58 protein-coding genes (1 of these 58 only partly in view) are annotated in these 55,158 nt (G+C 63.7%); 35 read left to right on the top strand and 23 right to left on the bottom strand.

Features of this window, described 5'->3' with window-relative positions:
• A protein-coding gene (locus tag ACU8YE_RS22160) for an NRPS-independent rhizoferrin synthetase (RefSeq protein ID WP_446929623.1) crosses the window boundary here: on the bottom strand, window positions 1–1,932 show its 5' portion. The gene continues 36 nt to the left of window position 1, outside the view; 1,932 of the gene's 1,968 nt are visible here — the first part of the coding sequence; its start codon is at window positions 1,930–1,932; its stop codon lies off the left edge, out of view.
• 472 nt (window positions 1,933–2,404) lie between these two features.
• Between ACU8YE_RS22160 and ACU8YE_RS22155 the strand changes: the two genes are divergently transcribed.
• Window positions 2,405–4,507, top strand: a complete 2,103-nt coding sequence (locus ACU8YE_RS22155; RefSeq protein WP_446929622.1) for a phosphocholine-specific phospholipase C — start codon at window positions 2,405–2,407, stop codon at window positions 4,505–4,507.
• A gap of 176 nt (window positions 4,508–4,683) precedes the next feature.
• On the opposite strand, the gene ACU8YE_RS22150 is transcribed toward ACU8YE_RS22155, so the two are convergent.
• The 3 genes from ACU8YE_RS22150 to ACU8YE_RS22140 all read right to left on the bottom strand — a co-directional run bounded on the left by ACU8YE_RS22150 (window position 4,684) and on the right by ACU8YE_RS22140 (window position 7,690).
• Window positions 4,684–4,986, bottom strand: a complete 303-nt coding sequence (locus tag ACU8YE_RS22150; RefSeq protein ID WP_232041783.1) for a hypothetical protein — start codon at window positions 4,984–4,986, stop codon at window positions 4,684–4,686.
• Entirely contained in the window at window positions 4,983–6,053 is a 1,071-nt protein-coding gene (locus ACU8YE_RS22145; RefSeq protein WP_232041784.1) for a DMT family transporter, read from the bottom strand. Before ACU8YE_RS22145 ends, ACU8YE_RS22150 begins: the two co-directional genes overlap by 4 nt.
• A gap of 191 nt (window positions 6,054–6,244) precedes the next feature.
• Entirely contained in the window at window positions 6,245–7,690 is a 1,446-nt protein-coding gene (locus ACU8YE_RS22140; RefSeq protein WP_446929621.1) for a PAS domain-containing protein, read from the bottom strand.
• A 266-nt stretch (window positions 7,691–7,956) separates the two neighbouring features.
• Here ACU8YE_RS22140 and ACU8YE_RS22135 point away from each other — a divergent pair, with 266 nt between their 5' ends.
• The 5 genes from ACU8YE_RS22135 (at window position 7,957) to ACU8YE_RS22115 (ending at window position 13,103) form a co-directional block, all read left to right on the top strand.
• On the top strand, window positions 7,957–9,480 hold the full coding sequence (locus ACU8YE_RS22135) for an aldehyde dehydrogenase family protein (RefSeq protein ID WP_446929620.1): 1,524 nt from the start codon (window positions 7,957–7,959) through the stop codon (window positions 9,478–9,480).
• 17 nt (window positions 9,481–9,497) lie between these two features.
• Window positions 9,498–11,219: a choline dehydrogenase gene (gene betA / locus ACU8YE_RS22130; protein ID WP_446929619.1), complete on the top strand. Its 1,722-nt coding sequence runs from the start codon at window positions 9,498–9,500 to the stop codon at window positions 11,217–11,219.
• A complete protein-coding gene (locus tag ACU8YE_RS22125; RefSeq protein ID WP_343618428.1) occupies window positions 11,219–12,028 on the top strand; it encodes a TorF family putative porin in 810 nt (269 codons plus the stop codon). Before betA ends, ACU8YE_RS22125 begins: the two co-directional genes overlap by 1 nt.
• A 65-nt stretch (window positions 12,029–12,093) precedes the next feature.
• Window positions 12,094–12,396, top strand: a complete 303-nt coding sequence (locus ACU8YE_RS22120) for a CBU_0592 family membrane protein (protein WP_045202433.1) — start codon at window positions 12,094–12,096, stop codon at window positions 12,394–12,396.
• 245 nt (window positions 12,397–12,641) lie between these two features.
• On the top strand, window positions 12,642–13,103 hold the full coding sequence (locus ACU8YE_RS22115) for a hypothetical protein (protein ID WP_414560117.1): 462 nt from the start codon (window positions 12,642–12,644) through the stop codon (window positions 13,101–13,103).
• A 75-nt stretch (window positions 13,104–13,178) separates the two neighbouring features.
• Here the strand turns inward: ACU8YE_RS22115 and lipA are convergent, their stop codons facing one another.
• From lipA to ACU8YE_RS22100, 3 genes are all read right to left on the bottom strand, one after another.
• Window positions 13,179–14,180: a lipoyl synthase gene (gene lipA / locus ACU8YE_RS22110; protein WP_004633801.1), complete on the bottom strand. Its 1,002-nt coding sequence runs from the start codon at window positions 14,178–14,180 to the stop codon at window positions 13,179–13,181.
• Between the two features lie 42 nt (window positions 14,181–14,222).
• Window positions 14,223–14,912, bottom strand: a complete 690-nt coding sequence (gene lipB / locus ACU8YE_RS22105) for a lipoyl(octanoyl) transferase LipB (RefSeq protein ID WP_446929618.1) — start codon at window positions 14,910–14,912, stop codon at window positions 14,223–14,225.
• Between the two features lie 162 nt (window positions 14,913–15,074).
• Entirely contained in the window at window positions 15,075–15,434 is a 360-nt protein-coding gene (locus ACU8YE_RS22100; RefSeq protein ID WP_446929617.1) for a DUF2917 domain-containing protein, read from the bottom strand.
• 150 nt (window positions 15,435–15,584) lie between these two features.
• On the opposite strand from ACU8YE_RS22100, the gene ACU8YE_RS22095 reads away from it, so the two are divergent.
• The gene (locus ACU8YE_RS22095) at window positions 15,585–16,547 is read left to right on the top strand and encodes a transcriptional regulator GcvA (protein WP_446929616.1); all 963 of its coding nucleotides are present in this window, start codon (window positions 15,585–15,587) and stop codon (window positions 16,545–16,547) included.
• Between the two features lie 90 nt (window positions 16,548–16,637).
• Here the strand turns inward: ACU8YE_RS22095 and ACU8YE_RS22090 are convergent, their stop codons facing one another.
• The 4 genes from ACU8YE_RS22090 to ACU8YE_RS22075 form a co-directional block, all read right to left on the bottom strand.
• On the bottom strand, window positions 16,638–16,937 hold the full coding sequence (locus ACU8YE_RS22090; protein ID WP_446929615.1) for a DUF493 family protein: 300 nt from the start codon (window positions 16,935–16,937) through the stop codon (window positions 16,638–16,640).
• A gap of 20 nt (window positions 16,938–16,957) precedes the next feature.
• Window positions 16,958–18,160 (bottom strand): D-alanyl-D-alanine carboxypeptidase family protein, encoded by a 1,203-nt coding sequence (locus tag ACU8YE_RS22085; RefSeq protein ID WP_446929614.1) that lies wholly within the window; start codon window positions 18,158–18,160, stop codon window positions 16,958–16,960.
• A gap of 92 nt (window positions 18,161–18,252) precedes the next feature.
• Window positions 18,253–18,900 carry an alpha/beta hydrolase gene (locus ACU8YE_RS22080; RefSeq protein ID WP_232041796.1) on the bottom strand — a complete coding sequence of 216 codons (648 nt, stop codon included), beginning with the start codon at window positions 18,898–18,900 and terminating at the stop codon, window positions 18,253–18,255.
• 34 nt (window positions 18,901–18,934) lie between these two features.
• Complete coding sequence (locus tag ACU8YE_RS22075) at window positions 18,935–19,264, bottom strand: (2Fe-2S) ferredoxin domain-containing protein (RefSeq protein WP_045202559.1); 330 nt, start codon at window positions 19,262–19,264, stop codon at window positions 18,935–18,937.
• Window positions 19,265–19,714: 450 nt separating this feature from the next.
• On the opposite strand from ACU8YE_RS22075, the gene ACU8YE_RS22070 reads away from it, so the two are divergent.
• From ACU8YE_RS22070 to ACU8YE_RS22060, 3 genes are all read left to right on the top strand, one after another.
• Window positions 19,715–21,004: a dicarboxylate/amino acid:cation symporter gene (locus ACU8YE_RS22070; RefSeq protein ID WP_232041797.1), complete on the top strand. Its 1,290-nt coding sequence runs from the start codon at window positions 19,715–19,717 to the stop codon at window positions 21,002–21,004.
• 101 nt (window positions 21,005–21,105) lie between these two features.
• Window positions 21,106–23,124, top strand: a complete 2,019-nt coding sequence (locus ACU8YE_RS22065; protein ID WP_446929613.1) for a sensor histidine kinase — start codon at window positions 21,106–21,108, stop codon at window positions 23,122–23,124.
• Window positions 23,125–23,149: 25 nt separating this feature from the next.
• Entirely contained in the window at window positions 23,150–24,466 is a 1,317-nt protein-coding gene (locus tag ACU8YE_RS22060; RefSeq protein ID WP_446929612.1) for a sigma-54-dependent transcriptional regulator, read from the top strand.
• Window positions 24,467–24,523: 57 nt separating this feature from the next.
• On the opposite strand, the gene ACU8YE_RS22055 is transcribed toward ACU8YE_RS22060, so the two are convergent.
• From ACU8YE_RS22055 to ACU8YE_RS22045, 3 genes are all read right to left on the bottom strand, one after another.
• Entirely contained in the window at window positions 24,524–25,261 is a 738-nt protein-coding gene (locus ACU8YE_RS22055) for a DUF2278 family protein (protein WP_446929611.1), read from the bottom strand.
• Window positions 25,262–25,398: 137 nt separating this feature from the next.
• Complete coding sequence (locus ACU8YE_RS22050) at window positions 25,399–25,959, bottom strand: TlpA family protein disulfide reductase (RefSeq protein WP_232041801.1); 561 nt, start codon at window positions 25,957–25,959, stop codon at window positions 25,399–25,401.
• Between the two features lie 102 nt (window positions 25,960–26,061).
• A complete protein-coding gene (locus ACU8YE_RS22045; RefSeq protein WP_414560122.1) occupies window positions 26,062–26,577 on the bottom strand; it encodes an O-acetyl-ADP-ribose deacetylase in 516 nt (171 codons plus the stop codon).
• 83 nt (window positions 26,578–26,660) lie between these two features.
• Here ACU8YE_RS22045 and ACU8YE_RS22040 point away from each other — a divergent pair, with 83 nt between their 5' ends.
• Window positions 26,661–27,230, top strand: a complete 570-nt coding sequence (locus ACU8YE_RS22040) for a hypothetical protein (protein WP_446929610.1) — start codon at window positions 26,661–26,663, stop codon at window positions 27,228–27,230.
• A 96-nt stretch (window positions 27,231–27,326) separates the two neighbouring features.
• Entirely contained in the window at window positions 27,327–27,968 is a 642-nt protein-coding gene (locus tag ACU8YE_RS22035; RefSeq protein ID WP_232041804.1) for a LysE family transporter, read from the top strand.
• Between the two features lie 63 nt (window positions 27,969–28,031).
• On the opposite strand, the gene ACU8YE_RS22030 is transcribed toward ACU8YE_RS22035, so the two are convergent.
• The 3 genes from ACU8YE_RS22030 to ACU8YE_RS22020 all read right to left on the bottom strand — a co-directional run bounded on the left by ACU8YE_RS22030 (window position 28,032) and on the right by ACU8YE_RS22020 (window position 30,714).
• Entirely contained in the window at window positions 28,032–29,564 is a 1,533-nt protein-coding gene (locus ACU8YE_RS22030; RefSeq protein ID WP_260803996.1) for a YifB family Mg chelatase-like AAA ATPase, read from the bottom strand.
• A gap of 211 nt (window positions 29,565–29,775) precedes the next feature.
• A complete protein-coding gene (locus tag ACU8YE_RS22025) occupies window positions 29,776–30,288 on the bottom strand; it encodes a DUF1269 domain-containing protein (RefSeq protein ID WP_232041835.1) in 513 nt (170 codons plus the stop codon).
• Between the two features lie 168 nt (window positions 30,289–30,456).
• A complete protein-coding gene (locus tag ACU8YE_RS22020) occupies window positions 30,457–30,714 on the bottom strand; it encodes an accessory factor UbiK family protein (RefSeq protein WP_004637064.1) in 258 nt (85 codons plus the stop codon).
• Window positions 30,715–31,247: 533 nt separating this feature from the next.
• On the opposite strand from ACU8YE_RS22020, the gene ACU8YE_RS22015 reads away from it, so the two are divergent.
• From ACU8YE_RS22015 to bfr, 10 genes are all read left to right on the top strand, one after another.
• On the top strand, window positions 31,248–32,063 hold the full coding sequence (locus ACU8YE_RS22015; protein ID WP_446929609.1) for a TorF family putative porin: 816 nt from the start codon (window positions 31,248–31,250) through the stop codon (window positions 32,061–32,063).
• 46 nt (window positions 32,064–32,109) lie between these two features.
• Window positions 32,110–32,448, top strand: coding sequence for a P-II family nitrogen regulator (locus tag ACU8YE_RS22010; RefSeq protein WP_027678364.1), 339 nt, complete (start codon window positions 32,110–32,112; stop codon window positions 32,446–32,448).
• A gap of 30 nt (window positions 32,449–32,478) precedes the next feature.
• Window positions 32,479–34,026, top strand: a complete 1,548-nt coding sequence (locus ACU8YE_RS22005) for an ammonium transporter (RefSeq protein ID WP_343618390.1) — start codon at window positions 32,479–32,481, stop codon at window positions 34,024–34,026.
• 369 nt (window positions 34,027–34,395) lie between these two features.
• Window positions 34,396–35,691 (top strand): glutamate--cysteine ligase, encoded by a 1,296-nt coding sequence (gene gshA, locus ACU8YE_RS22000; protein WP_232041838.1) that lies wholly within the window; start codon window positions 34,396–34,398, stop codon window positions 35,689–35,691.
• A gap of 31 nt (window positions 35,692–35,722) precedes the next feature.
• Window positions 35,723–36,694: a glutathione synthase gene (gshB, locus tag ACU8YE_RS21995; RefSeq protein ID WP_024976766.1), complete on the top strand. Its 972-nt coding sequence runs from the start codon at window positions 35,723–35,725 to the stop codon at window positions 36,692–36,694.
• 119 nt (window positions 36,695–36,813) lie between these two features.
• The gene (locus ACU8YE_RS21990; RefSeq protein ID WP_232041839.1) at window positions 36,814–37,269 is read left to right on the top strand and encodes a PTS sugar transporter subunit IIA; all 456 of its coding nucleotides are present in this window, start codon (window positions 36,814–36,816) and stop codon (window positions 37,267–37,269) included.
• A complete protein-coding gene (locus ACU8YE_RS21985) occupies window positions 37,238–37,507 on the top strand; it encodes an HPr family phosphocarrier protein (RefSeq protein ID WP_004637085.1) in 270 nt (89 codons plus the stop codon). The genes ACU8YE_RS21990 and ACU8YE_RS21985 overlap by 32 nt, the downstream gene beginning before the upstream one ends.
• Window positions 37,508–37,551: 44 nt before the next feature.
• The gene (ptsP, locus tag ACU8YE_RS21980; protein WP_232041840.1) at window positions 37,552–39,303 is read left to right on the top strand and encodes a phosphoenolpyruvate--protein phosphotransferase; all 1,752 of its coding nucleotides are present in this window, start codon (window positions 37,552–37,554) and stop codon (window positions 39,301–39,303) included.
• A 230-nt stretch (window positions 39,304–39,533) separates the two neighbouring features.
• Window positions 39,534–39,809 carry a (2Fe-2S)-binding protein gene (locus tag ACU8YE_RS21975; protein ID WP_024976763.1) on the top strand — a complete coding sequence of 92 codons (276 nt, stop codon included), beginning with the start codon at window positions 39,534–39,536 and terminating at the stop codon, window positions 39,807–39,809.
• A gap of 149 nt (window positions 39,810–39,958) precedes the next feature.
• Complete coding sequence (gene bfr, locus ACU8YE_RS21970) at window positions 39,959–40,438, top strand: bacterioferritin (protein WP_004637092.1); 480 nt, start codon at window positions 39,959–39,961, stop codon at window positions 40,436–40,438.
• Window positions 40,439–40,502: 64 nt separating this feature from the next.
• Here bfr and ACU8YE_RS21965 read toward each other — a convergent pair whose 3' ends face one another.
• The 3 genes from ACU8YE_RS21965 to gpmA all read right to left on the bottom strand — a co-directional run bounded on the left by ACU8YE_RS21965 (window position 40,503) and on the right by gpmA (window position 43,803).
• Window positions 40,503–41,252, bottom strand: coding sequence for a HesA/MoeB/ThiF family protein (locus tag ACU8YE_RS21965; RefSeq protein ID WP_260803993.1), 750 nt, complete (start codon window positions 41,250–41,252; stop codon window positions 40,503–40,505).
• Between the two features lie 69 nt (window positions 41,253–41,321).
• Window positions 41,322–42,938, bottom strand: a complete 1,617-nt coding sequence (locus ACU8YE_RS21960) for a S41 family peptidase (protein WP_446929608.1) — start codon at window positions 42,936–42,938, stop codon at window positions 41,322–41,324.
• Between the two features lie 118 nt (window positions 42,939–43,056).
• The gene (gpmA, locus tag ACU8YE_RS21955; RefSeq protein WP_232041843.1) at window positions 43,057–43,803 is read right to left on the bottom strand and encodes a 2,3-diphosphoglycerate-dependent phosphoglycerate mutase; all 747 of its coding nucleotides are present in this window, start codon (window positions 43,801–43,803) and stop codon (window positions 43,057–43,059) included.
• 179 nt (window positions 43,804–43,982) lie between these two features.
• Here gpmA and ACU8YE_RS21950 point away from each other — a divergent pair, with 179 nt between their 5' ends.
• The 4 genes from ACU8YE_RS21950 (at window position 43,983) to ACU8YE_RS21935 (ending at window position 46,486) form a co-directional block, all read left to right on the top strand.
• A complete protein-coding gene (locus ACU8YE_RS21950) occupies window positions 43,983–44,405 on the top strand; it encodes a rhodanese-like domain-containing protein (protein WP_232041844.1) in 423 nt (140 codons plus the stop codon).
• Window positions 44,406–44,423: 18 nt separating this feature from the next.
• Complete coding sequence (gene grxC / locus ACU8YE_RS21945; protein WP_414560126.1) at window positions 44,424–44,681, top strand: glutaredoxin 3; 258 nt, start codon at window positions 44,424–44,426, stop codon at window positions 44,679–44,681.
• A 174-nt stretch (window positions 44,682–44,855) separates the two neighbouring features.
• Window positions 44,856–45,374 (top strand): protein-export chaperone SecB, encoded by a 519-nt coding sequence (gene secB, locus ACU8YE_RS21940; protein WP_027678352.1) that lies wholly within the window; start codon window positions 44,856–44,858, stop codon window positions 45,372–45,374.
• A gap of 95 nt (window positions 45,375–45,469) precedes the next feature.
• On the top strand, window positions 45,470–46,486 hold the full coding sequence (locus ACU8YE_RS21935; RefSeq protein WP_260803991.1) for an NAD(P)H-dependent glycerol-3-phosphate dehydrogenase: 1,017 nt from the start codon (window positions 45,470–45,472) through the stop codon (window positions 46,484–46,486).
• A gap of 26 nt (window positions 46,487–46,512) precedes the next feature.
• Here the strand turns inward: ACU8YE_RS21935 and trmL are convergent, their stop codons facing one another.
• The gene (trmL, locus tag ACU8YE_RS21930) at window positions 46,513–46,983 is read right to left on the bottom strand and encodes a tRNA (uridine(34)/cytosine(34)/5-carboxymethylaminomethyluridine(34)-2'-O)-methyltransferase TrmL (protein WP_440838632.1); all 471 of its coding nucleotides are present in this window, start codon (window positions 46,981–46,983) and stop codon (window positions 46,513–46,515) included.
• A 111-nt stretch (window positions 46,984–47,094) separates the two neighbouring features.
• Window positions 47,095–47,817 carry a ComF family protein gene (locus tag ACU8YE_RS21925; protein ID WP_446929607.1) on the bottom strand — a complete coding sequence of 241 codons (723 nt, stop codon included), beginning with the start codon at window positions 47,815–47,817 and terminating at the stop codon, window positions 47,095–47,097.
• Between the two features lie 108 nt (window positions 47,818–47,925).
• On the opposite strand from ACU8YE_RS21925, the gene ACU8YE_RS21920 reads away from it, so the two are divergent.
• The 8 genes from ACU8YE_RS21920 to ACU8YE_RS21885 all read left to right on the top strand — a co-directional run bounded on the left by ACU8YE_RS21920 (window position 47,926) and on the right by ACU8YE_RS21885 (window position 54,410).
• Window positions 47,926–48,867, top strand: coding sequence for a methyltransferase domain-containing protein (locus tag ACU8YE_RS21920; protein ID WP_446929606.1), 942 nt, complete (start codon window positions 47,926–47,928; stop codon window positions 48,865–48,867).
• Between the two features lie 192 nt (window positions 48,868–49,059).
• Window positions 49,060–49,260: a hypothetical protein gene (locus tag ACU8YE_RS21915; RefSeq protein ID WP_446929605.1), complete on the top strand. Its 201-nt coding sequence runs from the start codon at window positions 49,060–49,062 to the stop codon at window positions 49,258–49,260.
• 232 nt (window positions 49,261–49,492) lie between these two features.
• Window positions 49,493–50,749, top strand: a complete 1,257-nt coding sequence (gene coxB, locus ACU8YE_RS21910; RefSeq protein ID WP_260803987.1) for a cytochrome c oxidase subunit II — start codon at window positions 49,493–49,495, stop codon at window positions 50,747–50,749.
• Window positions 50,750–50,790: 41 nt separating this feature from the next.
• Entirely contained in the window at window positions 50,791–52,395 is a 1,605-nt protein-coding gene (gene ctaD / locus ACU8YE_RS21905; RefSeq protein WP_232041849.1) for a cytochrome c oxidase subunit I, read from the top strand.
• Between the two features lie 61 nt (window positions 52,396–52,456).
• A complete protein-coding gene (locus ACU8YE_RS21900) occupies window positions 52,457–52,585 on the top strand; it encodes a cytochrome oxidase small assembly protein (protein WP_232041850.1) in 129 nt (42 codons plus the stop codon).
• A 49-nt stretch (window positions 52,586–52,634) separates the two neighbouring features.
• The gene (locus ACU8YE_RS21895) at window positions 52,635–53,243 is read left to right on the top strand and encodes a cytochrome c oxidase assembly protein (RefSeq protein WP_232041851.1); all 609 of its coding nucleotides are present in this window, start codon (window positions 52,635–52,637) and stop codon (window positions 53,241–53,243) included.
• A 4-nt stretch (window positions 53,244–53,247) separates the two neighbouring features.
• A complete protein-coding gene (locus ACU8YE_RS21890; RefSeq protein WP_446929604.1) occupies window positions 53,248–53,460 on the top strand; it encodes a DUF2970 domain-containing protein in 213 nt (70 codons plus the stop codon).
• An 89-nt stretch (window positions 53,461–53,549) separates the two neighbouring features.
• Window positions 53,550–54,410, top strand: coding sequence for a cytochrome c oxidase subunit 3 (locus ACU8YE_RS21885; RefSeq protein WP_024976748.1), 861 nt, complete (start codon window positions 53,550–53,552; stop codon window positions 54,408–54,410).
• Window positions 54,411–54,536: 126 nt separating this feature from the next.
• Here ACU8YE_RS21885 and ACU8YE_RS21880 read toward each other — a convergent pair whose 3' ends face one another.
• Window positions 54,537–54,746: a twin transmembrane helix small protein gene (locus ACU8YE_RS21880; protein WP_024976747.1), complete on the bottom strand. Its 210-nt coding sequence runs from the start codon at window positions 54,744–54,746 to the stop codon at window positions 54,537–54,539.
• 69 nt (window positions 54,747–54,815) lie between these two features.
• On the opposite strand from ACU8YE_RS21880, the gene ACU8YE_RS21875 reads away from it, so the two are divergent.
• Window positions 54,816–55,158 (top strand): SURF1 family protein (locus tag ACU8YE_RS21875; protein WP_446929603.1); only part of this gene is annotated, 343 nt, incomplete at its 3' end.

The following is a 55,158-nucleotide window of genomic DNA, read 5'->3' as shown; positions in this document are numbered from 1 at the left end:
CGCGGCATGCATGTCGTCGGACTGGTCGCGCAGGCGCATGCGGACGAACGTCTTGAACGTCCATGGCGCTTCGAGCAGCGCGTGGCGCTCGTGCGCCCAGGTGTCGGCATCCAGCGCTGGGCGGTTCGCATCGAACACGGCCTGCATGGCCTCATGCCATTGGCGCAGCCCGACCGTGCTGCCATGGTCCGGGAACAGCGCCAGCGCCAGTTCACCGATATGGCAAAGCAGGAAGGCGTGGATGAGCTTCTTGCGGGGGATGTCCCGATCGGGATACGTCGTATGGCCGGCGCGGAACGGTTCGATCGAGAAGCCCTGTGCCTGCAGCGTCGGCAGCGCGATCTTCACGTCGCCAAAGTCACGCACCACCAGCCGCTCCGGCATGCCGGCCTCGCTGATGACGACGAAGGTGTTCTGCTGATGCGCTTCCAACGCAATGCCGTAACGCAGATAGAGGCCGACGATGGCCGGAATGGCGACGCGCAGATAGGCGGTGAAGAAACGTGCGGCTCGCTCGGTGCGGGTGCCATCGGCCTGGCGCGCCAGCACGGTGTCGAGCAGCAGGGGCGCCGCTGCCTGCGTCATGTCTGCGGTGAAATCCGGCGTGAAGAGGGCGCCGACCGGCAGCAACCGCGCGTTGCTGGCAATGCGCGTGGTGGGGTTGTCGCGCACGATCATCGACAGATGCCGGGCGCGATCGTCATCCGTGCCGGCCACGTGGATGCCGTGACGTTCTGGCACGATCGACAGGACGCTCGCCAATCCTGCGTCGGTCGCGAGGATGCGTTCCAGCAGGGCGCTCACGCGTGGCCCCATCACCGCCGATTTTGGCGATACGGTGCGCTCAACGCTGGTCAGCCGCATGCTGACCGGCAGCTTGAGCATCGGGCCGCCAGGCGCGTCGGTCGCGGCCACGGTGCGGAATGACATCGTCGGGCGGGCGGCAATGCTGATGCCCGGCAGGTTGATCAATTCGCCTGCGGCAAATTCAGCGGCGAAGGTCTCGCCGAGCGTCGTGTCGCGCTGCCATGGGTGAACGGGCAGCGGCAGCCAGGCTTCGGGCGCGAGCTGGCGTGCCAGCAAGGCTTTGCGAAACGCCGCCATGGTTTCGGGGAAGGTCGCCGCGAACCAGTGGGCGTACGGCTGCACACCCTCCATCGTGGTGACCTGCAGGCGATGGGCCGCCACTGCCACCACGCCGATGGGCACCTGCGCCTCGAACTCCGGCGAGAGTGCGATCACCTGCTCGGGCGCGAGCCCCAGCCGCGTCTTGTAGGCCGGATGCCACGGATGCCCGCCGGTGCCCCACTGCTCGGTACGCGCCAGGGCGTGCGGCGTGCCGTCGCCGCAGAGCAGGGCGAGCGCGTCTTGCGACGCCGCAACGCGATGCTCGGCGGCGAGACGCTCACCCCAGACCAGTCGATAGGCCTGGCACAGCGTGTCGTTGTCCTGGCTGTTGTCCAGTTCCGTCGCGAGCCGGGCGATGGCGGCCAGGCGGTGGGCGTCGGTGGCATCGCCAATATCCAGCATGGGCGTGATCCAGTTGAGCAGGGCGGATGGACGCTCAATGGGCGTCGGCGGGCGGTCGTGCGCCAGCACAGCGACGTCGCCCGTCAATGTCCAGCTCCCGAGCGCGCCTGGCCGCAAACCGGTGAAGCGCAACAGCACGCGCTGCTGCCAGATCGGCAACAGCGTCACATCGGCGCGTGTATCGGCGATGAGCTGGTCTGCGTTGAGCAGCGCTTCACGAAACAGCGCCTGGAGCAGGCGCGACAGCACTCGCCGCCGTGCCAGTTGTTGTGCCGCTGACCAATGTTCGGCCTGCACGCCCACTTCGAGCAGCGCGGGAATGGATTCAAGGCGGAAGTTGCCGGCCGCGGCGGCAGCGGATGCGGTTTGAGTCTTGGCGGCGGTATCAGATCGACGTTGCACGAGGGCTCCTACGGGACATGAGCGTGTGCAGGCGAGCGGGGGCTCGGCCCTGCAGCACAGGGGGTCCAGATGTAGGGGCCGCTTCTGAGGCAGGCGGGGCATGCAGCGACCCGGTGGGCGCTGCAAGGGGTTATCCGTCTAGGTTTGTGCGCCAAGGCGCCATTTGGTGCGCTGCAGTGTAGGTGAGAATGATTCGCAGTTGCAACAAAATTTGATGACTTTGAGGGGGCGGGTGACGAAGCCGGCGCGTGAGTCATCTTCACGTAACCGACATGAATCCTTTCTACCTTAGCGCCTGGTGAGTAGACGGCCGCGCCGCACGGTTCGGCCCGCTGAAGTCATCAGGGGGTCATCTGCGGGTGCCTCCCGTGATCCACACCGTCGACTGATCTCGTTGCGTGCGCTCAGTCAGTCGCTGCCCCGTGTTGTCCCCCCACCCCCCCCAAAAAAACACAGACATCAGGACGAGAACATGACCTCCAACAGTCGCCGTGGTTTTCTCCGTTCCGCTGCCCAGTTGGCTGCTGCCTCCGCAGCCATGGGTGCGGTGCCCGAAGGCATCCGCCAGGCACTGGCCATTCCGGCCCATAACGCGCACCGCAATATCGAAGACGTGCAGCACATCGTGATCCTCATGCAGGAGAACCGATCATTCGACCATTACTTCGGCACGCTCAAGGGCGTGCGCGGGTACGGTGATACGCGCACCGTCACGCTGCCCAACGGCAAGAGCGTGTGGCACCAGCCGATGGCCGGCGGCGTGGGCGAAGTGCTGCCGTTCCGCCCGAGCGCGCCCGATCTGGGCCTGCAGTTCCTGCAAGACCTGCCGCATGGCTGGAACGACACGCACCTCGCCGTCAACGGCGGGCGTTACGACGGCTGGGTTCCGCACAAGGGCACCACGACGATGGCCTATCTGACGCGCCAGGACATTCCGTTCCACTACGCGCTGGCCGATGCGTTCACCATCTGCGACGCCTACCACTGCGCCACGCCCACGTCGACCGACCCGAACCGCTACTACATGTGGACGGGCTATGTCGGCAACGACAACGTCGGCGGCGGCCCCGTGATCGACAACGCAGAAGCCGGCTACGGCTGGTCGACGTATCCGGAAGTGCTGGAGGCCGCCGGCATCTCGTGGAAGATCTATCAGGACATCGGCACGGGCCTCGACGCCGCGGGCTCCTGGGGCTGGACGAGCGACGCCTACATCGGCAACTACGGCGACAACTCGCTGCTGTACTTCAAGCAATACCAGAACGCGCAGCCCGGCAGCCCGTTGTACGACAAGGCACGCACCGGCACCAATGCTTCTGCCGGCGACAGTTACTTCGACGTCCTCAAGCGCGACGTGCAGAACGGCACGCTGCCGCAAGTGTCGTGGATTGCCGCGCCGGAAGCGTTCTCCGAGCACCCGAACTGGCCGGCCAACTATGGCGCCTGGTACATCGATCAGGTCTTGCAGATCCTGACCTCCAACCCCGAGGTGTGGAGCAAGACGGCGGTGTTCGTCACGTATGACGAGAACGACGGCTTCTTCGACCACCTCGTCCCGCCGTTTGCATCGTCGGGCAGCAACGGCCTGTCGACGGTGGACACCACGGGCGAATACTTTCCGGGCAACAGCACATACGGCGCCGGCAGCTACGGCCTGGGCCAGCGCGTGCCGATGCTCGTGGTGTCGCCGTGGTCCAAGGGCGGCTACGTGTGCTCGGAAACGTTCGACCACACGTCGATCATCCGTTTCATCGAACAGCGCTTCAAGCGCACGCACAACGTGCGCTCGCCCAACATCTCGAAGTGGCGTCGCGCTGTGTGCGGCGATCTGACGTCGGCGTTCAACTTCGCCACGCCCAACGAGGTGGTGCCCACGCTGCCGAGCACCGCCGCCTATGTGCCGAAAGACAAGTTGCGCCACGCCAGCTACGTGCCGCTGCCCCCGCTGGTGCAGGCCTTGCCGAAGCAGGAAGCCGGCCTGCGCCCATCGCGTGCGCTGCCGTACGAGCTGTTCGTGCGCGGCCGCCAGGATGAAGCCGCCGGCAAGTTCCAACTGGAATTCGTGAACACCGGCGACGTGGGCGCCGCCTTCCTCGTCTACACAGTCGGCAGCCCGGACGCGCCGCGCACCTACACGGTGGAAGCAGGCAAGCGCCTGTCGGACAAGCTGGCCGTGAACGCGGGCGGCGCCTACGACTTCACGGTGCACGGCCCGAACGGCTTCCTGCGCCGCTTCGTCGGCAAGCTCACGCTGTCGGGCCTGCTGCGCCCGCATGGCCGCGCGTTGGAGGTGAAGGAAGGCTACGATGTGGCCAACGGCAACCTGCAACTTCGCCTCATCAATCATGGCCGCGCGCCTACCGTCTTCACCATCAAGAGCGCGTACACGGGCGAGAGCGTGCAGCGGGAAGTGCGCGGCGGTGACGATGCGTCGGTGTACCTAGACCTGCGCAGCCAGCACGCCTGGTACGACCTGACCGTCACGGCCAGCACCGATGCCGGTTTCGCGCGTCGCCTTGCCGGCCACGTTGAAACCGGCCGCATCAGCGCGTCTGATCCGGCGCTGAGCGCATAAGCGGTATCCAAACAGAAGCGGCCCGCCGGCGTGGTCTGCCGGCGGGCCGTTTTTTTCGTCGCTTCTGTGTCAGAGCTGCTTCGTGTATGTGCGTGCCTGATACAGCGCCAGCGCGCTCAGCCCGACGATCAACAAGATCGCCAGCACATCGGCAAACGGATAGCCCCAATACTGCGTCATTGCGTGGTCTCCTTCGGTTCGATGTCCAGCAGGCCGGTATCGGTCATGCGTTGACGGCCAAACTCGGTGATGGCGTAGCGGAAGTGCACCTTGCCGGTGGCTTCGTCCAACGTGTCTTCAGCCGTTTGCACCAGGCCGCCGGAGTAGAGATCCGCGAGGATGGCGCGAATGCTGCCCGTCCAGTATTCGTCTTCGGGTTTGCCGTATTCGATGCAGGTGCGATGGGCGATTTCGCTGTCCCACAGCATGTCGCTGCCCGCGAGCAATTGCAGGACGTAGCCCTTCATGTGCAGTTTCATGCGTGCGTCTCCGTGGTTGCAGGTGCCGCGCCGCCGCGGATGACTTCCAGGTTTTCCGAGCTTTCCGACACCATCACGAAGCCGCCAAAGATCACCAGCGCCAGCCCGATCAGGAAATACCACTCCGGAAACTGCAGCGTGAAGATGGCCGTGAAGAGGGTGGCGAACATTGCGTAGAACGCGCCCAGCGCCTGGCCGCGCCCCACGCCGATCAGCGGAAACGACTTGTACCAGGCCACCGCGCAGAACGAGAAGGTGACGCCGCCCACGACCAGCCACAGCAGCGCCTTGCTGTGGACAATGCCCGAGGCAATCTCCGTAACGGGCACGGGCACATGCGCAAACAGCGCGATGGCCGGCAGGATGAGGACGACCCAGTAGATGGCCTCGGCGGTGTAGCGGATGGAGACGCCGCAGTCGGGGTCCGTCACATCCATGGCGCGGCCGACGATCGCGCCTTCCAGGCCCCAACCGATCGCCGCCATGGCGCCACCCAGGTAGCCGATCCACTGATGGCTGCCGCTGTGCGATTCGGCCACCAGTGCCGGGCCGTAAATCGCCACGCCGCCCAGGATGATGATGGCGATGCCCACCGCTGCCCGCGCGCTGATGCGCTCGTTGTACCAAAGCTTGGCTACCGTCGCGCCCACCACTGGATACAGCAGCCCGGCCACAGCCGCGAACACGGCACCGACATAGCCCATCGCCAGATACGAACCGAAGTTGGCCATCAGCCCGCCGACGACTGCCGCAATGAAGTACCAACGCGAGATCTTGCGAAACTGGCCGAGGGTGCGGAAGTAGTCGCTCAGCTTGCCGAGGGAGCCGAGCCATACCCACTGGAAGATCATCACCATGACGCTATGGAACGCCGTGATGACAGCCGCGCAGACCAGGAAGACGCGCGGGTCCGAAAGGTCCATCCCGGCAAACGGCGATTCATGCCAGACGGCCGTGCCGGGCACGTACCAGGCGCCCCATAAGACCGCGGCCCAGAGCGCCCAGCGGTAGCCCCACTGCAGCGTGCGTCGATGATGTGCCGCGCGGGCGGCGGAGGAAGAAGCCAAAGCCGATCTCCTTGTTCTGTAAGCGCCAGTTCCGAAAAAGCGGGATGTGGCGCTTGAGTTACTGGAGGTTCATAAATGAACTGATGGTTTTCTGGGGTCTATGCCGGCCCTCCAGGCATGCCGGAAAAAGTCGCACTGAGCGACCGGGGTTGTGGGTAGGCGACGTCTGTGACGTCAGGGCGGGGCCGGGGCTACGACGCGCCCGTCTCGGGCACCGTGTTGACCACGGTGATCAGATGCAGGGGCGTGTCTGTAGCCGGATCACGCGCCAAGGACGTGGTGATGCGCACCGGCACGGCGGAGCCATCTCCTCGTACCAATTGCAGCGAGAGCGCATACGCGGGCACCGTGCCGGCGAGCAATTCGCCGTATTGGCGCAAATGGCGGGCGAGGTCGTTGCGGTGGGTGAGGTCAAGCAGCGTGCGCTGTTGCAGCGCCGTTTCGGGCTGGCCCAGCAGCGTGCACAGCCATGGGTTGGCGCGCAGGCAGCGACCTTCCAGGCTAACCTGCGCGATACCGACCGGCGCCTGCTCGAACAACGTCCGCAGCTTGGCCTCGCTGTCGCGGAAGGCGGCTTGTGCTTCCACTTCGGCGGTAATGTCCTGCGCCGCGCCGATCATCGTGGGCGTGGCTGCCGCCGGGTCCTGCGCTTCGCCTTCTTCACGAAGATGGCGAAACGAGCCGCCGGGCAGGGTGATGGTGTATTCGACGCGATACGGTTGGCGCGAGGCCACGGCGCGGTCCAGCACGGCCTGCACGCGGGCACGGTCTGCGGGAACGATGGCGTCCAGGTAGCGCGCCATCGTCACCGGCGTGGCTTGCGGGACCCAGCCGAAGATCCGGTAGGCCTCATCTGTCCAGCGGCACGCGTCGCTGCCGGGTTCCCAGATCCAGCTGCCGAGATGGGCGATCTGCTGTGCCTTGGCCAGCAACGCCTCCGAATCGCGCAAGGCCGCTTCGGCGGTGTGGCGCTCGGTGGTGTCCAGGCTCAGGCCGATCATCTTGATTGGCCGGTCCTGCGCGTCGCGCACCAGCGTCGCTCGCGAAACGATCCAGCGGACCACGTCCGGCGCCGGCGCAATGCGAAATTCATGCTCGTAGACGCCGCCCGCACTCAGGTTCTGCGAGACCGCAGCCTGCACTCCGGGCACGTCTTCAGGGAGCACGCATTGCCAAAAATCTTCCAGCGTGCGGATCGGCCGACCAAACAGGCGTGCGACATTGGGTGAATACGCCACCGCGTCCGTCAGCAGGTTCCACTCCCACGTGACCACGCCGGAAATCTCCTGCGCGAAGGTCATGCGTGCCTCGCTTTCCATGATCGCGGCGATGTGCTTTTGGCGGCCCTCGCGGGCGCGGGCGTCGGTCGTCAGGCTCGCTTCCAGGTCGGCCAGGGCGCGGTCGCCGTAGCGCAGCCACAGCCAGTTCACGTTCAGGAAGCGGGCCAACGCGAGCAGGTTGGCGTATTCGATCTCGCCGCCGCGCGTCCATTTGTGGACAGCGGAGGGCGACACCCCCAGCGCTGCCGCCACTTGCTTGAGCTGGATGCGGCCGCGCGTCAGCACGCCTTTGAGGCGGCCGGCAAAGCTGTCGTCATCGAGCGGGCCGTCTGGCGGCGGAAGTGCTGCGGCGGTCATGAGGCGGATTTACTGGAAGTGATTCGCGAAAGTATAGCGCGCTGTCTATAGGAAAAATTTATAGCTATGTGATGTTGTTAGGCCATAACGATTGGCCTGAAGCAACTAATTTTTCCTAGACTAGTCCAAAATTCTCCAAAGGTAAATAAAAACACCAACAGTGAATTTCAGGGTCGCCGCATCGGATCGCCGTCTGACAGGACGCCCGGTGCGGCATTTCAGGCGCCGACTTCTTTGCGCGCCAACCATCCTCAGGGGTAATGGATATGACGCAAGCTTCCCTTTCCACCGATTTCCGTTCCGCCACGCTGGCCCTCCGTCTTGATCTCTACATCGACGGGCAATGGGTGCAGCCCGAGGGCGGCGTATATCGCGACATCGTCGATCCCGCCACCGAAGGCGTTCTGACGCAGGCGGCGGATGCCTCAGTGGCCGATGTGCAGCGTGCCATTGCCGCTGCCCGCCGCGCGTTTGACGAAGGCCCGTGGCGCCAGACCGGCACGCGTGAGCGCGCCCGCCTGCTCAACCGCATTGCCGACGCCATCGACGCCGACGCAGAGAACCTCGCCACGCTCGAATCGCTCAACACCGGCAAGACCATCACCGAAAGCCGCTGGGACATGGACGGCATTGCGGCGACCTTCCGCTATTTCGCGGGCCTGGTCGCCACAGAGTCCGGTCTCATCAACGAGGCACCGGGCACCGTCATCAGCCGCACGCTGCGCGAGCCGGTGGGCGTGTGCGGCCTCATCACGCCGTGGAACTACCCGCTGCTGCAGGCCGCCTGGAAGATCGCACCGGCGCTGGGCGCGGGCAACACCGTCGTCGTCAAGCCGAGCAACCTGACGCCGCTCACCACGCACCGCTTTACCGAGCTGCTGATTGAAGTCGGCGTGCCGGCGGGCGTGTTCAATCTTGTCACCGGTGCGGGCGAGGCCGGGGCCGAGCTGTCGCGCAACCTGGACGTGGATCTCGTGTCGTTCACGGGCGGCGCGGTTGCCGGCGCGGCGGTCATGAACGCGGCCGTCGGCAACTTCAAGAAGATCGCCCTGGAGCTGGGCGGCAAGAACCCGAACATCATCTTCGACGACGCGGATTCCGATACCGCCGTCGACTACGCGGTCAACGCGGCGTTCTTCCACGCGGGCCAAGTGTGCTCGGCTGGATCGCGCCTGATGCTGCAAGACGGTATCCACGACCGCTTTGTCGATGCGCTGGTCGAGCGCGTCAAGCGCATCCGTATCGGCAACGGCTTTGCCGAAGGCACGGAGATGGGCCCGGTGCAATCCGCATTCCAGCGCCAGAAGATCCTCAACATGATCCAGGCCGGCGTGCAGGAAGGTGCCGTGCTGCGCTGTGGCGGCAAGGCGCCGGAGGGCAAGGCGTTCGAGCGCGGCTTCTGGCTGGAGCCGACCGTGCTCGCCAACGTGCGCGACGACATGAAGATCGCCACCGAAGAAATCTTCGGCCCGGCGCTGACCGTCGAACGTTTTTCCACCGAAGAAGAAGCCGTGCGCCGTGCCAACGCCACGCCGTTCGGCTTGGCCGGCGCTGTGTGGACGGCCGACCTGAACCGCGCAAACCGCGTGACCCGCGCACTGCGTTTCGGCACCGTGTGGGCCAACGACTATCACCCGTACTTTCCTGAAGCGCCGTGGGGCGGCTACAAGGCCAGCGGCATCGGCCGCGAACTGGGTCGCGGCGGCCTGGACGAGTACACCGAACTCAAGCACAGCTACATCAACCTCGCTCCGCAGCCGATGGGCTGGTTCGGCGCGGACGCAGCGTAAGAACGGGAGGGCATCTTTTGACCACAACCACCGTACAGGAATACGACTACATCATCGTGGGTGCGGGCTCTGCCGGCTGTGTGCTGGCTGCGCGCCTGACCGAAGACCCCGACGTGACCGTGCTGCTGCTCGAGGCCGGCGGCCCCGACCACCGCTGGGATTTCCGCACGCAGATGCCGGCGGCGCTGGCGTATCCGCTGCAAGGCACCACGTACAACTGGGCCTACGAAACCGAGCCCGAGCCGCACATGAACAACCGCCGCATGTCGCAGGGCCGCGGGAAGGGGCTGGGCGGGTCGTCGCTCATCAATGGCATGTGTTTCATTCGCGGCAACGCGATGGACTATGAGCGCTGGGCGAGCGATTTCAACTTGGCCGACTGGACGTATGCCGACTGCCTGCCGTACTTCCGAAAATCGGAAACGTATGACAAGGGCGCCAACGACTGGCATGGAGATTCCGGTCCGCTGCAGGTCACCACGCCCAAGCAGGACAACAGCCTGCTGTTCCACGCCTTTATCGAAGCCGGTGAGCAAGCCGGCATTCCCGCCACGGACGACCTGAACGGCTATCGCCAGGAAGGCCTGGGCCCGATGGACCGCACCGTGACCGCCAAGGGCCGCCGTGCCAGCACATCGCTCTGCTACCTCGACGATGCACGCAAGCGATCCACGCTGACGGTGCTGCCGCGCGTGCTGGCCGATCGCGTGATCTTCGATGGCACGCGTGCCGTGGGCGTCGAGGCGCTGATGGACGGCAACCGCGAAACATGGCGTGCGCGCCGCGAAGTGATCGTCACCAGCGGCGCCATCGCTTCGCCGCAGTTGCTGCAGCGCTCAGGCGTGGGCCATGCGGACGAGCTGCGTGCGCTGGGCATCCACTCGGTCGCACATCTGCCCGGTGTAGGCGAGAACCTGCAGGACCACCTGGAGATGTACATCCAGTACGAGTGTTTGCGTCCGGTGTCCATCTACGAAAACACGCTTTGGTACAACAAGCCCAAGGTCGGGCTGGAGTGGTACATGCACGGCACCGGCCCCGGCGCCAGCAACCACTTCGAGGCGGGCGGCTTCATCCGCAGCGATGACAGCTTCGAATGGCCAAACATCCAGTACCACTTCCTGCCGCTGGCCGTGAACTACGACGGCAGCAACCCGGTGAAGATGCATGGGTTCCAGTGCCACGTGGGTTCGATGCGCTCGCCATCCAGAGGCTACGTGAAGCTCGCTTCGCGCGACCCGCGTGACAAGCCGCGCATCCTCTTCAACTACATGGCGCATGACGTGGATTGGCGTGAGTTTCGCGCTGGTGTGCGGATCACGCGCGACATCATCGCGCAGCGTGCGTTCGACCAATACCGCGGTCGCGAGATCAGCCCAGGCCCGAACGTACAGACCGACGCCGAGATCGACGCCTTCGTACGGCAACACGCCGAGACTGCGCTGCATCCGTCCTGCACCTGCAAGATGGGTTCGGCAGACGATCCGATGGCCGTGGTCGACAACGAAGGCCGTGTGCATGGCTTGCAGGGCCTGCGCGTGGTCGATGCATCGATCATGCCGCGCATCGTCACCGGCAACCTGAATGCGCCGACGATCATGATCGCCGAGAAGATCGCCGACCGGATTCGCGGTGTGGCGCCGCTCGCGCGGTCGGATGCGGCGTTCTATGTGCATGGCAAATCGCCGCTGCAGGCGCCTGCCAAACCGCTGGTCGCCAGTGAACTGGTGGTGGCCTGATGCGCTGGCGGAAAGTCGTGACGATGCTGGGTGGTGCGGCGGCGTGTGCTGCCCCGCTGCCCGCACTGGCGGATGATGTGCCGGCTGGCGAGGACAAGCGCTGGTCGGCCAATGCATCCGTTGTCTCGCAATATGTGTCGCGCGGCCTGCGCCAGACATGGGGAAAACCTGCCCTGCAAGCCGGCATCGATTACACCGCGCCGAGCGGCTTCTACGCCGGCGTGTGGGGTTCCCAAGTTAGCGACCACGTCATCGCAGGCGCGCATGCCGAGATCGATACCTACCTCGGCTATGCCACGACCGTTGCGCATGGCGTGGAGTTGACCACCGGGCTCTACCGCTACTGGTATCCCGGTGCCCGCTACGACAAGGCCGCTGGCGGCGGCCCCGCCACCGGCTACGACTACACGGAATGGATGGTCGGCGCGGGCTGGCGCGGCGTGTCGGTCAAGTTATGGACGACGCTGTCGAACTACTTCGGCTTCGATGGCAATTCGCTGGCGGACGGCATCGATCACGGCAGCCGCGGTTCCACCTACGCCGAAGCCAACTGGGCCGTGCCCTTGCCGAACAACTTCACGCTCGGACTGCACGTCGGCCACGAACACGTGCGTAACCACAGCGCATTCAGTTTTACCGACTACCGTATTGAACTCTCGCGGCCCATCAACAAGTTCTTGACGCTGTCTGCTGCTTTGACCGGCGCGGACGCACCTGCCTATGCCCATCAATTCTCAGCCCGCAACGGCACGGATCGCATGACGCTCGGCCGGCGCACGGTCGCACTCAAGCTGACGGCGACGTACTGAGCGGCGGGCGACGGCGCTTTACCTGCAACCCTTTCTCTTCAACCTCTGCTTTCAAAGCACACACCATGGCCTCCCTGGGTTTTACCGACGTTGTCGGTCTGGTCGGCGTCGCCGCTTATGTTTCCGCGCACTTTGGCGTGCAGGTCCTGCATAAGCCGCCGACCGGCGCATTTGCCGTTCGCCTCAACCTGCTTGGACCGATTTGCATCCTGATTTCGCTGATGGGGTCGTTCAATCTTGCGTCGTTTCTCACCCAGTTTTTCTGGCTGGCATTGACGCTGATGGGTTGGTGGCGCAATAAGCAGGCGGGGCGCCCGGTAGCGGAACCCGCTGGCGCGCCCCGCCCGGGGCATCCAGCGCAGCAGTAGGTTCGCCGCTCACAGTCAAAACCGCGTCGACGTACGCGGTTTTCCTTGCATGGCAGCTAGAAAAAAGTTGTGTGAATGTGATCCATGGATCTCTAGATAAATGGCCGGCTCTGATCAATTGTTGATTTATGAAGAACAGTCTTTTCTTCGATCTTCCATTTATCCATAGAGGGCAACGATCTATTCTGATCACAAGCGCAACGAACTGAGCGCAACCGAATATCCAGACAGATCAGGAGCCCATCATGAACACCCGTCTCGCAACCGCCTTCTCCCGTAACGCTTTGCTGGCCCTGGTGGCCACGGTCTCGGCTTCCGCCGCTCTTCTGACAGCGCAGCCGGCCGCCGCTGCTGTCCAAAGCAATGCTGATCCGTACACGCAAGGTGCTGTCGCCAAGGCTGATCCGTACACACAGGGCGCTGCCGCCAAGTACGACGTCTATACCCAAGGTGCCGACCGCCAAGCTGATACCTACGGCTACCTGTCGTGGAAGAACGATCGCTTCGACCCGTACACCCAAGGTGCCGTCGGCAAGGCTGACCCGTACACCGATGGTGCAATCGCCAAGGCCGATCCGTACACCGACGGCGCTGCTGCCAAGTACGACGTCTACACGCAGGGCGCCGATCGCCAGGCCGACACCTACGGCTATCTGTCGTGGAACGGCGATGCCTCGTATCCGAAGGACGCCGCTTCGCAAGCCTGATCGAGCCGCACCAAAGCAAAAGGGCCTTGGGTTTTACCCCAAGGCCCTTTTTGTTTCTGCAGCGTTCCGGCTTGGTCAGACCACGCCGGCTTCGTGTGCCTGCTGATCCGCGTGGTATGAACTGCGCACCATTGCACCAACCGCAGCGTGCGTGAAGCCCATCTCGTACGCCTTCTCTTCGAACATCTTGAAGGTGTCGGGGTGCACGTAGCGCAGCACCGGCAGATGGTGGCCCGACGGCGCCAGATACTGGCCGATGGTCAGCATATCGATGTCGTGCTCGCGCATGTCGCGCATGACTTCGAGGATTTCCTCATCGGTCTCGCCCAGGCCGACCATCAGGCCGGACTTGGTCGGCACGTTCGGGTTGCGGGCCTTGAAGTCCTTCAGCAGCTTGAGCGAGTGCGCGTAGTCCGCCCCCGGGCGCGCCTGCTTGTACAGGCGGGGCACCGTTTCGAGGTTGTGGTTCATCACGTCGGGCGGGCATTCCTGGAGGATGTCCAGCGCCTTCTCCAGGCGGCCGCGGAAGTCCGGCACCAGCACTTCGATGCGCGTGGCCGGCGACAGGGCGCGCGTGCGCGAGATGCAGTCGACGTAATGCTGGGCACCGCCGTCACGCAGGTCGTCGCGGTCGACGCTCGTGATGACGACGTAGTTGAGCTTGAGCTCGGCGATCGTCTTGGCCAGGTTTTCCGGCTCGTTCACGTCGAGCGGGTCCGGGCGGCCGTGCCCGACGTCGCAGAACGGGCAGCGGCGCGTGCACTTGTCGCCCATGATCATGAACGTGGCCGTGCCCTTGCCGAAGCACTCGCCGATGTTCGGGCAACTCGCCTCTTCGCACACCGTCACGAGGTTGTTAGCGCGCAGGATGTCCTTGATTTCGTAGAAGCGCGAGTTGCCGGTGGCGGCGCGCACGCGAATCCAATCCGGCTTCTTGAGCTTCTCGGCCGGCACGATCTTGATGGGAATGCGTGCGGTCTTGTCGAGCGACTTCTGCTTGGCCGTCGCGTCGTACGGCTTGTTCGACGGGGTGGCAGGGGTGGCGACTTCAGTGGCGCCGGCGGCGGAATCGGTCATCGTGTTCTCCGCACGGGCTTGCGGCTCGTGCATTTCCGGGCGCTAAGTGGTAGCGGCCTCGGCGGGGTGCGCTTGCGCGCGTTGCTGCAATTGGGCGACCAGCGCATTGGCCAGGTCGCGGGAAACGGTTTGCCAGTCGTTCGCATCGACGGCGCGTCCGGACGCATCGCGGGCGCCGGCGGTCACCATGTCGACGGTTTCCAGGCCGGCATAGCCGCACGGGTTGATCTGCGTGAAGGGCGACAGGTCCATCGCCAGGTTCAGGCTCACGCCGTGGTAGCTGCAGCCGTTGCGGATCTTCAGGCCCAGCGCGGCGATCTTGGCGCCAGCATGCGGCCCGCCCGACAGGTAGATGCCGGGGGCGCCAGCCTTGCGTTCGGAGGCGACATTATACGTGGCGAGCGTCTCGATAACGGCCGCCTCAATGGCATCAACCAGCGCCTTCACGAACAGCCCGCGGCGGCGCAGATCCAGCAAAAGGTAAGCGACGACTTGGCCCGGACCGTGGTAAGTGATCTGGCCGCCACGATCGACTTTCACCAGCGGGATGTTGCCGGGAGCCAACAGATGCGCCGGATCGCCCGCCAAGCCGAGCGTGAACACCGGAGGGTGTTCGACCAGCCAGATCGTGTCGGGTGTATCGGGGCCGCGCTGTGCGGTGAAGGTCTGCATTTCGTCGAAGCAGGTGGCGTAGTCCTGCAGGCCGCGCTCGACGATGTCAATCGGAATCATGCCCGCGAGTGTAGCGCAGGGCAGGTTCGGGCGCCCTGCGCCTTTGTCCGCTTCGCCTGCAGGGTTGAGCCAAAAAAGATGCCGACGCGATGGGAGGCATCGGCGCCGGCATCGGCTTTTGCGGTATCTGCCGCAAAAGGAGACTCAAAACAGATTGCGGGCTCAGGCGGCCACGATGGGCGTCTCGGCGTGCTCGTTCCACCCAAGCGCGGCCAGCGTGTGGCGCCACCCATTCGTGACGTGCCATGGCTGGCGCGGCATGTGGCCATCAGTCGCTTCGACTGCCAGTGCCACGGGGCCGAGGGCTTTCGGGTCTACCGAGACGACGATTTCTTCACCGCGCTTCACGGCAACGCTGCCGCCTGCGTGCAGCCATTCGTCGCCGGCTTTGTTCTCATGTGTGACCCATACGTCGCGCCCGTAGGCTTCTTCGACGCGCAGATTCTGGTTGGCCGGCATGCGCAATGCCACCACTTCGCCGGGCTGCAGAGTGAATACAATTTTTGTTAGTACAGCTTTCATGATCGGCTCCTTCACGGCAGTGCGATGGGGCCTTGCCGTTGAAGGAAGTCTAGGCGCTTGGTTGCCTTGTACCAAACGATATATATTGCGTTTCTTGATAGTGCAGCTCACATAAAAACCGTGCAGCGCTACGAAAATCCGGAGGGAAAGATGACCGAAATCCGCGAACCGATGCGCTTGCCGTCACTTGGCGCGCTCCGGGTGTTCGAGGCGGCGGCCCGCTATGAGAGTTTTTCGCGTGCGGCAACGGAGTTGTTCGTTACGCACGGTGCCGTCAGCCATCAGATGCGCACCCTGGAAGACGAGTTGGGCGTGCCGCTGTTCGAGCGGCGCGGCAAGCGCGTCATGCTCACGCACGCGGGCCGCGCCTATGCCGATCGGGTGCGCGAGGCGCTCGACCAGATCGCCCAGGCCACGCACCAATTGCGCGCCGGCAACCGCGACAACCGCCTGGCCATCAGCACGATGCCGTCGTTCGCAGCGCGCTGGCTGACGCCGCATATCGGCACCTTCATCGAGCGCCATCCCGAGTTGGAGGTGGAGCTGTTCTCCAGCCCCGCGCTGGTCGACTTCGCGCGCGAAGAGGTGGACGTGGCGTTGCGCATGGGTTCGGGCAACTATCCGGGCCTGTACGTGGAAAAGCTGCTCGACGATGTGTTCTTCCCGATCTGCAGCCCTGCGTTCAACGGTGGTCGTCTGCCACGCACGCTGGCCGAGATGGCGAGCATGACCCTGCTGCGCAGCGAAGGCGAGGCATGGAAACCGTGGTTCGATGCGGCCGGCGTGGAGGGCTTTGCGGAGCCGCGCGGCGGGTTGATGTTCCAGGATTCGTCATTGCTGCTGCAAGCCGCGGCAGCGGGGCAGGGGATTGCGCTGATCCGCCCGACGCTGGCCTTCAATGACCTGCTGACCGGCCGTGTGGTGCGCCTGTTCGAGACGACGATCCCGTGTCCGTGGAACTACTACTTCGTGTGCCCGCACAGCGCGCTGCAGACGCCCAAGATGCAGGCGTTCCGCACGTGGCTGCTGCCGGAGATTGCTGCGTTCAAGCTCAAGCTGGCGGGGCTGATGAACGACAACGCGGTCTGCCTGGGGCACGTGCCCAAGGGCTGAGGCCCGGGCATCAAAAAAACGCGCTGACACAGCAAAACGCCCCGGCATGACCGGGGCGTTTTGCATTCTGCCGGGTGGCGCAGAGGTGCGTTACAGCACGATTTTCACCATCGGATGGCTGGTCAGCGCCTGGTACAGCGCGTCCAGCTGTTCGCGGCTCGTCGCACGCACGATCACCGTCAAGCCCAGGTAGTTGCCGCTCGAAGACGGGCGTTTTTCCAGGCGCCCTTTGTGGAACTCCGGATCGTGCAGGCGGACGACCTCGACGATGGTCGCGGCAAAATCGTCATGCATCGGCCCCATCACCTTGATGGGGAAATCGCTCGGGTACTCGATGAGCGACTGTTCGGGCGGAATGTGGCCCGGCGGGGGAGTGTGAGAGGAGGTCATGTCGAAGTAAGTGGGGGCGATTACTTCTTTTTAAACCACAGCTTGACCGCGTCGATCGTGCGGCCGACGAAGCCGGCTTCCGGCACCGCTTCCAGTGCCACGACCGGGAATTCCGACACCACGGTCGAGCCGTCCATCACCTTGACCGTGCCCAGTTGCTGGCCCTCGGCGATCGGGGCGATCAGCGGGTCCTTGCGCTCGAGCACCGGCTTCAGGCGTGCGCCTGCGCCCTTGGGCACGGTGATCCACTTGTCCTCCGACACACCCAGCTTCACGCTCTTGGCTTGGCCCTTGTACACGTCCGGCGTCTGCAGCGCTTCCTTGGCCTTGTACAGGCGCACGGTATCGAAGAACTGATAGCCGTAGTTCAGGACCTTCAGGCTCTCCTGTGTGCGGATCGCGTCGCTCTTGGTGCCGACGATGACCGACAGCAGGCGACGGTTCGCGCCCGGCACGTCCGGCAGCGGACGGTTGGCCGAGGTGACGAGGCAGTAGCCGGCCGATTTGGTGTGGCCCGTCTTGCCGCCGTCGACGGTCGGATCAAGCCACAGCAGGCGGTTGCGGTTGGACTGCTTGATGTTGTTATAGGTGAAATCCTTCTGCGAGTAGAACTTGTAGTCCTGCGGGAAATCCTTGATCAGCGCCGATGTCAGGATCGAAAGATCACGTGCGGTGGAGTAGTGATTCGGATCGGGCAGGCCCGCGGCGTTCGCGAAATGCGTGTTCTTCATGCCGAGGCGCTCGGCTTCGCGATTCATCAGCATCACGAAGTTGGTCTCGGTGCCGCCCACGGCCTCGGCCAGCACCAGGGCCGCATCGTTGCCCGACTGGATGATCAGACCTTGCGTCAGCTCACGCACAGAGACGGGTTTGCCGGCCTGCAGGAACATGCGTGATTCGTCGGTCTTGACGGTGCGCACGGTCTCGGTGGGCGTGATCATCTGGTCGTATTTCAGCTTGCCGTCGCGCACGGCTTCGAAGACCAGGTAGGCCGTCATCAGCTTGGTGAGCGAGGCGGGCTCGATGCGTTCGTCCATGTTCGCGCCGCCGAGCACCTGGCCGCTGGTCACGTCGGTCAGCATCCACGAGCGGGCCGCCACTTGCGGGGCCGGCACCGGCTGCGCCATGGCGGGCAGGGCGGTGACCAGCACGGCGGCCGCCACAGCGGTTGCGGCGGCGGAATGGAGGGCGAGGGGCGTGAAATGGGCGAAGCGGGTCTGCATGTCGGGTCCTGCGGTCTGCTTGGAGTTCAAGGGCGCCGCCTGCCAGAAAAAACGGGGGGAGGCGCGGCGTCCGGAAAGTCAACGGGTGAGTGTTACGGTTTTGGCGCCCAGGCGCCGGTAATGAGCTGCCGGATCAAATGCAGCTTGCGGTGGAAGAAATGATCGGCGCCCGGGATGACGATCACGGGCAGTTCCTGAGGTCGCGCCCAGTTGAGCACGTCGATCAGCGGCACGGTGTCGTCCTGTTCGCCGTGGATGACGATGGTGTCTGCCGGCACTGGCGCGACATCCCAGCGCGAGGTGGCGGTGCCGACCAGCGCCAGGCGCTCGGCGGGCGTGCCGGCTTCGGCCAGGCGGCGAGCGACCTGCGACACGACAAAGCTGCCAAACGAGAAGCCGCCCAGCGCCAGCGGCAGCGTGGCCACGTCGGCGGACCATTCGGTTTGCGTACGCATCCAGTCGAGCACGGCGAGCATGTCGTCCTGCTCCCCGATACCGTTGTCGTGCGTGCCCTCGGTCTTGCCCACGCCGCGAAAGTTCAGGCGCACCGTCACATAGCCCAAGCCGACGAAGGTGCGAGCCAGGGTCTGCGCGACCTTGTTGTCCTTGGTGCCGCCGAACAGCGGATGCGGGTGGCCGATCAGCGCCAGGCCGCGCGGCGCGGTGTCCGGCTGGTCGATCGACAGGTCGATCTGCCCGACGGGGCCGGGAATCAGGCGTTCTTCGGTATGAACGTTCATGGAGAAGGGAAAAACAGGTGCAGTAAAGCCGGGCTCACGCGTTGGCGGGGCGGTCGACCATCAGCCGTTCGACCGGTTTGCCTTCAACCAGATGGCTCTGGATGATCTCGTCGATGTCTTCCTTGTCGACGAAGGTGTACCAGACGGCCTCGGGGTAGACCACCATGACGGGGCCGAGTTCGCAGCGGTCCAGGCAGCCGGCCTTGTTGATGCGCACGCGGCCTTCGCCGTTGATGCCGAGTTCCTTGCAGCGCTTCTTGGCGTATTCCTGCATGGCCTTGGCGCCAAAGTCCGCGCAGCAGCGCGAGCCGTCCTCGCGTTCGTTCAGGCAGAAGAAAACGTGGTGCTTGTAATGGCTGCTCATGGGCGGACCGAGAAGACTGGGAGGGCTGTGTGACGGTGCGCGCGGCAGGATGCAAATAGCTTCCTGGCGTGGCGCACCCATGTGGATTTGCGTAACGAGCCGGCATTATACGGCCCCGATGTCACCGTTCCGCCAGGATCGCGTGCGACGCGATGCTGCGATGCTGCGTTGCAATATGTTTTCCGGATGTCTGGACGCCCTCCGTGCGCGGATTCCGGGATTGACGACGGCTGAGGCGGGTGCCATCGTAGTCACACCAAGCTGGTACAAGGGCTGGCGGGCAGCCGGCCCTTGAAATTGACGTTGGCATAGCCCTTGCAATAAAGAGCGACCTGCTGCGGGAGGCGCCGGAAACATCGGCGTATCGAGGCAGGAGAGAGACCACACCAGGGCGGGTCGGACCGGGCGAGCAACTGAGCGCACGGCCGGTCTGTGACACTCGAGGAAGACATGAAAAAACCGTTCTATAAAATCCTGTACGTACAGGTGCTGGCGGCCATCGTCATCGGCGTTCTGCTAGGCCATTTTTCGCCCGCACTTGCCGTCAAGATGAAGCCGCTGGGCGATGGCTTCATCCAACTGATCAAGATGGTGATCGGGCCGATCATCTTCTGTACGGTCGTCTCCGGCATTGCCGGCATGCGTGACATGAAGAAGGTGGGCCGCGTTGGCGGCAAGGCGCTGATCTACTTTGAGGTCGTCTCGACCTTCGCACTGGTGATTGGCCTAGCTGCTGGCCACATCTTCAACCCGGGCGCGGGCTTCAACGTTGATGTGAACACCATCGACGCCAAGGCCGTTGCCCAGTACGCCGCCAAGGCGCATTCGGCCAGCACGGTCGACTTCCTGCTCAACATCATCCCGAGCACGGTGGTCGATGCCTTTGCCAAGGGCGACATCCTGCAGATCCTGCTGATCGCGCTGCTGTTTGGCGGTGCGCTGTCGGCCATCGGCGACCGCGCCCAGGTGGTGACGGACTTCATCGATCAGATCTCGCACGTGTTCTTCCGCATCGTGCACATCATCACGCGCGTGGCCCCGCTCGGTGCCTTTGGCGCCATGGCCTTCACCATCGGCAAGTACGGCGTGATCTCGCTGGTGCCGCTGCTGAAGCTGGTCGGTACGTTCTACCTGACGGCCATCATCTTCGTGGTGGTGGTGCTGGGCATCATTGCGCGGCTGGTCGGCTTCAACATCTTCCGCTTTGTGTCGTATATCAAGGAAGAACTGTTGATCGTGCTGGGTACCAGCTCGTCGGAATCGGCGCTGCCGCACCTGATGGAGAAGATGGAGAAGCTGGGCTGCTCGAAGTCGGTGGTGGGCCTCGTGGTTCCGACCGGTTACTCGTTCAACCTGGACGGCACCAACATCTACATGACGATGGCGGTGATCTTCATCTCGCAGGCGCTGAACATCGAGCTGACCTGGACGCAGCAACTGACCATCCTGGCCGTTGCCATGCTGACCTCGAAGGGCGCTTCGGGCATCACCGGCGCCGGCTTCATCACGCTGGCCGCAACGCTGGCCGTGGTGCCGGATATTCCGGTGGCGGGCATGGTGCTGATTCTCGGTATCGACCGCTTCATGAGCGAATGCCGTGCCCTGACCAACATCACCGGCAACGGCGTGGCCTGCGTGGTGATCTCGGCCTGGGAACGTGAACTGGATCGCGCCAAGCTGGCTCGCGTGCTGTCGGGCGACCGTAGCGATGAGCGCGTGCCGGCCACCCCGGCAGTTTGAGCGATCCAATCCGGCTGGCGCCTGCGGGCGCCGGCTACTGAAAGCGCAAAGCGTATGATTGCGGGGCCAGTCCTTCCAGACGGCCCCGCTTCTTTTTTGGAATGCACCTCGTGAAGCACCTCGGCGACATGCCGACTTCAGGCATGGCTTTGGAAGGCACGGCAACACTCTCTGCCGCCGACCTCCAGCCGATGTCCGATCCCGATTTCTCCTTCACCAGCGCCTCCGGCTCGCGACGCGGCTTCTGGTGGCTGGTGGCGCTCGGGCTCGTGGTGGTGATGGCCGTGGTGTGCGCGACCACGTTTGTGGTGGCGTGGAACCGGGGCCTCGCGCAGGCCCAGCAGGCCGCCGGTGGGCGGGTCGATCGCTATGCGGCCAACCTCAAGAGCACGCTCGACCGCTACGAATACCTGCCGGCGCTGGTGGCGCTGCATCCGTTCATCCACGATCTGCTCGCCAATCCGACGCCTGCCAATGTCGACCGCGCGAACCGCTATCTGCGCGAAGTCAACGATCGGGCGCACGCCACTGCGACCTACGTGATCTCCCCCAGCGGCAAGGCGCTGGCCGCATCCAACTACAACCAGCCTGACAGCTTCGTCGGCGCTGAATATCTGTTTCGGCCGTATTTCCAGCAGGCGGCGGAAGGCCACGTCGGGCGCTTTTACGGCATTGGCATCACGCGAGAAGAGCCGGGCTATTACATCTCGCAGCCCGTCATGCAGGACGGCCGCGTGATCGGCGTGACGGTCGTCAAGCTCAACCTCGAATGGTTCGGCCGCGCCAGCCACGACGCGTCAGAACCCGTGATGGTGGCGGACGAGAACGGTGTGATCTTCCTGTCCTCCGTGCCGGCGTGGCAGTACCGTACGGTGGAGCCTCTCACGTCCAAGCTGCAGGCGCAGTTGGAAGCGACGCGCCAGTATTACCGCAAGCAGATCACGCCACTGCCGCTGCAACCCGAGGCGCCGGCCTTCCTGCGATTGACCGGACGCTTGCCGGAAGGCGCAGAACTGATTCGCGTTGGCGAGCGTACGAACGCCACGCGCTACCTGCAGGTTTCGCGCGACCTGGTCGAGCCCGACTGGACGCTGATGTACCTCACGCCCGTGGACCCGGTGATGAGCGCCGCGCGCAGCGCGACCGTGGCGGCGGCGTTTGCCTTTGCGTTTGCGTGTTTGCTGCTGTTCTATTGGCGCCAGCGCCGCCTGCGCATGATGGAGATGCTGCGTAGCCGCCGCCTCCTCGAAGCCGCATATGACCAGCTCGAACGCCGTGTGGAAGACCGCACGGCCGACCTGATGGCCACCAACGAACAACTGCAACACGAGATCGTCGATCGCACCCGCGCCGAGGCCGAACTCCGCGCCACGCAGGACGAACTCGTGCAGGCCAGCAAGCTTGCCGCCTTGGGCCAGATGGCCGCTGGCATCACGCACGAACTCAACCAGCCGCTGGCCGCGCTGCGCACGTTCTCCGACAACACGCGCATCCTGCTTGAGCGCGGCCAGCACGGCGCCGCCACGGACAACCTGCAGGCGATCGCCGACCTGACCGAGCGCATGGGCAAGATCACCGCGCAGCTCAAGCTGTTTGCGGGGCGCTCGCGGCGCAAGGTGGTGGATGTGCAGGTGCGCGTGGCGCTTGATCACACGCTCGCGCTGCTGCGTCCGCGCCTGGGCGACGTGGCACTCGAACTGCACTGGCATATCCCCGAAGCAGATGCCGTCGTTCGCGCGGATGAACTGAAGCTGGAGCAAGTGCTGATCAACCTGATTGGCAACGCGCTCGATGCGATCAACGCCAATGAACCCGCGCGCGCCGGACGCATCGAGATCAACATCGGCCTCGCCGAGGGCGCGGCGTCCCAGTCGAACCAATTGACCATCGCCGTGCGCGACAACGGCCCTGGCATTCCGCCCGACGCCATGCCGCACCTGTTCGAGCCGTTCTTCACCACCAAGGAGATCGGCCAGGGGCTCGGCCTTGGGCTGGCGATCTCCACCAGCATCGCGCGCGATTTTGGTGGCTCCCTATCGGCCGCGAACATGCCCGGCGGCGGTGCGCAGTTTACGCTGACGCTGGTACGCGCCGACGTCTCCTCCGCGGCGTCCACCTGATCCGTTTTCCATACAGATACGAACCATGTCCGAAGGCTTGAACGTTCTCTTCATCGAAGACGACCCGCCTGTGCGCCAGGCCACCGCGCAGAGCCTGGAACTGGCCGGCTTCAACGTGCAGGCGTTTGGCAGCGCCGAAGAGGCCGTCGGCAAGATCGACGCAAATTTCTCTGGTGTGGTCGTGAGCGACCTGCGCTTGCCCGGCGCAAGCGGCCTGGACGTGCTCGCGCACTGCCAGTCGTTCGGCACGGGGATTCCCGTGGTGCTCGTCACCGGCCACGGCGACATCACGATGGCTGTGCAGGCGATGCGCGAAGGCGCGTTCGACTTTATCGAGAAGCCGTTTCCCGCCGAACGTCTGACCGAGACCGTGCGCCGCGCGGTCGAACGCCGCGCGCTGGAGCTGGAAAACCGCGCACTGCGCCGTGAACTGGCGGGCCCGGCGGCCGGCACGCGCATCATCGGGCGCTCGCCTGCGATGGGCGCTGTGCGCGCGCTGATCGAGAACGTTGCGACCACCGATGCGCCGGTGCTCATCAACGGCGAGACGGGCACGGGCAAGGAGCTGGTCGCGCGCAGTCTGCACATGCTCTCGCCGCGTCACGACAAGCCGTTCATTGCGCTGAACTGCGGCGCCGTGCCCGAACAGATTTTCGAGAGCGAGATGTTCGGCCACGAAGCCGGTGCCTTCACCGGTGCCGGCAAGCGGCGCATCGGCAAGCTCGAGCATGCCTCGGGCGGCACGCTGTTCCTCGACGAGATCGAGAGCATGCCGATTGCGCTGCAGGTCAAGCTGCTGCGCGTGCTGCAGGAGGGCGCGCTGGAGCGGCTGGGCTCGAATGCCTCGGTGCGCATCGACGTGCGGATTGTTGCGGCCGCCAAGGGCGATATGGAAGCGCTGATTGAGGCGGGTGGTTTCCGGCGCGATCTGTACTATCGCCTGAACGTTGTCGTCATCGATTTGCCCCCGCTGCGTGAACGCCGCGAAGACATCATCCCGCTATTCGAACATTTCCTGCTCGAAGCCGCCGTACGCTATCAGCGACCGCTGCCGATGCTGGCTGAACGCCAGCGCCACGAGCTGATGCAATCGAACTGGCCCGGCAACGTGCGCGAACTGCGCAACGCGGCCGATCGTCTTGTGCTGGGCGTCGGCCGCACGCCGGTCGTGCCGGATGCATCGGAAGACGGCATGCCGCTCAAGGAGCGCGTCGAACGCTACGAGCGCACAGTCATTGCCGAAACGCTGGCGCGCACGGGCGGTTCGGTGCACCAGGCGGCGGATATTCTGCAGGTTGGCCGTGCGACGCTGTATGACAAGATCAAGCGATACGGCCTTTAACTTTGCACGTCCGCAAACAACAACGCCCGGCATCGACCGGGCGTTTTCTTCTCGCGCTCAGCCAAGAATCGGATGCGCATCGGCCACCGGATATCCACGGTCGTCCGTCGGAATTCGCTGCGTCTGAAAGGCGATCAGCAGTGCCTGAAACTTGCCGTCGATTTCCACGATGACAGCACCGTCTTGCTGTGTGCCGTTCTCGCGCGAATGGTCCTTCACACCCGGCGTATGCACGACCGGGTTGCCCTGGTTCATGTGGGTTTCGTGCAGGCCGTTGTGCTGCGGCTCGAACAGGAAGCCAAAGCCGTAAACCATCACGTCGGTGCGCGGTGGCCAGCCTTTGCGGTCGTCGTCGCCGGAGCTCCCGTGGTAGATGTAATCGATCGGCGTGGCGGTGCGGTCCAGCATCAGCATGTCGTCAACGAGCGCGTTGATGTCATTGCGCTCGGTCTCGGTATCCAGCGCGATCGGCCGCATGTTCGGAAAGTCGACCAGCCCGGCGTCGCGCACGTAGTCCAGGCGCGGGAAGCCGTTCTCGTGCAGCCCGGGGGCCAGCGAAGCCAGGTCGGCGATGATGGGCAACTGCAGATCGGCCGTCCACTGATACAGCACGTGATAACCGGCGGCCCCGGCGCCCGGCATGCTCGAGTCGGACTTCACGTTGGCAAGCACCACGAACTCCGAGCCATCCGGTGCTTCTACCACGATCGCGTAATGCGGATTACCGTTGTAGCCCTCCAGATACGGCACGCCGAATTTCAGCTTGCCCTTGAACATGCAGTAGTGATTGGCCATGCGCACTCCATCGAACCAGACATTGACGGACCGCCATTGCAGCAGGCCCGCGTGAACCTAGTGTGGAACCTGTGTCGCCCGAAAACAAAAACGCCCGGCATCAACCGGGCGTTTCGTTTGGATCGGGGATGGCGTGCTCAGGCCTGCTTGCCCAGCGTCTGCTTGAGCAGCGCGTCGAACGACGACCATTCCGGTTCGCCCACATAGCGCTTGAGGATGCGGCCATCGCGGTCGACCAGGAACGTGGTCGGCGTGAGCTGCACGTCGCCGAAGGCCTTGGCGGCGGAGCCGTCGGCGTCCATTGCGACCTTGAAGGGCAACTGGCGCGTCTGGCTAAAGTTCATCACATACATCGGCGCGTCGTAGTTCATCGCCACGGCCACGTATTCCAGACCTTCGCCCTTGTACTTGTTGTACGTCTGGATCATGTTGGGCATTTCCTTGATGCACGTAGCGCAGCTCGTGGCCCAGAAGTTGACAAGATAGACCTTGCCCTTCAGGTCTTGCGTCGAAAGCTTTTTCCCATCCAGCAGCGTGAAGGTGGCGGCGGGCACCTGCTGCGACGGCGAGAACGCACGCCAGCCGAACCAGCCGGCCACTGCCAGCACCAGCACGATCACGGGGAGCAACCAACGGCGACCGCCTGACGTGGCGGGAGCTGGCGCTGGGGTTGCGGAGGAAGTCAGGGTCGAGGCCATGGCGGCAACGGGTCCGGAAGGAAAATCAGGCATCTATTGTAGGCGCGCCGTGCCAGCGCCGCATGTCGGCCGCGACAATCCGTCCGCAATAGGATTCTTGCATCACTTTTCCTCGGTGAGGGCCGCTTCGTATAAGGCAAGGTCCGTTGAAGAAAAGCAGCAAAAGGTGATCACGTCCAGACCGGTGCCGTGTTCTCGCGCGGCGCGTACGGCAATCGGTGCCGCCAATTGCGGCGGGAAGCCGTACACGCCGGTGCTGATGCACGGGAATGCGATGCTGCGTACGTCGTGCCTGCGCGCCAGTTCCAGGCTGTTGCGGTAGCACGCGGCCAGCAATCCCGCCTCGTCTTGCTGGCCGCCGCGCCAGATGGGCCCGACGGTGTGGATAACGTAGCGGGCGGGCAGCCGAAAACCAGGCGTGAGCTTCGCTTCACCGGTGCGGCAACCGTGGAGCGCGCGGCATGCCTCCAGCAGTTCCGGTCCGGCCGCGCGATGGATAGCGCCGTCCACGCCGCCTCCGCCGAGCAGCGAGCTATTCGCCGCATTGACGACGGCATCGCAGTCAAGCGAGGTGATGTCGGCGCGCAGGGCACGCAGGGCGACGAGCGGGGTTGGCATGGCGGGTCCTTCGCGGAGGAGGCTGGTCACTCTGTCCGATAATAGGCGGCTTGGAGCTGGACAAAAAACCTACAGGAGGCGACGTGGCAGTCACAGCAGGGGCAGGCTGGCGGATCGGGTTGGGCGCGGTGGCCTGTGCGCTGCTGATGGCCTGTTCGCCCAAGTACGACTGGCGCACGGTTCATTCCAACGAAGGGGCCTACGCCGTGGATTACCCCGCCAAGCCCACCGCAGAAGCCAGGCCCATCGCCATCAACGGCCAGCGCATGCCGATGACGATGCAGGCCGCCAGCGTTGACGGCACGCTGTTCGCCGTCGGCGTGGTGGAACTGCCCGCGGATGACCCGGTCTGGCGCCAGCGCGCGGTGGAAGCGCTGCGCAATGGCTTGTCCGCCAATCTGAAGGGCCGTGTGACCGAGCGCGACATCGCCGTGCAGAGCGCCGCACAGCCGCCGTTGTCATTGCCGGCGGTGGAATTGATCGCCCAGGGGGCGGGCGGGGACGATCCCGCGCCGCGCCGGCTGACCGCGCGCGTAGTCGCGACGGGCAAGCGCGCATACCAAGCTGTCGTGCTGGAATCGGGTGATGCCGCACGCGATGCCCGCCAGCAGGAACAGGTCGACCAGTTTCTCTCCAGCTTCCATCCGTGCTAGATCCTGGGCGCGCCCGAGCGAACTCGCCGCAGCCGGTGCACAATCGGCGTCTTCCGCTTTACCGCAACACAATTCACGACATCACGGGGAACCATCATGACGTTGCAAGTCTGGCTGGCTTTTTTTCTGGCCGCCTGGGTGATCGCCATCTCGCCGGGGTCGGGCGCCATCCTGTGCATGAGCCACGGCCTGACGCATGGAGTGCGCCGGACGTCGGTCACGATTGCGGGACTGGAACTGGGCATTGTGGTGATTCTGTTCATTGCGGGGGCCGGGCTGGGCGCGCTGCTGATTGCGTCGGAGCACGCCTTTACGGCCATCAAGATCATCGGCGCGATGTACCTGATCTATCTGGGCATCGTGCAATGGCGCACGCCCATTCAGATCGCCAAGCCGGCTGACGGCGAGCCCGTGAAGGTTTCGGGCAGTGGCGCGCGCCGCCGCTTCCTGGTGGGACTGCTGACCAATCTGACGAACCCGAAGGGCATTCTGTTCATGGTGGCCGTGCTGCCGCAGTTCATCGATCCGGCCAAGCCGCTGCTTTGGCAGCTCGGCATCCTGGCGGCGACGATGGTGTTCGTCGACCTGATTGTCATGCACGGTTATGCGCTGCTTGCCTCGCGGGCGCAGCGACTGTTCCGCAATCCGCGCGCGCTGCGTTGGCAGAGCCGCTTCTTCGGCGGCATGCTGATGAGCATTGGCGCAGCGCTGTTTTTCGTGAAGCGGCAGACTGCCTGAGTTTCAAACGCCGCCCCCGGGCGACCCGCCAAGTGGGTTCAAGGCGCAGTGCGTGGATGAAGGCTAATCTGCCTTCACCCCGCGCCGATACTGAATTGCCTCGCCCACATGCGCTGCATCGATCTGCTCGTCGCCTGCCAGGTCGGCAATCGTGCGCGCAAGCTTGAGCACGCGGGCATACGCGCGGGCCGACCACGAAAAGCGCGTCATCGCGTGACGCAGCAAGCCATCGGCCGCATCGGTGCGGCTGCAATGCAGATCGATTTCGTGACCACCCAGCAAGGCGTTGCGTTTGCCTTGCCGTGCAAGCTGTCGCGCGTACGCGGCAGAAACCCGCTCGGCCACGTTGAGCGTCGGTTCGCCAGGCGGGCCATCGAGCAACTCTTCCTGCGAGGGCGTGGGCACCTCGATCTGCACATCGATACGATCAAGCAGCGGTCCTGAAATGCGCGCCTGGTATCGCTCCACCTGATCCGGTGTGCAGCGGCACGCCCGCAGCGGATGCCCGCGATAGCCGCACGGACACGGGTTCATTGCGGCAATCAGCTGGAAGCTGGCAGGGAAGTCCGTCTGATGCGCGGCGCGTGAGATGGTGATGTGGCCGGTCTCCAGCGGCTCGCGCAGGACTTCGAGCACGCGGCGCTCGAACTCTGGAAGTTCGTCGAGGAAGAGCACGCCCTGATGCGCCAGCGAGATTTCGCCAGGCCGTGGCGTATTGCCCCCGCCCACCATCGCCACCGCAGATGCCGTGTGGTGCGGCGAACGGAACGGCCTCACCTTCCAACGCCGCGCGTCGAAGCCGCGCGTGGTCAGGCTCATCACGGCGGCGGCAGAGAGCGCCTCATCATCGCTCATGTCCGGCAGCAAGCCGGGAAACCGTTGCGCCAGCATCGACTTGCCGGTGCCGGGCGGCCCGATCATCAGCATGGAATGTCCACCGGCGGCGGCCACTTCCAGCGCGCGCCGCGCTTGCGGTTGGCCCCGTACGTCGGCCAAGTCGGGATAGTGAATGTCCGCGTCAACCGGGGCCGGCAGCGCAGGCGCGAGCTTGCGGTCTGGCGCGCTCAGGTGGTCGCACACCTCGATGAGCGTGCGTGCAGGCAGGACTTTGGTGCCGCTTACGAGCGCGGCTTCGGCGGCGTTCTCGGCGGGCAGCACGAAGGCGCGGGCAAGCGGTGCATCGCCATCGGCAGGGACGGGGTTGCGCGACAGCGCATATGCCATCGCCAGCGCACCGCGAATCGGCCGCAAATCGCCGGAGAGCGACAATTCACCCGCAAACTCATGTGCGTCCAGATGCGTGTGCGGAATCTGCCGGCTCGCGGCGAGAATCCCCAGCGCGATGGCCAGGTCGAACCGTCCCGATTCTTTCGGGAGATCCGCCGGTGCTAGGTTGACGGTGATGCGCCGTGCCGGAAATTCAAAGCGGCTGTTCTGGATCGCCGCGCGTACGCGATCCTTGCTCTCCTTCACCTCGGTGTCGGGCAGACCGACGATGGTGAACGATGGCAGGCCATTCGCCAGATGGACCTCAACGGAGACGGCTGGCGCATCGATACCCGAGAGCGCGCGCGAACGCAGTACGGCGAGGCTCATCGCGCGGCCCTTCGAGGGATCTCACTGGCGAGGCGGAGGGCGTGGCATCGGTGCATGGCGTGGCGGAGCGTGACGGTTGCGGAACCCTCCACTGTGCCAGCCGCGTTGCGCCGCCATGTTCGCCGGCATCCAAATTTGACGATCGCCGTCGACATGAAAAGCGAAAAAAAACCGGAGCACTGGGCTCCGGCTTCGTTGTCGGCAGATCAACTCAGGGGAAGGCCGGCATGGCCGTGTCTTCGCCGCTGAAGTGGCCTTCGGGATGCGTCTTCTGCAGCAGCGCGCGTACCTCTTTCACGCGCGAGCGCGGCACATCGACCATCAGCAGGATCTGCCCATCCTCCACTGCCTGCTTGAACGGTTTCAGGCGGCTGTTCGGCACCGAGCTGCCGATCATGCTCGAGGCCCAGGCGCCAAACAGTGCCCCAACCACCGTGGTAATGCCGACCATGCCCCACTGCGGCCCATCGCCGACGATCGGGAAGATGGCCGCCACGATGCCTGCCAGCACGCCCGCACCCCCGCCGATCACCAAGCCATTCTGGGTAGCGTGGACGATGTCGGAAGTCTGGAGGATGTTGGCTTCGTGCAGGCCGGTGAGATCGACGCCGGGCTTTGACACGAAGTGGATATGGCGCTCGGTGATGCGCGCCAGCAGGAGGTCATTCATCACGCGCCGGGCGCTGACGACGTCCGGCATCAGGAAGTAGAGGCGATGCTGCATGATCTTCTCCTCAAGCGCGGTACGCGCGCGTCTTAAGGACGTTCTAGATCAGTTCGCCAGCCGCAACAAGGCGGCGCATTGATCTTTTCGCTGTGCGTCGCATCATGGGTGCCGCGGCCGGCACAGCGATCATGCGGATGCGCGCCCGGGGCTACACCGGGCGTCGGATTACTGATCTGCGGGCGCGGCGGACTTGAGTTGCGCTTCCAGCGCGGCCACGCGCGTTTCGAGTTCTTCCAGTCGCGCACGCGTACGCGCCAGCACTTGCGATTGCACGTCGAATTCCTCCCGAGTGACCAGATCGAGCTTGGAGAAGCCCTGCGTCATCATCGCGCGGACGTTCTTCTCGATGTCGGCCGCCGGCGAGTTGCGCAGCGCTTCGCTTACGCGGTTTTGGAAGTCGGAAAAGAGATCGGTCGGTTTCATGTTGTTTGCTCCGTAGGTCATGCTGTCTGCGCCAAGCCGGTGCATGCACCGCAACTGTGCGAGGAAATTGCTGTGCCGTGGTGCGAAGGCCTGCGTTTGGCGCGTGGTTTCGGTGCTGCCGGCCGCGATGGTACCGGCTGAGCGCTTCGAACGGCACACCTTGCGTCAAATCTCGCTGCGATGCGGCATTGGCGGCGCCACACAAACGGGGACAGAACGACGAGTCGCAGTTTCCGGTCCCGGCCGTGCAGGCCACTGCATAAGGCTGAAATCACTCTATCACATGGTTTTTATCGCGCCATGGCGCTGTAGGCCTCCATGGCGGAAAGCCGCCTCTAGCAACCTTTGGCAGGCAGCCGTTGCCGCCCGGCGCGATCCGTCCCCAATTTCTTCCGCTTTCCGCTGCCGGGGCAGCGTGTCGCTGTAACCGAAGACGTCCTCCCATCCGACGACATCAACATGGCATGACAGTTGCAGAACTGGTGCGATTTTTTTCCATTGCCGTTGCGACTTTCTAAAGGGGGAGAGCCGTCATGAAGAAGTTTGCGTACGCAGCCAGCCTTGTACTGTTGACCGGTGCCGTTGCCGGTGTGAGCCAATCCGCCATCGCGCAGTCCGCACCTGCGCCTGATGCGCCGGCCGCCACGCCCGCGCCAGCACCTGCCGCGCTCACGGCCAACGTCACGCTGGCCAGCCAATACCGCTATCGCGGCATCATGCAGACCAATAACAAGCCGGCCATCCAGGGCGGCTTTGACTACGCCATTCCGGGCGGTGTGTTGCCCGAAGGCTTCTACATCGGTAACTGGAACTCGTCGATCAGCTGGTTGAGCGATTCGAACTCGAACGTCTCCGCGCCGATCGAGATGGACTTCTACGGTGGCTACAAGACCGAGATCGTCAAGGACGTGCCGATCGACGTGGGGGTGCTGCAGTACTACTACCCGGGCAGCTATCCCGATGGCTTCACGCGTCCGCACACGACCGAAGGCTATGCGCAGATCGGCTACGGCCCGATCACGTTCAAGTATTCGCACGCGTTTTCGAACCTGTTCGGCACGCCCGATTCGCATCACAGCCAGTACTTCGATCTGTCTGGCAACTTCGACACCGGCTTCTGGGGCCTGACGCTGAACCTGCATGCCGGCTACCAGCAAGTGCCGCACCAGGCCGTGCGCGCCTCGTATGCCGACTGGAAGGTCGGTGTGACGAAAGACTTCGGCAACGGCTGGGCGGCGTCGCTGGCCTATATCGATACGAACGCTTCGCGCGCCTTCTACACGAACACGCGCGGCAACTACATGGGCAAGGCCACGGCCCTGCTGTCGATCACCAAGACTTTCCAATAACGATGCGCGGCGGTGCTCCGGTGCCGCCGACCGAGGAGGAACCAGCATGAAACTCATCATGGCCATCATCAAGCCGTTCAAGCTCGACGAGGTCCGCGAGGCATTGTCCGAAGTGGGTGTGTCGGGCATTACCGTCACGGAAGTCAAAGGCTTCGGACGCCAGAAGGGTCATACCGAGCTTTACCGCGGCGCGGAGTACATCGTCGACTTCCTGCCTAAAGTAAAGATCGAGGTGGCCGTGCCCGACGACGTGGTCGAGCGCGCCGTCGAGGCCATCGAAAAATCTGCGCGCACCGGCAAGATCGGCGACGGCAAGATCTTCGTGGCCGAGGTCGAACAAGTCATCCGCATCCGCACCGGTGAGACCGGCGGCGACGCCCTATAAGCCCCAATCCGCCAAGGAAGAGGTCAAAACATGAAAACCTGGTTCACACGATTCCTGACGGCTGGGGCCGTCGTTGCCGTGCTCGCAGGCGCCGTGATGTCGGCGCCGGCCGTGGCACAGGACAAGCCGGCGGCTGACGCTTCGGCGCCGGCTGCCGCGGCCGCAGCCTCCGAGCCGGCCGCTGCTGCACCGGCTGCAGCGCCCGCCGCCGCGGCTGCTCCGGCCGCCGCAGCTGCTGCGCCTGCTGCACCCGCCGCCGCTACGCCTGTTCCCAACAAGGGCGACACGGCGTGGTTGCTGATCTCCACCGCCTTCGTCATCCTGATGACGCTGCCGGGTCTGGCGCTGTTCTACGGCGGCCTGGTGCGCAAGAAGAACATGCTGTCGGTGCTGATGCAGTGCATGGGCATCTTCTCGCTCATCATCATCCTGTGGGCCGTCTACGGCTACAGCTTCGCGTTCACCGAGGGCAACGCGTTCTTCGGCGGGCTGGATCGTCTGTTCCTGAAGGGCCTGACGCCGGATTCGGTGGCAGCCACCTTCAGCAAGGGCGTGGTGGTGCCGGAATACGCGTACTTCGCCTTCCAGGGCGCGTTTGCGGCGATTACCTGCGCGCTGATCATCGGCGCCTTCGCCGAGCGTGCGAAGTTCTCGGCTGTCCTGCTGTTCGTGGTGCTGTGGTTCACCTTCAGCTACCTGCCGATCGCACACATGGTCTGGTTCTGGCCGGGTCCGGACGGCTTTACCGACGCCAAGGCGGCCGAGGTGATGACGGCCAAGTCGGGCTGGCTGTTCCAGAAGGGCGCGCTGGACTTTGCCGGCGGCACCGTGGTGCACATCAACGCCGCAGTGGCGGGTCTGGTGGGCGCCTTCCTGTTCGGCAAGCGCATCGGCTTCGGCCGTGAGGCGCTCAAGCCGCACAGCCTGACGCTGACGATGGTCGGTGCCTCGCTGCTGTGGTTCGGCTGGTTCGGCTTCAACGCCGGCTCGGCCCTGGAAGCCAACGGCAGCGCCGCACTGGCCTTCGTCAACACGCTGCTCGCAACCGCCGCAGCCGTGCTCTCGTGGAGCTTCGGCGAGTGGTTCGGCAAGAGCAAGCCGTCGATGCTGGGTGCTGCATCGGGCGCCGTGGCCGGCTTGGTTGCCATCACGCCGGCTGCCGGCTTTGTCGGCCCGATGGGTTCGATCGCGCTCGGCATCATCGCCGGCCTGCTGTGCCTGTGGGGTGTGAATGGCCTCAAGCGCATGCTGGGCATGGACGACACGCTCGACGTGTTCGGTGTGCACGGCGTGGGCGGTATCCTCGGTGCGCTGCTGACTGGCGTGTTCGCGGCACCGAGCCTTGGCGGCACCGGCATCTACGACTATGTCGCCAACAAGGTTGCCGACGATTACTCGATCGCGGGCCAGCTGTGGATCCAGTTCCAGGGCGTGGCGACCACGGTCATCTGGTCCGCAGTGGTGGCGTTCATCTCGTACAAGATCGTCGACGCCATCGTCGGCCTGCGCGTGCCGGAAGAAGAGGAGCGCGAGGGTCTGGACATCACGTCCCACGGCGAAACTGCCTACGAAGACTGATCCGCTTACTCATCCTGCAAAAGACCCGGCTGCGCGCCGGGTTTTTTGTTGTGCCAGCCCTGAGCCGGACGTCCTTAAGTCCGATGTAAAAAACCTTCAATTGCCTCTCGTTATGCGGACGCTTACATTGCAGACGTGGTTTCCTCCACCTGCAGAACGCTCCCCGTATCTGTCAGGCTATTCCCCAAGCGCGGCAGCCCCGCGCTTTTTTTTGTCCGCTTTTTTTTGTGTGGCCTGCTGCACTGCCGCACTGCGCCTCTTGCGAATCCTCTCCCCTGACCGCATATCGATAGCCCGCTGTCGTCTGCAAGCTATTGCCTGTTCCTCTACAATCGGAGTGGGCGATAAATAACATCAATAGGAAAGGGTATGGTTCCGCACTTGATCACCGCGCTGAACGGGCCGCTGCTTGAGCTCGAGCAGAAGATTCTTGACGCCACGCCCGCCATCGAACGCTGGTTCCGCCTGGAATGGCAGGAACACACACCGCCGTTCTACTGTTCCGTCGATTTGCGCAACGCCGGCTTCAAGCTGGCCCCGGTCGACACGAACCTGTTCCCGGGCGGCTTCAACAACCTCGCGCCCGAGATGCTGCCGCTGGCCGTGCAGGCCGCCATGGCCGCGATCGAGAAGATCTGCCCGGACGCCAAGAACCTGCTGCTGATTCCCGAGCGCCACACGCGCAATATGTTCTACCTGCAGAACGTCGCGCGTCTGTCGCAAATCATGCGACAAGCGGGGCTCAATGTGCGCCTCGGCTCGCTTTCCGAGGACATCACCGAGCCGACCCCGATCGACTTGCCCGATGGGCAGCGCCTGGTGGTCGAACCGATCAAGCGCATCGGTACCAAGGGCCGTCGCGTGGGCATGGAGGACTTCGATCCGTGCTCGATCCTGCTGAACAACGATCTGTCGGCTGGCGTGCCGCCCATCCTCGAGAACATCCACGAGCAATATCTGCTGCCGCCGCTCCATGCCGGCTGGTCGCAGCGTCGCAAGACCAACCACTTTGCCGCCTACGACGAAGTGGCCAAGAAGTTCGCCAAGCTGATCGACATCGACCCGTGGATGGTCAACCCGTACTTCACCAAATGCAGCGGGCTGGACTTCCATGAGCGTGCCGGCGAGGAAGAGCTGGCTCACGCCGTGGAGACGGTGCTCAAGAAGACTGCCAAGAAGTACAAGGAATACGGCGTGACCGAGACCCCCTACGTGGTGGTCAAGGCCGACGCCGGCACCTATGGCATGGGTGTGATGACCGTGCGTGATCCTTCCGAGGTCAAGGGCCTCAACCGGAAGGAGCGCAACAAGATGAGCGTGGTCAAGGAAGGCCTCGAGGTCTCCGAGGTGATCGTGCAGGAAGGCGTGCATACCTTCGAGAAGATCAACGAGGCGGTGGCCGAGCCCGTCGTCTACATGATCGACCGCTATGTGGTGGGCGGTTTCTACCGGGTTCACACGGGCCGCGGCGTGGACGAGAATCTCAACGCGCCGGGCATGCATTTCGTGCCACTGCCGTTTGCGTCGAATTCGCTGCCGGACAGCCATGCAAAGCCCGGCGCCGGCGAGCCGAACCGCTTCTATATGTACGGTGTGGTGGCGCGCCTGGCGCTGCTGGCTGCCTCGCTCGAGCTTGAGAAGACCGACCCCAACCCGCTGATCTGATCGGCCGTACCCCGCTGCAGAAGGAACTGCCATGCGCATCCTGTTCATCGTCGATCCCCTGTCGACGTTCAAGACCTACAAGGATTCCACCTTCGCGATGATGCGCGAGGCGGCGGCGCGCGGCTACGCCATCTACACGTGCCTGCAGTCGCAGCTCACGCTGGCGAACAACGTGGTCGAAACCGTGGCCACGCCCATCGCTCTGACCGGCGACGAGCACGACTGGTATCGCGCCGGTGATGCGCGCCTGCTGCCGCTGACGGGCTTTGACGCGGTGCTGATGCGCAAGGACCCGCCGTTCGACATGGAGTACGTCACCAGCACGTGGCTGTTGGAGATTGCCGAACGTCAGGGCGCGCGCGTGTTCAACAAGCCGCAGGCGATTCGTGATCATTCGGAGAAGCTTGCCATCGCGCAGTTCCGAGAGTTCACCGTGCCGACCGTCGTGTCGCGCGATGCCAAGCGCTTGCGCGAATTCCACGCCGAGCAGGGCGACGTCATCTTCAAGCCGCTCGACGGCATGGGCGGTGCGGGCATCTTCCGCGTGGGGCCCGATGGCATGAACCTCGGGGCGGTCATCGAGTCGCTCACCGACAACGGCGCGCGCACGATCATGGCTCAGCAGTACATTCCTGCGATCCGTGAGGGCGACAAGCGCATTCTCCTGATCGGCGGTTCGCCGGTGCCGCATTCGTTGGCGCGCGTGCCGATGGCCGGTGAAGTCCGCGGCAATCTGGCTGCGGGTGGTACCGGCAAGGCGCAGCCGCTGTCCGAGCGTGATCAAGTGATTGCACATGCACTTGCGCCCGTGCTCTGGCAGCGTGGACTGCTGCTCGTCGGCCTGGACGTCATTGGGGATTACCTCACCGAGGTCAACGTCACCAGCCCAACCTGCTTCCAGGAAATCACTCAGCAGACGGGCTTCAATGTGGCCGGAATGTTCATCGATGCACTGGAGCGCGCCGCGGGCAAGAGCAGCGGATTGGCGCGCAAGCCTGCCTGAAATGGCGGCATGGCCCCTCCGCCGAGGGTCCTCCACAAGGGGGAGGCCCGGTACAAGGCCGCTCAATTGCGCCAAATGGCCCTGATACAATCGGCGTTATACCGATTCGCTTTTCGATCATGGCAGGGATTCTGATCATCGCTCATGCGCCGCTGGCCAGCGCACTGCGCGATTGCGCTGCACACGTCTATTGCGGTCAGCCCGAGCGGCTGGGCGCAATCGATGTCCTGCCCGATGCCGAGCCGGCTGCTGTGCTGGCTCAGGCGCGCGACAAGCTCGCCGAACTCGTTGAGGCCAACGGCGCACTGGTGCTGACCGACATCTTTGGGGCCACGCCCGCCAATATCGCTTCGCGCCTTGCCGATCCGGGCCGCGTGCGCGTGCTGGCTGGCGTGAATCTGCCGATGCTCGTGCGCGCCATCTGCTATCGCTCCGAAAAACTCGAACAACTTGCCGCCAAGGCCCTGGCCGGTGGCGCGCAAGGCGTACTGCAGGTCGGCTCGACAGCCGTTCAGAACCAGGTTGCCAACCATCCGGACAAATATGCTGCAGAGGGATATCACCATCATCAATAAGCTCGGGCTGCATGCCCGCGCCTCCGCCAAACTCACGCAGCTCGCCAGCAAGTTCGACAGCCAGATCAAGATGTCGCGCAACGGCCGTCAGGTCGATGCCAAGAGCATCATGGGCGTGATGATGTTGGCGGCCGGCATCGGCTCCACCGTCACCCTGGAGATCGACGGCCCCGACGAGCACGACGCCATGGATGGTCTCGTCGCGCTCATCAACGATCGCTTCGGCGAAGGCGAATAACTCGCCCGCCGCATTCCACTTCAACGTCGCTCTGGCCAGCGTCTATGCCTTTTACCCTGCACGGTATTCCGGTCTCGCGTGGCATCTCCATCGGCCGCGCCCACATGCTGGCGCGTGCGGCGCTTGATGTGTCGCACTATCTGGTCGACGAAGACAAGGTCGACGCCGAGGTCGAGCGCTTGCGCAGTGCCCGCGCCACCGTGCGCACCGAATTGGCAGCGCTCAAGCGCGATCTGCCCACCGATGTGCCCGAAGAGATGGGCGCCTTCCTCGATGTGCACGCGATGATTCTGGATGACGCGTTGCTCTCGCAGGTGCCCGAGACCTTGATTCGCCAGCGACGCTACAACGCAGAGTGGGCGCTTACAACGCAACTTGAAGAACTGATCCGCCAGTTCGGTGAAATCGAGGACGAATACCTGCGCGAACGCAAAGCCGACATCGAGCAGGTGGTCGAACGGATTCTGAAGGTGCTGGCCGGCGCGCCCGCGCTGGCGCCCGCGCCAGTGGCGGTTGGCTGCGATCCGGATGCCGGCATGATCGTCGTCGCACACGATATTGCGCCGGCCGACATGTTGCAGTTCCGCGGCCAGACCTTCGCCGGTTTCGTGACCGATCTCGGCGGCCGCACCTCGCACACCGCCATCGTGGCGCGCAGCCTCGATATTCCGGCGGCCGTGGGTGTGCATAACGCGAGCACGCTGATTCGCCAGGACGACATCGTCGTCATCGACGGTGACAACGGCATCGTCATCGTCGATCCGAACACGTCCATCCTTGAGGAATACCGCCATCGCCGCAGCGAAGGCGAATTGCAGAAGAAGCGTCTCGAACGCTTGCGCCATACGCCCACCGTCACGCTCGACGGTACGCAAATCGATCTGCAGGCGAACATCGAAATGCCGGAGGATGCGGCCGCTGCCGTCAAAGCGGGCGCCGTGGGCGTGGGCTTGTTCCGCTCCGAGTTCCTCTTTATGAACCGTCGTGGCGCGCTGCCCGACGAGGAAGAGCAGTTCCGCGCGTACCGGACTGCCGTTGAATCGATGATGGGCCTGCCCGTCACGATCCGCACCATCGACATCGGTGCCGACAAGCCTCTGGACATCCGCGACGACGTGTTCGAGACCGCGCCCAATCCGGCGCTCGGTTTGCGTGCGATCCGCTGGTCGCTGTCGGAGCCGGCGATGTTCCTGACGCAGTTGCGCGCGCTGTTGCGGGCGTCTGCGTTCGGGCCCATCAAGATTCTTGTGCCGATGTTGGCGCACGCTCGCGAGATCGACCAGACGCTGGAATTGCTGGCGCGCGCCAAGGCTTCGCTCGACGCCGACGGCCTGGCCTATGATCCGGGCATCAAAGTCGGCGCCATGATCGAGATTCCGGCCGCCGTGCTGATCCTGCCGGTGTTTTTGCGCCGCATGGACTTCCTCTCGATCGGCACGAACGACCTGATCCAGTACACGCTCGCCATTGACCGTGCCGACAACGCGGTTGCGCATCTGTATGACCCGCTGCATCCGGCGGTGCTGCAATTGATCGCGCGTACCATTCGCGAGGCCCATCAGGCGGGCAAGCCGGTTTCGGTGTGTGGCGAGATGGCCGGCGACGCCACCATGACGCGCCTGCTGCTGGGCATGGGCCTGACCGAATTTTCGATGCATCCGTCGCAACTGCTGAGCGTCAAGCAGCAGATCCTGCGCGCGGACCGCCCCCGCCTGATGCGCGAGGCGGACCGCCTGCTGCACGCCTGCGAACCCGCCGAAATCGAAGAGGCGCTGGGCGCGCTGGCGCGGGCCTGACACGCGGTTCTCTCAAGCGCCGGCTGCACCTAGTGTCGCGCCGGCGCATCGCGCTCACGGGGCGCCGTCCTCTGCAAGTGATTGAAATTGCACGTCTTTCTCTCAAAAGACGGCTTGCCTGCACCTGCATGACCCTCCGCGCAGAATGGGGTCGAACAAGAATTGTTCTCATTTCGATTCTCTGTTATTCTGGTTTTACAGCGCGTTCTGAGCGCTGCGGAGGAACCCCCGTGTACGTCTGTATCTGCAACCAAGTGACCGACCGCGAAATCCATGGCGCCGCCCGTCTCGGCGTGTCGACGATGGACGAACTCGCTGAAACGCTCGGCGTGGGTACGTGCTGCGGACAATGCCGGGACTGCGCCAAGCAGGTGCTTGCCGAAGCGGTGAGCTGTGTCCCTGTCGATCAGATTTTGGGCCGTGCAAGCACGCATGCCATAATCGAACGTCGCGACGAGCCCGTTGCCAATGATCAGGCCCTCGTGCCCGGTGCATTGGCTGCCTGATTTCCAGTCTTTTTTCTGTCGCCGCGAATTGCCGCCCAGGCGTTGAGCCTCGGTGGCATTTGTTGCTTGCTGGTCAGGCACAGGGCTCGCCTTGAACGGACGCGTGCGCGCGTTCATCACCGCAGTTGCACTTTGCTGGAGCCCCAAGAATGAAAGGCGATAAGAAGGTCATCCAATATCTGAACGCCCAGCTCAAGAACGAGCTGACCGCCATCAACCAGTATTTCCTCCACGCGCGCATGTACGGCCACTGGGGGCTCAAGCGCATTGGGGACCACGAGTACAAGGAATCGATTGGCGAGATGAAGCATGCCGATCGCCTGATCGAGCGCATCCTGATGCTCGACGGCCTGCCCAACCTGCAGGACCTCGGCAAGATCTTCATTGGCCAAGACACGAAAGAGATCATCGAGTGCGACCTGAAGCTGGAGCGGGCCGCACACGGCACCGTGGTCGAGGGCATTGCTTACTGCGAGTCGGTGAAGGACTACGTCAGCCGCGAAATCCTGGTCGACATTCTGGATGACACCGAAGAGCACATCGACTGGCTGGAAACGCAGCTCGAACTGATCGACAAGGTTGGTATTCAGAACTACCTGCAATCGCAGATGGAGCCCGAGGGCGAATAAGGCTTGTCAGCCGCAAGAAAAAAGGAGGCCTCGGCCTCCTTTTTTGTTGTGCGTGTTCACCGCCTCAGTGTGTGCCACCGCAGACGGGGCATGACGGCTGGCGGGCGATCCGCATCGTCGTCCACTCCATCGATAGACCGTCGAGCATCAGCAGACGACCGGCAAGCGGACGGCCGATACCGGCGATCAGCTTGAGTGCCTCCGCGGCCTGTACCGTACCGACCATGCCCACCAGCGGCGAGAACACGCCCATCGTTGCACACGCTACTTCGGGTGCAGGCTCGTCGGGCGGGAACAGGCAGGCGTAGCAGGGGCCGCCGGCACGGCTGTCGAATACGCTGATCTGTCCGTCAAAGCGGATGGCGGCGCCCGATACCAGCGGCACGCCAGCCTGCACGCAGGCCAGGTTGGCGGCCTGGCGAGTGCCGAAGTTATCGGAGCAATCCAGTACCACGCTCACGCCATCTAGGCGTGCAACGATTGCATCCGCATCGAGCCGGCGCTGCACGGCATTCACGCGAACGTCCGGGTTCAGCCGGGCGATGGCCGCCTGCGCGGATGCCACCTTCGGTTGCCCGACCGATTCGGTTGTGTGGATGATTTGCCGCTGCAGATTGGTCAAGTCCACCGTATCGTCGTCGACGATGGTGAGCGTGCCCACGCCTGCCGCCGCCAGATAGGGCAGGGCCGCAGCGCCCAGCCCGCCCGCACCGATGACGAGCGCGTGGCTCTCAAGCAGGCGCGTCTGTCCTTCGATGCCGATTTCGTCGAGCAGGATATGGCGCGAGTAGCGCAGCAGTTGATCGTCGTTCATGGTGGTGCAATGAAAAAGGCCGTGCAGTGCACGGCCTCGTAAGTTTGCCAGTGTTTGCCGGCCGGTGTCTTAACGTGCGCCGGTGGGCTCCGGTGCGGGCTGCACGCCGCTGGCGGGAACATTCGGCTTCGGTGCGGCCGGCTCGGAAGCCGGCGCCGCCTTGCCCTTGGGCAGCTTGGCCGGCGCGCTCGATTCCTTGGCCGCCGTCGATTTCACCGCCTTGTCCGGCACCGCCGCCGCCGCCGCTTCCAGCACCGACTTCGAACGCTTGACCGGCTGACCCTTCAGGTCGGCAACCGCTTGTTGCAGCATGAAGTCTTCTGCTGAACCAAACTCGATCGGCTTCTTGTTGCGTTCCTTCTCGCGCTGCTCGGGCGTCTTCTTGGCGTTTTCCTCTTCCAGTCGACGCAGTTCTTCGATGCGGCGCTTTTCGCGCTCGGTCATCTCGGCTTCTTCCGATTCCTGCTTGTTGTGCAGGTGGCGTTCGGTGTCGATTTCGCGCGTGATCAGCGCATCGTCCGGGTCGCCGTCCGGGTTCTGGTCAACCGGAATATCGGGACGGATGCCCTTGGCCTGGATCGACTTGCCCGACGGCGTGTAGTAGTACGCGATGGTCAGCTTGATGCCGGTGTCGTTCGACAGCGGACGCACCGTCTGCACCGAGCCTTTGCCGAACGTCGTCTTGCCCATCGTCTTGGCGCGGTGATGATCCTGCAGCGCGCCGGCCACGATTTCGGAGGCCGAGGCCGTGTACGCGTTGGTCAGCACGATGATCGGCACCGTCTTGAACTCGGGGTCCAAACCGACCAGCGGATCGGAATCAAAGTTGCTCAGGCGGTAGTTGGCGAAAGTCGCCTTGTACGTACGCTTGGCATCCGGCACCTGGCCGTTGGTCGACACCACCGTCACGTCCGGCGGCAGGAAGGCAGCCGACACGCCAACTGCAGCCTGCAGCACGCCGCCGCCGTTGTTGCGCAGATCCAGGATCAGGCCCTTGAGGTGGGCGTCTTGTTTGGCCAAGTCGTTGAGCTTCTTGGCCAGGTCCGGCACGGTGCGTTCCTGGAAGCTGGTGATGCGCACCCAAGCGATGCCGTTGTCCAGCATCTTGGCCTTGACCGACTGCACCTGGATCTCGGCGCGGGTGATGGTCAGCGGGAACGTGCGCTCTTCCTTCTTGCGGTAAATCGTGAGCGTGACCTTGGTGCCCGGCGCGCCGCGCATGCGCTTGACGGCTTGCTCCAGCGGCATGCCGCGCACGGGCTTGTCGTCGATGCGGGTAATCAGGTCACCCGGCTGCACGCCAGCGCGGAAGGCGGGGGTGTCTTCAATCGGGTTGATGACCTTGACCAGGCCTTCTTCCTGCGAGATCTCGATACCCAGCCCGGCGAAGCGGCCCTGAGTCCCTTCCTGCAGCTCCTGGAAGTCCTTCTTATCCAGATAGGCCGAATGTGGGTCGAGGCTGGCGACCATGCCCTTGATCGCTTCGGTCAGCAGCTTGTCGTCGTCCACGGGCTCGACATACTCGCGCTTGATCTGGCCGAAAATGTCCGCCATGAGCCTGAGTTTCTCCAGCGGAAGCGGCCCGACCGTCGCGTTTTGCGCAGTGGCGGAGAGCTGGAGCGTTGCCAGCACCCCGGTGACGAGGCCGATGGCGATCAAGCTGATGTTCTTGAGCGAAGTTCGCATGTGTCGAGCGTGGACGTGGGAACAGTAGATAAACATGGCCCGGGACGGCTCGCGCACATCCCGGGCTACAGGCTTCGACAGTATAAAGGCGTTGGAGTGCCGTAGCGTCCGTTACGGATTATTTCGACTTGCCCTGGCTGGCCACTGCGGCAAGCGATGCGGCAATCGCTTCCTGGTCGCCCAGGTAGTAATGGCGGATCGGCTTGAGGTTGGCGTCCAGCTCATACACAAGCGGCGTGCCGTTGGGGATATTGAGACCGACGATGTCTGCGTCGGAAATGCCGTCCAGGTACTTCACCAGCGCGCGGATGCTGTTGCCGTGCGCGGCGATCACCACGCGCTTGCCGCTCTTGATGGCGGGGGCAATCGACTCGTCCCACAGCGGCAGCACGCGGGCGACGGTGTCCTTGAGGCATTCGGTCAGGGGCACCTGTTCGCGCGTCAGGCCCGCGTAGCGCGGATTGCCGAAGACGTCGTTCGTGGCGCCGGGCTCGAGGGCGGGCGGCGGCGTATCGTAGCTGCGGCGCCAGATCAGGACCTGCTCGTCGCCATATTGCGCGGCAGTTTCGGCCTTGTTCAGGCCCGACAGCGCGCCGTAGTGGCGCTCGTTCAGGCGCCATTCATTACGGGTCGGGATCCACATCAGATCCATTTCATCCTGCACGTGCCACAGCGTGCGGATCGCGCGCTTGAGCACCGAGGTGTAGGCCAGGTCGAACGTGAAGCCGGCTTCACGCAGCAGTTTGCCGCCTTGGCGGGCCTGGGCGATGCCTGTGTCGGTCAGGTCGACGTCGACCCAGCCGGTGAAGCGGTTCTCCAGATTCCACGTCGATTCGCCGTGGCGGATGAGGACGAGCTTGTGCATGACTGCCATGATGAGAAGTGAGAAAACCTGCGTGTGGCTACCTGCGGCGACGTATCGTACGTCATCGTGCAGCCGCCGAAACCGACTATTTTATAATGCCGCGAGCATTGGGCTCCCGAATCGTTCGGCTGATGTTTGCCCACTAGACTTGCCCCGACCCATCCCAGGAAACCGATACCGTGAAGTTCTTCGCCGATTACAACAACCTCGCACTGCTTGCCGTCGCCATCGTTTCGGGTCTGCTGCTGCTCTGGGCGCCCATCCAGCGCCGTATCGCGGGCGGTGGCGGCGCCAAGGTGAGTGCTCCGGTGGCCACCCAGCTCATCAACCGCCGCAATGCAGTGGTGGTGGATGTGCGCGAAAGCGGTGAGTACGCAGCCGGCCATTTGCCGCAAGCCAAGCACGCGCCGCTCGGGGAGCTTGAAGGCAAGGCTTCCGGGCTTGCAAAGAACAAAGAGACCCCCATCATCCTCGTATGCCAGACCGGCCAGCGTGCTGGCCGGGCGCAAGCAGTCCTGAAGCAAGCCGGTTACAGTGAGGTGTATTCGCTCGAGGGCGGATTGGCCGCTTGGCAGCAAGCGGGCCTTCCGGTTGTGAAATAAAGATACGAGGTTGAAGTTATGGCGCACGTGGTCATGTACAGCACCACCGTCTGCCCCTATTGCGTGGCAGCGGAACGACTCCTGAAACAGCGTGGTGTCGAGCAGATTGAAAAGATTCTCATCGATCGCGAGCCCGGCAAGCGCGAGGAGATGATGACGCGCACGAACCGCCGCACGGTTCCGCAGATTTATATCGACGAGCGCCACATCGGCGGCTTCGATGATCTGTCTGCGCTGGACCGCGAAGGTGGCTTGGTTCCGTTGCTGGTTGCCTGATTCGGCGCCCCCGATCTGGCGAGCTGCACACCACACAAAAACGCCCGGCTTTGACCGGGCGTTGTAGTTTTAGGCCGGCTCTCATAGCGGGCTCCATTTGGTCATGTACCATACGCGTCTTGCGCGGCGGACGCTTCCGCCAAGCACTGACCACATTCCATTTGAAGGCGAGTCATGAGCGACCAGCAACAGCAGCAACCGGGCCAGGATGGCCAGCCGTTCTTCAACATCCAGCGCGTCTATCTGAAGGACCTGTCGCTGGAACAACCGAACTCGCCGCACATCTTCCTCGAGCAGGAACAGCCGTCTGTGGAAGTGCAGGTCGACGTCGCCGCTTCGCAGCTGGCTGAAGGCGTGTTCGAAGTGACCGTCATCGGTACGGTGACGACCAAGGTGCAAGAGAAGGTTGCGTTCCTGGTGGAAGCCAAGCAAGCGGGCATCTTCGATATCCGCAACGTGCCGGCCGAACAGATGGACCCGCTGCTGGGCATCGCCTGCCCGACCATCGTGTACCCGTACCTGCGCTCGAACATTGCCGACACCATCGGTCGCGCCGGCTTCCAGCCGATCCACCTGGCCGAGATCAACTTCCAGGCGCTGTACGAACAACGCCTCGCCGCTGCCATGGAGCAGCAAGGCCAAGCCGGCGGCGCCGGTCTGGTGATGCCGGACGGCTCGCAGGCCACCCACTAAGTGCGAGGCGCACTGCGCCAAAGGCCCGCGCTAGCCGCACGCTTGCGCGGGCTTTTTTTTGCTCGACCTTTGCCTGACCGATGTTGAACACGCGCATGCGAATTTCCGTTTTGGGTGCCGGTGCCTGGGGCACTGCCTTGGCCAGCCACGCCGCGCAATCCCACGACGTCGTGCTGTGGGGGCGTGACGCGAACCTCGTCGCGCAGATGGCCGCCACGCACATCAATGCCCCGTATTTGCCGGGCATGAAGCTGCAGGCGTCGTTGCGTTTTTCTGCTGATTTGCAAGCTGCACTCGATCATGCGGCGGGCGACGACGGACTCGCCGTCATCGCGTCACCTGTTGCCGGGCTCGCCGACCTGACCCGCACGATTGCAGCGCACGGCCGTGTACGCAACGTGATCTGGCTGTGCAAGGGTTTCGACCCCGAGACCAGCGCACTGCCGCACGCCATCGTCGCTGATGTGTTGAAGGCATCGGGCCGTACCGACCTCGTTGTCGGTGTGCTGTCAGGGCCGAGCTTCGCCAAGGAAGTCGCGCAGGGTTTGCCATGCGCCATGACCGTCGCCTCGACCAGCGGGGTGCTGTGCAAGCTCACGCAGCGCGGCTTTCACCATCACGCGATGCGCGTGTACGCGAGCGATGACCTCGTCGGCGTGGAAGTGGGTGGTGCGGTCAAGAACGTCCTGGCCATTGCGACAGGCGCCGCGGATGGCCTGGGCCTGGGGCTGAACGCGCGCGCTGCACTGGTGACCCGCGGGCTGGCCGAAATGACGCGCCTTGGCCTGGCGCTCGGCGGTCGGCTGGAAACATTCATGGGGCTGACCGGCATGGGCGATCTGCTGCTGACCGCCACCGGTGATCTGTCACGCAACCGCACGGTCGGGATGCAGCTCGCGCAGGGCCGCTCCTTAGACGACATCCTCCACAGCCTCGGTCACGTTGCGGAAGGCGTGCGCTGTGCACGGGCCGTGGCCGCCCTGGCACGCGCCAAAGGCGTAGACATGCCGATCACCTTCACCGTCTGTGAAGTCCTGTTCGAGGGGCTCTCCGCCGCGAAAGCTGTCGAGCGCCTGCTCCAGCGTGACGCCAAATCTGAATCGGAACGCTAATCACACTTCAATAAGGGGGCGCCCGCTCAGGCGCCGCCCGCGAACCCGTTTTGCCGCCACGCCTCGAACACCACCACCGCCACGGTGTTCGATAGGTTCAGGCTGCGGTTATCTGGCCGCATTGGCAGGCGAATCCGCTGGGAAGCGGGAAACGACTCGCGCCGCTCCTCCGACAATCCGCGCGTTTCCGACCCGAAGACAAACCAGTCACCCGGCTGGAACGCCATGCTGGCAAACGGCGTTGAGCCGCGCGTGGTGAGCGCGAACATGCGCGTGGGATCGGGCTGCGCATCGCGCAGAAAGGCGTCCCAATCAGCGTGCACGCGCATCGTCGCGTACTCGTGATAGTCCAGCCCCGCGCGGCGCATGCGGGCATCTTCGAGCGGAAAACCCAGCGGTTCAATCAGATGCAGCTGCGCGCCCGTGTTGGCGCACAGGCGGATCACATTGCCGGTATTGGGCGGGATTTCGGGCTCGACAAGGACGACGTTGAACATGATGGGGCGGCAGGAGGCATTTCGGCGGCGAGCTTATCCACATTGGGAAGGGTTGTCACCTCGCCACAGCTTGGCACAGCTGGCGCGACACAATGTCGCATAAGCACGTAATCAGGGCGTGCGCAAGGCGACAACGTTGGTGACGCGGCTGGCGCCGGCACGTTTGAGTTGCGTGGCGATCTCGCCCAGGGTCGTGCCGGTGGTCATCACATCATCAACGACGCCGATGTGGTGCCCCACGATGCGCGCTGGTTCGGCGACAACGAATGCACCGAGCAGGTTTGTCAGCCGCTCGGCACGGTCCAGCGAGGCCTGTGCGGGGTTGTCGCGCACACGGTACAGGGCGTTGGCGTGGGCAGGAATGTTCAATTGGTGCGCCAGCCTGCGGGCAATCTCCCACGCCTGGTTGTAGCCGCGCGAGTGCAGGCGTGCAGGCGAGAGCGGCACCGGCAGCAGTACGTCCGGCAAGTCGCCCGGCGCAGCGGCGAGTGCGTTGCCCAATTGGCCGGCCAGCCAAGCCGCCAGCGGCAACTGCGCGCGAAACTTCAAACCGGTGACGAGGTGGTCAAGCGGCCAGTCGTAGTCTGCAATGACGACAGTTGCGTCAAAGTCGGGCGCGCCGGCCAAACAGGCGTGGCAATGTCGAGCGGTGTGCCGCGACTCCAGCGCAATGGCACATTGGATGCAGCGCCGCCTGTGCAACTGCGGTGCCAGATCGCCTATGCAGCCGCTGCACACCAGGCCACCCTGAACCGCGCCGCAAAGCGCGCAGGCGCACGGCAACAGATGACGCAGGCCGGTGCGAAACCATGCCGATAACGCGTGTTTATGCATAAAAAAAGCCGCTATCCAAGCCGATTTGCGGCCACAGCGCTATCGGACGGCGCCTCAAACTGCGGGCCGGTATACTTGGTGACCGCAGTATCCCGCCCCGTCTTGCCGATGTCTGATCCCGCTCTGTCCCGTCCAGCCGCTTTGCGGCGCGCCTTCGATCGCCGCGCCGCGCGTTTTGCCGACGTGGATTTCCTGCTGCGTGAAGTGGGCAGTCGCATGCAGGACCGGCTGTCCTATATCAAGGCCACGCCCGCGCGTGCGCTGGATTTGGGCTGCGGCCTGGGGCAAGGCTTGGCGGTACTGCGTGCGCAATATCCAGACGCACAAATCTGCGGGGTCGACTGGTCTTCCGCGATGCTGGCGCAGGCGCAGAAACTCGACCCGCAGCGCAACGATGCCGGGTGGCTCGGCCGGCTGCTGAAGAAGCGGCCAGTCTTTGACTTTGCCCAGGCGGACTTCCGCGCGCTGCCGTTTGCCGGGGCGTCGTTTGACCTGCTGTGGTCGAACCTGGCGCTGCACTGGGATCCGGCGCCGCACGCGATCTTTCCGGAATGGCACCGCGTCACCACGGAAGGCGGCCTGCTGATGTTCAGCCTGTTCGGTCCCGATACCTTACGCGAGCTGCGCAGCGCCCTGGCTGGTATCGACGCGGGCGTCCACACGCTGCGCTTTGTCGATATGCACGACATTGGCGACATGCTGGTGCATAGCCGCTGGTCCACGCCCGTCATGGACATGGAGCAGCTGACGATTACCTACGAAACGCCGCAGGCGCTGCTGGCCGACGTGCACTTGCTTGGCGGCATGGCCGGCTTGACCAACGAAGCGGGCCGCGGCCTGGCTGGCGCCGGTCTGCACACGCCGCGCTGGCGCCAGCGGCTATTCGACGCGCTCGATGCGCAACGCAATCCCGATGGGCTGATTCCGCTCACCTTCGAAATCGTTTACGGCCACGCTTGGAAGCTTGCGCCGACCCAGCGGCAGGCGTTGGACGAGCAGGGCAGGGCGATGATTCCAATCGATCTGATCCGCCGCAAACCGCGCGCCTGAAACGGTTTCAATGCGGAAACGGCATTGACCGCACGTTGTCAAGCCGGGACTTGCATAAAGGCGCTTTACCTTGTTTGGGGTCAATCGCGGCCATATAATGCGCCAGTTTGTCGCAGCAGTCCCCCAAAGGCCTATCCCGTTTTTTGCCACGGGCGAACCGTTCGGGTATGCATCCGAGGCAGGAGTGGTTCAATGCACGACATTGAAACCGCGCTCCACCCAGCATGCGGCGCCTCCACCATCTCGGAATCGCCGCGCAAGAACTGGCTCATGAAGCGAAACTGCTCGCTTTCGACCTGCCAGATCGGCTGGTTCATCCCCTTGGTCGTCATTCCCCCCGTTCGTAATCGCTTGGTTTTTTGTCTGGCAACGCGCGTGACTGGTGTCGCCTGATGCGGGGCTGGAGGTCGCGATTCTCGGATGGGCATTGCTGTACTATGCCCGCCACGCCTCCGATTATGGGCAAGTCAAGCTGGAGATGGCCGGCCCGTGATCTAGCAGGTGAGCGTCAGGCGGCGCAAGCTTGCGGACGAGCTTTCCCGGTGTTGGGACACGGGCAACCAACCCAGGTCTCATGAGCCGCGCACCGGGGCAGAGTGGAATCTGTCAATTGGGTAGATAAAAAATGAAAATGTTGAATAAGACATTGGCAAGTTTGCTGGCGGCAGGCTCCCTCCTCGCCCTCAGTCAAACGGCCCTGGCACTGGAAGACATGCCGGGCGGCCCCGCAGTGCGGCAACTCAATCTCGCGCCTCCGGTCACCAAGATCGCTGCCGAGATCCATTGGCTGCACTGGATGATGCTGATCATCTGTATCGTGATCTTCATCGGTGTATTCGGGGTGATGTTCTACTCCATTTTCAAGCACCGTAAGTCGGTGGGCCACAAGCCGGCGACGTTCCACGAAAGCACCACGGTTGAAATCATCTGGACCATCGTGCCGTTCCTTATCGTGATCGGGATGGCGCTGCCGGCCACCAAGGCCGTGGTTGCAATGAAGGACACCACCAATTCCGACCTCACCATCAAGGCTACGGGCTACCAGTGGAAGTGGGGTTACGACTACCTGAAGGGCGAAGGCGAGGGCATTTCGTTCCTCTCCACGCTCACCACCCCGCGTGACCAGATCAACAACCAGGCGCCCAAGTCGAACACATACCTGATCGAGGTCGACAACGAACTAGTCGTGCCGGTCAATCGCAAGGTGCGCATCGTCACCACCGCCAACGACGTGATCCACTCGTGGATGATCCCGGCGTTTGGCGTCAAGCAGGACGCGATCCCGGGCTTCGTGCGCGACACATGGTTCAAGGCTGAGAAGGTCGGCGTGTATCGCGGCCAGTGCGCTGAACTGTGCGGCAAGGAACATGCCTTCATGCCGATCGTGGTGCGCGTGCTTTCGCAGGACGACTACACCAAGTGGGTCGACGGCAAGAAGAAGGAAATGGCCGCCAAGGCCGATGACCCGACCAAGACCTACACGCTGGAAGAGCTGAAGTCGCGCGGCGAGAAGGTCTACACCGCCAACTGCGCGGTCTGTCACCAGCCCAACGGCAAGGGCGGCGGTCCGTTCCCGGCGCTCGATGGTTCGAAGATCGCGAATGGTCCGCTGGCTGACCACGTGAATATCGTCCTGCATGGCAAGAATGCGATGCCGCCCTGGGCTTCGGCACTCAACGATGTGGAAATTGCCTCCGTCATCACCTACGAGCGCAACAACTGGGGCAATCACACGGGTGACCTGCTGCAGCCGACGCAAGTGAAGGACGCGCGCGGCGGCAAGATGCCCGAAGGCGGTGGCGCCAAGACCGCCGCAACTGAATCCGCCGGCAAGGTGGCGTCCCAACAAGCGAACGCGGCTGAAGACCGCAACGCTGGCTGATTGATCGTCTGCGTGACGAACCGAACCCTAGGAGTTCCTCGATGAGCACCGCTGTTACGCACCCGCAAGATCACGCGCACGGTCATGGAGACGACCACGCGCACGACCATCCGCATGGCTGGCGCCGTTGGCTGTTTGCGACCAACCACAAGGACATCGGTACGCTGTACCTGCTGTTCTCCTTCATGATGCTGCTCTCGGGCGGCACGCTGGCCTTGCTGATCCGCCTTGAGCTGTTCCAGCCCGGCCTGCAGTTCTTCCACCCGGAGCTGTTCAACCAGTTCACCACGCTGCACGGCTTGATCATGGTGTTCGGCGCGATCATGCCGGCCTTCGTGGGCTTTGCGAACTGGATGATCCCGTTGCAGGTTGGCGCGTCCGACATGGCGTTTGCGCGGATGAACAACTTCAGCTTCTGGCTGCTGCCGCCTGCGGCAATGCTGCTGGTGGGCTCGTTCTTCGCACCGGGTGGCGCCACCGCTGCCGGCTGGACCCTCTATGCACCGCTGTCGGTGCAAATGGGCCCGGGTATGGACATGGCGATTTTCGCGATCCACATCATGGGCGCATCGTCGATCATGGGCGCGATCAACATCATCGTGACCATCCTGAACATGCGTGCTCCCGGCATGACGCTGATGAAGATGCCGATGTTCTGCTGGACGTGGCTGATCACGGCGTACCTGCTGATTGCTGTGATGCCGGTGCTGGCGGGGGCAATCACCATGGTGCTGACCGACCGCCACTTCGGCACCAGCTTCTTCTCGGCTGCCGGCGGCGGTGACCCGGTGATGTACCAGCACATCTTCTGGTTCTTCGGGCACCCCGAGGTGTACATCATGATCTTGCCGGCGTTCGGCATCATCAGCCAGATCGTGCCGGCCTTCGCGCGCAAGCCGCTGTTCGGCTACAGCTCGATGGTGTATGCCACGGCTTCCATCGCCATTCTGTCGTTCATCGTGTGGGCCCACCACATGTTTACGACCGGCATGCCCGTGACCGGCCAGCTGTTCTTCATGTACGCGACGATGCTGATTGCGGTGCCGACCGGCGTGAAGATCTTCAACTGGGTGGCGACGATGTGGCGCGGCTCGATGACGTTCGAGACGCCCATGCTGTTCGCAATCGGCTTCATCTTCGTGTTTACGGTGGGCGGCTTCACGGGGCTGATCCTGGCCGTGGCCCCGATCGATATCCAGCTGCAGGACACGTATTACGTGGTGGCGCACTTCCACTACGTGCTGGTGGCCGGTTCGCTGTTCGCACTGTTCGCAGGCTTCTACTACTGGGGTCCGAAGTGGTCGGGCTACATGTACAGCGAGACGCGCGGCAAGATCCACTTCTGGGGTTCGATGATCACCTTCAACCTCACGTTCTTCCCGATGCACTTCCTGGGCTTGGCTGGCATGCCGCGCCGCTATGCTGACTACCCGCAGCAGTTCGCCGACTTCAACGCCGTGGCGTCGATCGGAGCCCTGGGCTTCGGCCTGATGCAGGTGTATTTCTTCTTCTTCGTGGTGCTGCCGTCGTACCGCGGTGGCGAGAAGGCTGCCGACAAGCCGTGGGATGGCGCGGAAGGCCTGGAGTGGACCGTGCCGTCGCCGGCGCCGTTCCACACCTTTGAAGAACCGCCGCACGTGAAGTAATGCAGGTGTCGCGGGGCAGCTTGCCAATACTGGTGCCGGCCCCGCGATCCTCCGGACAACGATGTCGAATCCAGAAAAAAGCCCAACACCCGAGCAACGCGCAGCCAATCGTCGCCTGGGGCTCATCCTCGGCACGATCGCGTTGGTTTTCTTTCTGGGTGTGATTTTCAAGCGCGTGGTGTTCGGCTAGCCCGACAGGCGACGCGCCGATCGCCGAACCGAGATTTCGCGAGACCCCTATGAGCCAGACACCGGCGCAGCCGGACCCGACCCAAAACGACAAAGCCCTCGAGCGCGGCCTGAACAGGTCCATGCTCGGCAAGCTGGCCGTTGTGGTCGTGATCATGTTCGGCTTCGGTTACGCGATGGTGCCGCTGTACAAGAAGATCTGCGAGCTTACGAACATCAACGTGTTGAACACACGTGATGAAGATGGCGGCGCGCTGCGCAACTCGCAGATCGACAAGACGCGCACGATCACGGTGGAATTCGATTCGAACAGCCAAGGGCCGTTCCGCTTCCGCCCCGTCAAGAACAGCATGGATGTGCACCCCGGCGAGATCAACCAGATCGTCTACGAGGTGGTGAACAAGGAGGGGCGCACGGTCGAGGCGCAGGCCATCCCGAGTTACGCGCCCAAGCAGGCAACCGAGTTCTTCAAGAAGATCGAGTGTTTTTGTTTCAAGCAGCAGACGCTGAAGGCCAACGAGTCACGCGAGATGCCGGTGGTGTTTGTGATTGATCCGGATCTTCCCAAGGACGTGAAGACGATCACCTTGTCCTACACTTTCTTTGAAATCCACGCGCCGTCGGCCATTGCGCCGGCGATGCCGAACAAGGGAACGTGAGGACATGGACGAACTGAAGGAAGCGACCAAGCGACGCGCGTCATTCGCACAGACGATGAAGGCGGTGTTCTGGTCCTTCTTCGGTGTGCGCAAGGGCCGCGATCATGACCGCGACATGGAGCAGTTGAATCCCGTGCACGTGGTCATCGCGGGCATTCTGGCGGCGGTCATGTTTATCGTTGTGCTGCTGTTGATCGTGCGGGCAGTTGTCGGTTGAGGATTGAGAAGGTTGAGGAGACGGCCCTCGCAGCATGGGCTGGGCAACATCAAGTGGATTCCTAAAAAAATAGAGCTGGAGAAAAAGAGATGAGTGCGAATCGAGCAAACGCTCCGTACTACTTCGTGCCCGGGCCGTCGCGGCATCCGATTACGGCAAGCCTCGGCCTGCTGATCGTGCTGTTGAGCTCCGCTGCGTGGGTGAATGCTCAGCCCTGGGCCCCGTGGACGTTCCTGATCGGCCTGCTGTGGTTCCTCTTTGTGCTGCGTGCGTGGTTTGCAGACGCCATCTCCGAATCCGAGACCGGCAAGTACGGCGACCGCGTGGATGCCTCGTTCCGCTGGTCGATGAGCTGGTTCATCTTCTCGGAAGTGATGTTCTTCGCGGCGTTCTTCGGCGCGCTGTTCTATGCCCGCACGATTGCCATGCCGTGGCTCGGCGATCTGAACAACAAGCTGCTGTGGCCTGACTTCAACGCGCTGTGGCCGAACGCTGGCCCGGCCGGCACGGTTACGCCGTTCACGACGATGGGTCCGTGGCCGATTCCGACCATCAACACGGCGCTGCTGCTGACTTCCGGCGTGACGCTCACGTGGGCGCACCATGCGTTGCGTGAAGGCAAGCGCGCCCAGGTCATCCAGGGCCTGCTGCTGACGATCCTTCTGGGCTTCACGTTCATGGGCTTCCAGGCGTTCGAGTACATCCACGCCTATCACGAACTGAACCTGAAGCTGACCTCGGGCATCTATGGTTCGACGTTCTTCTTGCTGACGGGCTTTCACGGCTTCCACGTGACGATGGGTGCGATCATGCTGTCGGTGGTGCTGGGCCGTGTAATCAAGGGGCACTTCACGCCAGAGCATCACTTCGCGTTCGAAGGTGCCGCGTGGTACTGGCACTTTGTGGACGTGGTGTGGCTGGGTCTGTACGTGGTGGTGTACTGGCTGTAAGGCAGTATGGGATTGGGGTGGCGCTGCGCCGCCGTGTAACCCTGCCCACGACAGGCGAAGACAATGCCGCAGACGGGACACCGCTGCGGCGTTTTCGTTTTTCTGGCGTGAGCGATTTGCTCGCGGCTATTGGCCGAAGCGGATGCCGGTGCTGTGAATCCACCCCAGCCGGTTCGCGACCAGGATGAAGATGAATAGCGCGATCGAGAAACCGACGCGGAACATCAAGGAGCGAACGGTGCGGTTGCTGTGGCCCTTATCGCGCATCAGGAAGAACAGTGCGGAGGCAAGGCTGCCGAGGATCAGCAGAAACGCAATGGCAACGACGATGCGCATGGAGGGTTACGGGTTGGGCGATGAGGGGTTGGAAATGGCTGCCAAGCATTATCTCACCGAGGCTACGCAATGACCGTGCGCGTGCCGATGCGGCGTTGGTTTGCGCCTGTGCCGATGCTGGCGGGTGCGGCGTTGATCGCGCTCACGTGCTCGCTCGGCCGTTGGCAGCTTTCGCGTGCGCACGAGCGCATTGAGCGGCAGGCCCGTATCGTGGCGCTGGAAAATGCGCCCGCGCAGCGCATCACCGCTCAGCCTGTGACGGCAGATTCAGTGATGTACCGACCGGTGCTGCTGCGCGGAACGTTCGACGTGGCGCACACGGTGCTGCTGGAAAATCGCCCACACGTCACCAACGACGTATCGCGCCCCGGCTTCGAAGTGCTCATCCCGCTCAAGCTGGAAGGGGCGGGCG

Source organism: Ralstonia sp. VS2407 (assembly GCF_052950655.1).
This window is presented reverse-complemented; position numbering and strand designations above follow the sequence as displayed.

Bases quoted from the DNA above. Each gene is read 5' to 3' on its own strand.
- ACU8YE_RS22015 (WP_446929609.1), top strand. From the start codon at position 31,248: ATGAAGAAGTTTGCGTACGCAGCCAGCCTTGTACTGTTGACCGGTGCC.
- ACU8YE_RS22005 (WP_343618390.1), top strand. From the start codon at position 32,479: ATGAAAACCTGGTTCACACGATTCCTGACGGCTGGGGCCGTCGTTGCC.
- ACU8YE_RS22025 (WP_232041835.1), bottom strand. From the start codon at position 30,288: ATGCAGCATCGCCTCTACTTCCTGATGCCGGACGTCGTCAGCGCCCGG.
- ACU8YE_RS22100 (WP_446929617.1), bottom strand. From the start codon at position 15,434: ATGAAAGCTGTACTAACAAAAATTGTATTCACTCTGCAGCCCGGCGAA.
- ACU8YE_RS22140 (WP_446929621.1), bottom strand. From the start codon at position 7,690: ATGACCGCCGCAGCACTTCCGCCGCCAGACGGCCCGCTCGATGACGAC.
- ACU8YE_RS22060 (WP_446929612.1), top strand. From the start codon at position 23,150: ATGTCCGAAGGCTTGAACGTTCTCTTCATCGAAGACGACCCGCCTGTG.
- ACU8YE_RS21960 (WP_446929608.1), bottom strand. From the start codon at position 42,938: ATGCGAACTTCGCTCAAGAACATCAGCTTGATCGCCATCGGCCTCGTC.
- ACU8YE_RS22070 (WP_232041797.1), top strand. From the start codon at position 19,715: ATGAAAAAACCGTTCTATAAAATCCTGTACGTACAGGTGCTGGCGGCC.
- ACU8YE_RS22035 (WP_232041804.1), top strand. From the start codon at position 27,327: ATGACGTTGCAAGTCTGGCTGGCTTTTTTTCTGGCCGCCTGGGTGATC.
- ACU8YE_RS22055 (WP_446929611.1), bottom strand. From the start codon at position 25,261: ATGGCCAATCACTACTGCATGTTCAAGGGCAAGCTGAAATTCGGCGTG.
- ACU8YE_RS21885 (WP_024976748.1), top strand. From the start codon at position 53,550: ATGAGTGCGAATCGAGCAAACGCTCCGTACTACTTCGTGCCCGGGCCG.
- ACU8YE_RS21935 (WP_260803991.1), top strand. From the start codon at position 45,470: ATGCGAATTTCCGTTTTGGGTGCCGGTGCCTGGGGCACTGCCTTGGCC.
- bfr (WP_004637092.1), top strand. From the start codon at position 39,959: ATGAAAGGCGATAAGAAGGTCATCCAATATCTGAACGCCCAGCTCAAG.
- ACU8YE_RS22075 (WP_045202559.1), bottom strand. From the start codon at position 19,264: ATGAGCAGCCATTACAAGCACCACGTTTTCTTCTGCCTGAACGAACGC.
- gshB (WP_024976766.1), top strand. From the start codon at position 35,723: ATGCGCATCCTGTTCATCGTCGATCCCCTGTCGACGTTCAAGACCTAC.
- ACU8YE_RS22120 (WP_045202433.1), top strand. From the start codon at position 12,094: ATGGCCTCCCTGGGTTTTACCGACGTTGTCGGTCTGGTCGGCGTCGCC.
- ACU8YE_RS21900 (WP_232041850.1), top strand. From the start codon at position 52,457: ATGTCGAATCCAGAAAAAAGCCCAACACCCGAGCAACGCGCAGCCAAT.
- ACU8YE_RS21890 (WP_446929604.1), top strand. From the start codon at position 53,248: ATGGACGAACTGAAGGAAGCGACCAAGCGACGCGCGTCATTCGCACAG.
- ACU8YE_RS21920 (WP_446929606.1), top strand. From the start codon at position 47,926: ATGTCTGATCCCGCTCTGTCCCGTCCAGCCGCTTTGCGGCGCGCCTTC.
- ACU8YE_RS22050 (WP_232041801.1), bottom strand. From the start codon at position 25,959: ATGGCCTCGACCCTGACTTCCTCCGCAACCCCAGCGCCAGCTCCCGCC.
- ACU8YE_RS22030 (WP_260803996.1), bottom strand. From the start codon at position 29,564: ATGAGCCTCGCCGTACTGCGTTCGCGCGCGCTCTCGGGTATCGATGCG.
- ptsP (WP_232041840.1), top strand. From the start codon at position 37,552: ATGCCTTTTACCCTGCACGGTATTCCGGTCTCGCGTGGCATCTCCATC.
- ACU8YE_RS22090 (WP_446929615.1), bottom strand. From the start codon at position 16,937: ATGACCTCCTCTCACACTCCCCCGCCGGGCCACATTCCGCCCGAACAG.
- coxB (WP_260803987.1), top strand. From the start codon at position 49,493: ATGAAAATGTTGAATAAGACATTGGCAAGTTTGCTGGCGGCAGGCTCC.
- ACU8YE_RS22065 (WP_446929613.1), top strand. From the start codon at position 21,106: ATGCACCTCGTGAAGCACCTCGGCGACATGCCGACTTCAGGCATGGCT.
- ACU8YE_RS21990 (WP_232041839.1), top strand. From the start codon at position 36,814: ATGGCAGGGATTCTGATCATCGCTCATGCGCCGCTGGCCAGCGCACTG.
- lipA (WP_004633801.1), bottom strand. From the start codon at position 14,180: ATGACCGATTCCGCCGCCGGCGCCACTGAAGTCGCCACCCCTGCCACC.
- ACU8YE_RS21880 (WP_024976747.1), bottom strand. From the start codon at position 54,746: ATGCGCATCGTCGTTGCCATTGCGTTTCTGCTGATCCTCGGCAGCCTT.
- ACU8YE_RS22150 (WP_232041783.1), bottom strand. From the start codon at position 4,986: ATGAAACTGCACATGAAGGGCTACGTCCTGCAATTGCTCGCGGGCAGC.
- ACU8YE_RS21915 (WP_446929605.1), top strand. From the start codon at position 49,060: ATGCACGACATTGAAACCGCGCTCCACCCAGCATGCGGCGCCTCCACC.
- ACU8YE_RS22080 (WP_232041796.1), bottom strand. From the start codon at position 18,900: ATGAACGTTCATACCGAAGAACGCCTGATTCCCGGCCCCGTCGGGCAG.
- trmL (WP_440838632.1), bottom strand. From the start codon at position 46,983: ATGTTCAACGTCGTCCTTGTCGAGCCCGAAATCCCGCCCAATACCGGC.
- ACU8YE_RS22115 (WP_414560117.1), top strand. From the start codon at position 12,642: ATGAACACCCGTCTCGCAACCGCCTTCTCCCGTAACGCTTTGCTGGCC.
- ACU8YE_RS22085 (WP_446929614.1), bottom strand. From the start codon at position 18,160: ATGCAGACCCGCTTCGCCCATTTCACGCCCCTCGCCCTCCATTCCGCC.
- ACU8YE_RS22135 (WP_446929620.1), top strand. From the start codon at position 7,957: ATGACGCAAGCTTCCCTTTCCACCGATTTCCGTTCCGCCACGCTGGCC.
- ctaD (WP_232041849.1), top strand. From the start codon at position 50,791: ATGAGCACCGCTGTTACGCACCCGCAAGATCACGCGCACGGTCATGGA.
- grxC (WP_414560126.1), top strand. From the start codon at position 44,424: ATGGCGCACGTGGTCATGTACAGCACCACCGTCTGCCCCTATTGCGTG.
- ACU8YE_RS22020 (WP_004637064.1), bottom strand. From the start codon at position 30,714: ATGAAACCGACCGATCTCTTTTCCGACTTCCAAAACCGCGTAAGCGAA.
- ACU8YE_RS21925 (WP_446929607.1), bottom strand. From the start codon at position 47,817: ATGCATAAACACGCGTTATCGGCATGGTTTCGCACCGGCCTGCGTCAT.
- ACU8YE_RS22095 (WP_446929616.1), top strand. From the start codon at position 15,585: ATGACCGAAATCCGCGAACCGATGCGCTTGCCGTCACTTGGCGCGCTC.
- gpmA (WP_232041843.1), bottom strand. From the start codon at position 43,803: ATGCACAAGCTCGTCCTCATCCGCCACGGCGAATCGACGTGGAATCTG.
- ACU8YE_RS22125 (WP_343618428.1), top strand. From the start codon at position 11,219: ATGCGCTGGCGGAAAGTCGTGACGATGCTGGGTGGTGCGGCGGCGTGT.
- ACU8YE_RS22010 (WP_027678364.1), top strand. From the start codon at position 32,110: ATGAAACTCATCATGGCCATCATCAAGCCGTTCAAGCTCGACGAGGTC.
- ACU8YE_RS22155 (WP_446929622.1), top strand. From the start codon at position 2,405: ATGACCTCCAACAGTCGCCGTGGTTTTCTCCGTTCCGCTGCCCAGTTG.
- lipB (WP_446929618.1), bottom strand. From the start codon at position 14,912: ATGATTCCGATTGACATCGTCGAGCGCGGCCTGCAGGACTACGCCACC.
- gshA (WP_232041838.1), top strand. From the start codon at position 34,396: ATGGTTCCGCACTTGATCACCGCGCTGAACGGGCCGCTGCTTGAGCTC.
- secB (WP_027678352.1), top strand. From the start codon at position 44,856: ATGAGCGACCAGCAACAGCAGCAACCGGGCCAGGATGGCCAGCCGTTC.
- ACU8YE_RS21985 (WP_004637085.1), top strand. From the start codon at position 37,238: ATGCTGCAGAGGGATATCACCATCATCAATAAGCTCGGGCTGCATGCC.
- ACU8YE_RS21895 (WP_232041851.1), top strand. From the start codon at position 52,635: ATGAGCCAGACACCGGCGCAGCCGGACCCGACCCAAAACGACAAAGCC.
- ACU8YE_RS22045 (WP_414560122.1), bottom strand. From the start codon at position 26,577: ATGCCAACCCCGCTCGTCGCCCTGCGTGCCCTGCGCGCCGACATCACC.
- ACU8YE_RS21965 (WP_260803993.1), bottom strand. From the start codon at position 41,252: ATGAACGACGATCAACTGCTGCGCTACTCGCGCCATATCCTGCTCGAC.